The following is a 57,671-nucleotide window of genomic DNA, read 5'->3' as shown; positions in this document are numbered from 1 at the left end:
TATAGGCACTGTCAGCGCTATTCTTTCTGCGATTTTCGGCTGGCTATTGGCAGAATCCGAAGGAACAACAGGAAGTATCCTGGATTTACATAAACAATTGGGAATTGGCACATCGATTTTAAGTGCCTTACTACTCTTTCTTCTTTTGAAAGCAGATAAGTCTGCTTCAAAAAAATTGATCTCCATTTACAGAATCTCTTTGTTTTTCACTGCTTTTGCAGTTGGGCTTACTGGCCATTATGGCGGCTCTTTGACGCACGGAGAGGATTTCTTAACGGAAGTTTTACCCTTCAATTCTGAGGATTCATCCATAGAAAAAATGGAGATTGACTTAGCTTCTTATCAATCTGAACTTTCCCCGGAAAAGGAAATGAAACTGATCGGAGAAGTTCGGATGGTTTTGGCACATAACTGCTACAAATGCCATAGCGGAGCCAAAATTGAAGGGGAATTAAGATTGGATGAAAAAGAATTTGTTTTTGCCGGAGGCGAAAATGGCGAAGTTCTAACCCCTGGAAATCCTTCTGGAAGTGAGCTTATCCGGAGGATTAATTTAAAAAAGGGACACAAAGATGTCATGCCTTCCAAAGGAGAACTTCTAAGTAATCAGGAGAAGGAATTACTGGCACTTTGGATCGAAAAAGGAGCTCCTTGGCCGGATGGAGCCGCAAATCCAAGTATGTTTCGAGTTGCTGAACTCGCACCTAGAAACCCTCAATTACCTTCAGAAAAGAACAATCTTAGCAATCCAATTGACCTTTGGGTAGACCAGTATTTTGCGGAAAATGGCCTTGAATGGAAAGGCATCGTCGACGATCCAACTTACTTAAGAAGAATCTATTTGGATATCATAGGCTTAATCCCAAGTCCTGAGCAACAAGCTGCATTTTTAGCAGATCAAAACCCTAAAAAAAGGGAGATTTGGGTTGAGAGATTGCTTTCTAAAAATAAAGAATATGCCGCTCATTGGTTGACTTTCTGGAATGATGCGCTAAGAAATGATTATACCGGTACAGGCTACATTACAAATGGCCGCTTCAACATCACGGATTGGCTATATAAATCAATCGAAGCAAACAAGCCATATGACCAATTTGTAAAAGAGCTTTTGAACCCTACAGAAAAATCGAAGGGATTTATCGAAGGCATTCGCTGGAGAGGAACTGTCAATGCCAGTCAGCGAACAGAAATGCAAGCCGCTCAAAATGTGGGACAGGTTATTTTAGGTTTGAACCTAAAATGTGCTTCCTGTCATGACTCGTTTATCTCGGACTGGAAACTCGAGCAATCCTATGCTTTTGCAAATATTTTCGCAGACTCCACTTTAGAAATCAGTCGATGTGAGCAACCAACTGGTAAAATGGCCAAAACCAGAATCCTTTGGGAAGAACTGGGTGAGATTGACTCAGCTGCCAATCGATCAGAAAAACTAAAGCAATTGGCTGAAAATCTGGTGCAGCCAGCGAATGGTAGAATGTACCGAACTCTGGTGAATCGAATCTGGAAGCAGATGATGGGCAGAGGAATTGTGGAGCCAGTTGATGAAATGGACAACGAACCTTGGAGTCAGGATTTACTGGATTGGCTTGCCTCAGATTTTGTCGAGAATGGTTATGACATCAAGCGATTGATCCAGTTGATCGCTACTTCAAAGATTTACCAATCAGAATCTATCAGTGTTGATTCCCGAGACAAATTAATCGCTGAGGATTTCCAGTTTACAGGCATGGTAAGAAGAAGATTGACTGCCGAGCAATTTTCTGATGCGGTAAGCGGCATTGTTTATCCGCTTTTTGGTCCAGAGGATCAAAAATACAAACCGGATGAATTGAGTACTGAAACTGAAACTCCAGAAAATTATGTACGTGCTGCTTTTGTCGCCAATAACACATTTCTGAAATCATTGGGGAGACCGAATCGAGAAATCGTTTCCACTAGTAGAGACACGCAAGCCAGCCTTTTGCAGGCTTTGGAACTGACCAATGGAACTCAGTTGGACTCGGCTTTGATCCTTGGATCCAAGCGATGGAAACAGAGTTATGATAATACTGATACTTTGACTGATGAGATCTTTTTGAAAGCTTTGAATAGAAAACCTTCTCCAAAGGAAAAAGAAGTGGCAAAAAAGGCCTTGGGAGCAAAAGCTGAAGAAGAACAAATCCAGGATTTTCTGTGGGCAGTCTTGCTCCTTCCGGAATTCCAACTTATCTATTAATTCATGAAGAAAGGATTTAACAGAAGAGAGTTTTTAAAGCGAACCAGCGGAGCAGCGATCGCCACCATGGCAGGTGCGGCCCCTATTGCCAGTTTATTGAGCTCTTGCAAAAGCAATGGAATTTCCTCCACAGCCGACTCGGTCATTCTATTATTTATGGCTGGAGGAATGGCGCATACAGAGACTTTTGACCCCAAAAAATATACCCCATTTCGAAAAGGAATGGAATCAAAAGAAGTATTGAGCACTTTCCCAAGCGTACCGACTGTGTTAGATGGAATTCACTTTTCTGAAGGACTGGAATCGATCGGTAAAATCATGGACAAAGGCACTTTGATCAGATCCTATGTTGCTGCTGATCTCGGACATATTTTACATACTCGCCATCAATATCATTTTCATACCTGCTACGAACCTCCACAATCTGTCGTTGTACCACATTTGGGATCTTGGATTTCTAAAGAAAAAGGTCCTCTTAACCCAGTTATACCTTCTTTTATCAATATTGGTCAGCGGTTCACGGTAGGTGAAGGCGAAGAATTAAAAGCATTTCATAGTGCAGGATTTTTGGGAAGTGAATATGGACCCTTTTTAATCCCTGACCCGACTGCCGGTTTGGACAGTGTAAGACCACCTGTGGGAATGACTACCAAAAGATTTGAATCCAGAAATAAATTGTACGAGGATTTGATTGCTGCTGGACCGATGGGCGAATTTGGAAGTGATTACCAAAAAGAATCGCTGAAACGATCAATGGAGCAAGCCTATATCTTATTGAATTCTCCAGAGGCGAAAGCTTTTGATCTTAGTCTAGAGCCAGCTCAGAGTTACGAAAAATACAACACAAGCAAGTTTGGACTGGGCTGTCTTTTAGCAAAAAGGCTTGTCGATCAAGGTGCTAGATATATCACTGTGACCACAGAATACGAACCATTCTTTGGATGGGATACCCATGACAATGGTCATACCCGCTTGAAGGACATGAAAAAGATGATAGACTCGCCCATTGCTCAGTTGATTACCGACTTGGATGAAAGCGGAAAGCTTGATCGGACTTTGGTAATAGTGGCAAGTGAATTTAGCCGTGATATGCTGACAGAAGGTCGACCCGGTCTCAAAGTAAAAGATCAAGTGGAAGTACCAGACATTATCGATGACATGAAAAACTATGGAATGCACCGCCATTTCACAGATGGTTGCTCTATGTTGCTTTTTGGAGGAGGAGTTAAACGAGGCCATGTTTTCGGAAAGACAGCAGATGAAAGGCCTTGTAAAACCATTGAAAATCCAATCAAGATTGACAGCATTCATCAGACCATCTACCATGCTTTGGGGATTGCTCCAGATACGAATTATGAAATTGAAAGACGTCCATTTTACACCACTCCGGATGGGCATGGTAAAGTGGAATTCGACCTCCTAAAAGAAACAAAAAAGGTCTAAACCTGCCTATTAATCGCCTATTGTTTAAATTTAAATCATGAAGAAAATCAAAGATTCTGAAGTTCACTGGGGAGTAGTCGGCGTAGGAAATGTCTGTGAAGTAAAGTCGGCTCCAGCTATGAAAATCGTCCCAAACAGCAAACTAGTTGCTGTGATGCGGAGAGATGAGGAAAAAGTAAAAGATTATGCAACGAGGCATGGCGTTTCCAAATGGTACACTGATCCCGAAAAATTAATCAATGACCCAGAAGTAAATGCGATATACATTGCTACCCCACCCTATGCGCATTTTGAATTAACAAAATTAGCTGCTGCAGCTGGGAAACCTGTTTATGTGGAAAAACCGATGGCGAGGACTCATGAAGAATGCTTGAGGATGATCCAAACATGTCGGGATGCTGAAGTCCCTCTTTATGTAGCCTATTACCGTAGAGCGCTTCCTCATTTTGTCAAAATCAAAGAAATTATAGATCAGGGAATTTTGGGAGAAATCAGGACTGTTCACATTAACCTAAAACAAGTTTTGAAGCCAACCATTGTGGCAAATCTAGACAATAACTGGCGAGTGGATCCTGAAATTGCGGGTGGTGGTTATTTTTTCGATTTGGCCTCACATCAATTGGATCTCTTGGATTTCTTCTTCGGAGCGATTACACATGCAGACGGATTTTCATCCAATCAAGCCCAGGCTTATGAGGCTGAGGATATCGTTGTTGGAAGTTTTGCCTTTGAAAGCGGTGTCCTGGGAACCGGAAATTGGTGTTTTACAAGTTCAGAAAATGCTGAAATCGACGAGGTCACTATTTATGGAAATAAAGGAATGATCCGATTTGAAACATTTGGCAAAGGAGAATTCACTTTGGAACTTGATGGAAAACCTGCTGAGAAATTTCATTTTGAACTGCCTCCACATATTCAAGAACCTTTGATTGATAGTATTGTCGGAGATTTATTAGGAACTGATACTTGTCCAAGTTTGGGGACTTCAGCGGCTAGAACCAACTGGGCTATGGACATGATGACAATAAAGAGAATTGGCTAGTTCATACCTCGACAGACTTTTCTTTGAGGTCAAAATCAACCACCATCTTTTCTGTATCGAATAGCAGCTGTCGGATATAGAAATTTTCCAGCTTTTTATCTTGAACCAATTGGTCAAGATCTAAACTGATTTTGTTTTCCTCTTTATTCCAAATGATCCCTGGACGGTCCAATTCAACAAACTTCCCTACAAAGAAGTGGACTACAGAGCTCATTTTATAAAGAAAGGTCAGTTGCCTAGGCCGAACTTCAGTTAAAAAAAGAGAAATACTGATTCCAGATTGTTTGATTTTGACACGGTTACCCCCTAAAAATTCGATTTTGGGACTTTTCTTAGAAAATTCCTCAACGATTCTTTCTAACTCTTTTGATGTAAAAACTAATAACATGCCGACATCTTTGGGGAATTTAAGGACAAGAATTAAACCAAAAGCCTAAAAATCAGTCAAACAGGACAAATCGTCTTAAGAGTTTTTTAAGAAAAGTAGAGGTAATTTTATTTTATATTGATCAGATATTTTAAATCCCAGCCTTATGATAAAGAAAATCTCCATCGGCATTCTCGTGATTTTAATTGCCATCCAATTTATCCCCTACGAGAAAAACCTCAGCAATGATGACACATACCATATTTCGAAGTCCTATAACATTCCCGACAATGTCAATATGATCCTAAAAAATGCTTGTAACGACTGTCATTCGAACCTTACGAGATATCCTTGGTACAGCAATATTGAGCCAATCGGTTTGTTTCTAAACGATCATATTAAAGAAGGGAAAGGACACTTAAACTATTCTGAATTTATCAATCGCTCTTTGGCCTACCAAAATCATAAGTTGGAAGAAACCATTGAAATGGTGGAGGAAAAGGAAATGCCCCTACCTTCTTACACCTATTTTGGTCTACATTCAGAAGCAAAAATGACGGATGAGGAAAGGCAAATTCTAATCGACTGGGCTAAAGAACAAATGGCAATGCTAAAAGCCACTTACCCTGCTGATAGTTTGGTAATGAAAAGGAGATCTCCTCCGCCTTCTGAATAAGAAATTGGAGTTTTATCAAAGCCATAGACAAAAGTTTATGGCTTTTTTTTATTTATTTTTTTCGGGCTTCTTCATACTGATTTCTACTTTTTATAGTTTTTAAAACAAGCACTTCTTTAAAATAATGTCGATTAGCCTCCCCACTTTATTTAAAAAAATGGTAGGGATAATTTATACTTAATTAATTTTTTTAATTAATTACGATTTTTCCATCTCTATATTTAAGATAACCTTAAGAATTAATGCCTAACTTTTTGATAATTCACTCCGTTACTTAACCTTAAATGATTTTATTTTATAAAAGAGTAAAACTTGGAATGATTTTGGTTTTAGTATGCATGCAGCCTTTTTATTAAAAATCGCATCTACTTATCAGTGACTGATGAAATTGATAAAACGTCTAGCACCAAAACCTCCAACACCATTTAACAAACTAAACCACAAAAGCGATGAAACAGAAAAACTTAAAAACAGGAATGGCGGGGATCTTATTCCTCTTGCTTGGCATCGGCTTGTTTGCTCCTACGCAATCAAAAGCCGAAACCCCTTATGGTGTATCATTTCAGGTTTTTTACGATGAGTTAATGCCTTATGGAGATTGGGTAAAAGACGTGAATTACGGATACATCTGGCTACCTGCTGTAGGCGCCGATTTCCACCCTTATGGATCTAATGGTCATTGGATGATGACTGATTACGGAAACACTTGGGTATCTTATTACGATTGGGGATGGGCACCATTTCACTACGGCCGTTGGTACTTTGACGATTACTACCAAAGTTGGGCTTGGATACCTGGTTATGACTGGGGACCAGCTTGGGTAAATTGGAGAACTGGTGGAGGTTATTACGGATGGGCTCCGCTTGGCCCTGGTGTTTCGATCAGTGTACGAGTAAATATCCCTAGCTTCCACTGGGTATTTATACCATCACATAGAATCTATCATCACCATGCCTATAATTATTACGCACCGCGAAAAACCAAGGTGAGGATTTACAACAATACGACTGTTATCAATAACACAGTGGTCTACAACAATAACCGCTACGTCTCAGGACCAAATAGAAGAGAAGTGGAAAGAGTGACTAGGCGTGCCGTACCAGTTTATTCTGTAAGAGGAAGCCAATCACCTGGCAGAGCTTCTGTTTCCAGAAATAGCGTAGAAATATACAGACCTGATTTATCAGCTTCAAGAGGAAGAACTGTAGAAGCAAGACCAAGTAGAGTAGCTAGTGCCGACCAAGTGAAATCAAATCGTGCTCAATCAAGAAACAGCTATTCAACTTCACCTTCTAGAAACGCCAGAGGTACCGTTTCCTCTTCTCCTTCTTCTAGATCTGCCAATCCGGCTTCTAGACCAAGCACCAGAACTGAATCGGCATCACCAAGCAGATCAAATAGCGGCACTAGACAAGCCACTCCATCTAGAAGCGGAGGAAGTTTTGAAGCGAAACCTTATGAGCAAGGTAGAACCAAAACTACCAGCCCTGCTACTAGAAGCCAAAGTCCAAAAACACAAGCACCAAGCTCTAGGACTCAGACTTCTCCAAGTAGATCTTCAACTGGAAGAGAAAGTTCTGGTAAAGTTTCTCAACCAAATACCAGAACTCAACAAGCAAGGCCTCAGGGTGGGTCAAGAACTCAATCTTCACCTTCTGTAAAACAATCTCAAGGAAGTAGCCAAGGAAGAGTTTCTCAGCCTACAAAAAGCAGACAGTCCAGCCCAACAGTAAGATCTTCTGGTTCCAGTTCTTCTAGAACTTCAAGTTCTACACCAAGAACAAATAGCAGAACAAGTCCTACAAAAAAATCAACTTCCTCTGCCTCTACACAAAGTAGCAGCTCTCGAAGAGGAAACAATTAATAAACTAAACCAACTTAGAGCAGCAAGGTCCCTCCTTGCTGCTTTTTTTTTTGGCTTCCCAACTCGGTGGATGAATTGAATCTTTTTAAGTATTTTGTCTCTTCAACCACCAAGCAAATCATGAAATTTTTACTCACCTTTTTCCTGGCTTTCACAGGATTTATCTGCTTAGGACAAGAAGTCCAAAAAGCCGATCTCCCCATCAAATACAGAAACATCGGTCCTTTTCGAGGAGGCAGATCAGTAACAGCAACTGGAGTTGTTAGCGATCCACTCACCTATTTCATGGGAAATACCGGAGGAGGAATCTGGAAGACCACCGATGCAGGTCAGAGATGGAAAAATATCTCAGATGGATTTTTCACCACTTCTTCTGTGGGAGCCATTGCAGTTTCTGAAAGCAACCCAAATATTGTCTATGTCGGAATGGGTGAACATGCGCCAAGAGGGGTAATGACCTCCCATGGAGACGGGGTTTACAAATCTACTGACGCAGGAAAGACATGGAAAAAGCTAGGACTTGAAAAAACCCAGCATATCTCCAGAATTCAGATTCATCCGACCAACCCAGACATTGTTTATGTTGCCGCACAAGGTGCCCTCCATGCTCCAAACCCGGAAAGAGGAATTTACAAGTCCATAGATGGGGGAAAAACTTGGGAGCAGGTATTATTTGTAGATGAAAAGACCGGAGCTGTGGAATTGTCCATGGACATGAATTATCCGGAAATACTTTATGCAGCCATGTGGGAACATCAGCGGGTTCCTTGGAAAGTGATTAGCGGCGGACCAGGAAGTGGGCTGTATAAGTCAACCGACTCAGGGAAAACCTGGAAGAAAATTCACAAAGGACTTCCTGAGGAAAAAGGAAAAATGGCGATTTCTGTCTCCAGAGCTAACTCAAACAAAGTTTATGCTTTGATAGAATCAGATACCAACAAAGACCAAGGCGGGCTTTTTGTCTCTGATAATGCCGGCGAAAGTTGGTCAATGGTTAGCGGCGACAACAGACTGGTACAGAGAGCTTGGTATTACATTGAAGTTTTCGCGGATCCTAATGACGAGCACACCGTCTATGTCATGAGCGCGCCTGCTTTGCGCTCCATTGACGGTGGCAAAACCTGGGAAAATCTTCCTAGTGCTCATGGGGATTATCATGACCTTTAGATCAATCCAAAAAATTCTAATAACATGGTTTTGGCCGATGATGGTGGAGCAGCGATTTCATTTGATGGAGCTCAAACCTGGTCCACACAAGAAAACATGCCAACAGCCCAGTTTTACCGGGTCAATGTGGACAATCAATTCCCTTATAGAATTTACGGTGGACAGCAAGACAATACTTCTGTTGTCATCAATAGTCTCGCATTAGGAAGAGGCAGTATCACTACTGAACATTGGAATTATGCCGCTGGAGGCGAAAGCGCATTTTTGGCCTTTGACCCAGATGATCCACGCTATGTTTTAGGAGGAAGTTATCTAGGAACAATTGAAGTTCTGGACATGAAATCCAATGGGAGCACCAATATCATGATTGAGCCCATTCAATATCTCGGTAGAGAAGCAAGGGACATGAAATACCTTTTCAACTGGAACGCCCCAATTATCCGGTCAGTCCATGAAGAAAACACATTTTATCATGGCGCACAATACCTCCTCAAAACTGAGGATATGGGAACAAGTTGGGAGGTTATCTCTCCTGATTTGACCAGAAATATAGATGAAAAACAAGGAAATGGAGGCGGCCCATACACCAATGAGGCCGTGGGAGCAGAAAACTACGGCACACTTGCCTATGTCAAGGAATCCCCACACGAAAAAGGATATATCTGGACTGGTTCCGACGATGGCTTCGTTTACCTAACCAAAGACGGGGGCGAAAATTGGGAAAACGTTACTCCAAAAGGTCTGGAAGAATGCCTGATCAATGCGATTGAAGTTTCCCCGCATGATCCTGCAACCGCTTATATTGCTACCACTCGGTATAAGTTTGATGACAAAACGCCTGGGCTCTATAAGACAACCAATTATGGAAAATCCTGGACTAATATCAGCTCAAACATTCCTTATGGAGCTTTCACGAGAGTGGTCCGGGAAGATACCAAAGTAAAAGATTTGCTATATGCAGGAACAGAGACCGGCATGTATCTATCCAGAGATGGTGGCGCCAATTGGGAAAGCTTTCAGTTGAACCTTCCAATCACCCCAATCACTGATTTGATCCAAGCTCATGGCGATTTAATTGTAGCCACTGCTGGAAGATCCTTCTGGATTTTAGATGATTTAAACTTGGTGAGAGAAGCCCAAAAAGAAGTAGAGGCAGCACAAATTTATCAGCCTGATGAGGTGATTTTGGGAAATTGGTACAGTAGAATGAATGGCAATATTGAGAATTTTGATGGCACTGATGATTTTGCAGGCGTCAATCCGGCCAGTGGCATGGTCATCTACTACCATTTACCCGAGGATTTTTCTGATTCTACTGATCTGACTTTGGAAATACGAGATTCTAAAGGAGAATTTGTCAGGTCATTTACTTCTAAAAAGGATGAAAACTTTAAATCCTATGATGGTGGACCATCACCTGAACCGGTGCTTCCAAAGAAGAAAGGGATCAACCGATTTGTATGGAATTTAAAATACCCAACCTTGCCTGGGGTAGATGGTGCCTACATAGAAGCTAGTTATAGCGGGCATTCTGCAATTCCTGGTGAATACAAGATCTTACTGACCACTGAAAATGGTAACGCAGAAACGACAGGAGTAATTTTAGAAAACCCTTTGTATGAAATCAGTGACTCACAATATCAGGAATACCATGAGTTCATGGGTAGCATGGAGCAAGAGCTCACATTGATGCATGACATGGTCAACAAAGAGAAAGAATACCAAGATCAATTAGCCGCTTTCCTCAAAAAAATAAAAGGAAAAACGGATTACTCAACCATCGAGGAAGCCGGTCAAAAATTGATGAAAGCACTAAAAGAATGGGATGAATCGATGATCCAGCGAAAATCAAAAGCCTATGATGATGTGGAAAATTTCCCGAACAAATTCACGGCAAATTATTTCTATGTGATCAATCAATCGAATAGTTCTATCCCAAAGATCAACGAAGGATCAAAAATGAGAAGAGCAGAACTTGAAAAAGAATGGGACAAATTGAAAGAAGAGGGAGATCGGTTAATTCAAGAAGAAATCCCAAAATTCAATAAATTGGTTCAAGAGGCTGGAATCGGAATTCTGTTTGTGAAGTAAGCTATTTGCATTCAATAAAAGAGGCTGTCTCAAAAGTCTAAAATTTGTCAGCCTGAGCGGAGTCGAAGGCTTTTTGAAAGGGAATAACCGACATTTCGACTTCGCTCAATGTGACAAAAACCAATTATGAGACAGCCTCTTTTGTTTTTTTAAGAGAATTTTGGCCACAATTACCAAATAAAATTCGGTTTGTTCATTTTTATCTATCTTTGCGGCTCTCTAAAAAACACCAACTTCTTTAAAAAGTATTTTAAAGAGTTCCTCAAACCTATCCAATGAAAAAGTATCTCAATTTATTTGACTTCCGTCAACTCGTTGATTACAAAACTGAAATCCTTTCTGGATTGACTGTGGCCATGGCCTTGATTCCTGAAGCGGTTGCTTTCGCATTTATTGCGGGATTATCTCCTTTGACAGGATTGTATGCCGCCTTTATGATGGGATTAGTCACCTCGATTTTAGGAGGTAGACCGGGAATGATCTCTGGTGCAACTGGAGCTGTGGCAGTGGTAATTGTAACATTAGCCGCAACGCATGGGGTAGAATATGTATTTGCCGCTGTGGTTTTAGCAGGAATTCTTCAGGTGGCCGCAGGAACCTTGAGGTTAGGAAAATTAATGAGATTGGTTCCTCACCCTGTGATTTTTGGTTTTGTGAATGGATTGGCAATCATCATTTTCATGTCACAATTGGACCAGTTTAAAGACAATTCGGGGAATTGGCTGACTGGTTCTACCATGTATATTCTATTGGCACTAGTAGGATTAACAATGTTGATCATCTGGGGCTTACCTAAACTCACCAAAGTCGTACCGGCTTCCTTAACAGCCATTTTGGTGGTTTTCGGATTGGTGACTTTTCTAAACATTGACACCAAAACCGTAGGCGATATGGCAGCCATCAAAGGAGGCTTCCCTCCTTTTCATTTGCCAGCAGTTCCATTAACCTTCGAGACCTTACAGATTATTTTCCCATATGCAGCGATTGTAGCTGGCGTGGGGTTGATTGAAAGCTTATTGACTTTAAATATCATTGACGAAATCACTGAAACCAGAGGAAGAGGTAACAAAGAGGCTGTTGCGCAGGGGATTGCAAACATGCTTTCCGGTGTATTTTCAGGAATGGGTGGTTGTGCGATGATCGGTCAAAGTTTGATTAACATCTCCTCTGGGGCAAGAGCAAGACTTTCAGGAATTGTTGCCTCTGTTATGCTTTTGGTTTTCATCATGTTTGGCTCAAGTCTGATAGAGCAAGTTCCAATGGCAGCTTTGACAGGTCTTATGATCATGGTTTCCATCGGTACTTTTGAGTGGGCGAGCTTAAAGACTTGGAATAAAATGCCTAAATCGGATGTGTTTTTGATGGTGTTGGTCACTCTGGTGACGGCATTCCTTCATAATCTGGCATTGGCTGTTTTAGTGGGAGTAATCTTAGCAGCTTTGTTTTTTGCATGGGATAATGCCAAAAGAATCCGAGCAAGAAAATATGTGGATGAAAATGGTGTCAAACATTACGAAATGTTCGGTCCTCTTTTCTTTGCTTCCACTACTGCATTCGCAGAAAAATTTGATGTCGCAAATGATCCGGAAGAAGTGATCTTGGATTTTGCTGAAAGTAGAGTCGTGGACATGTCGGCGATCGAAGCGTTAAATAAAATAACAGAAAGATATCAGAAAGCCGGAAAAAAAATCCACTTGAAACACCTTAGTCCTGACTGTCGAAAGCTTCTTGAAAACGCTGATACTTTGATAGACATCAACGTGATTGAGGATCCTAACTACAAACTTGCAGTGGATAAAATCTAAAAAAAATGGGTAACGAATTCGTTACCCATTTTTTTTAATCAATTGCTGAAAAAACCATTTGTCTAAATTTCCAGCTGGACTGATCTCCTGTTCCACCCTGGGTTTGTTTCATCAAAATTCCGATGGTCTTCGTCACTGGATCTGCAAAATATTGGGTATTGAAATAACCTCCCCAATCGAAGGTTCCCAAACTCCCAATTCCTCCTTTTGCAACACCATTCTCATCCACCAGACCAAATGCAAGACCATAATCTTTTCCTCCATCTCCCAATAAATCACCCACTTGGTTTGACATGATTGTTTTGATGGTAGTAGAACTCAAAATCTTCACGCCATTATAAGTCCCTCCATTTAGATACATCTGTAGAAATTTAGCATAATCCAAAGCCGTAGATGATAAGCCTGCTCCACCAGAGAAGAATGTTTTGGCACCTGTTTTAGGATAATTGGGATCGTAAAAAGTTACTGGATAGGATTCCCAGGATCCATTTACTTTTCTATGAACAGTAACAAGGCGCTCACCTTGAGCATCATTCAGATAAAACCCGGTGTCTTTCATTCCCAGTGGATCAAATATTCTGGTTTTCAGGAATTGGTCAAATGGCATTCCTGATACGATTTCAATCAAATACCCCATCACATCCAATCCTTCACTGTAAGTGTATTTTGATCCTGGATCATGATGCAGAGGAAGTGCTGCTAACTTTTTGATATTATCAGAGATTTTCACTGGCTCTGTGGTAAACAAATCCACTATTCCGGCTTTATGATAAATCATTTTCATTTGCTCATTGCCATCAATTACCCCGTAACCCAAGCCAGAAGTATGCGTCAACAAGTCTCGAATTCTTATTTCACGGCTGGCAGGTCTGGTGGAATAGGTTGTATCTCCATATCGAAAACCTGTCAGGACTTGAGGGTTTTTGAATTCAGGAATATACCTGGAAATAGGATCATCCAGTCCAATCTTTCCTTCTTCCCAAAGCATCATGACAGCTGTTGATGTGATGGCTTTACTTTGAGAAGCAATTCGAAAGATCTGATCTTCCGCCATAGCAGTTCCTGAAGGCACATCAGCAAGTCCTTTTGCATCATGGTAAACGATTTTACCATCTTTGACAATCATTGCGACTAAACCGGGAACTTGATTGGAACTGACTGTTTCCTCAAGCATCTGATCGATCAGGTCTATTCTTTCCTGAGAAATACCAGGTAAAGGCTGCTTTCCGATTGGGGTAATATTGGTTGCGACCTGACCAAATGCCTGAAAAGACAATAAGGCCAAAATCAAAATTCTCCCAAAAAAGGTGAAGGCTATTTTCATAGGTTTATGGTTTTATTTAACCCTTCAAAATAGTCAAATACTTACAAACCATCATTAAGTCAGCTGAGTTTGGGCATAAAAAAACAGGCCGATAAAATTACCGGCCTGTCTTAACAATCAATCAATCACAATTAATCTAACTCCACTTCAAAATAATACTCTGTACCATCTTGGAACATTCCAAGAACTACCACATCTTCTCCAGATTTTTCATTTAAAACTTCTAGCAGATGTTCTACAGATTTAATTCTAGTTCTTCCTTCATCACTGATGATTGAGGTAATAATAAATCCAGGTCTTGCGCCAGCTTCTCTCCACTCGGACTCTCCAACTACACTGATCATGGCACCGCCATTTAATCTCAACCCTTCTTTTACCTGACTTTTCAACTCTTCGAAAACCATTCCTCCAAACTCATATGTTTTCGGGATTTCCTTTTTGATGATTTTAGTATCACCGTCAAAATTCTTCAAAGTAGCTTTAGCCTTATAGGTCTTACCATCTCTTAAATATTCAACTTCCACTTGATCACCAGGTCGTTTTCTGGCTACTAATTCCTGAAGATTAGACACATTGTTAGTTGGCTTACCATCCACTCCAATAATGATATCTCCTTCTTTCAGTCCAGCTTCCATTCCACCACTATTCTCATTCACACCACTTACATAAACACCTTGGTCGACACCAAAATCCTTATCTAAATAATCAGCTAGTTCTGGACTTACACTTTGAATAGTTACTCCAAGCAAACCTCTTTGAACAGTTCCATACTTCATCAAGTCATCCATCACTTTCTTCACCAATGTACTTGGCACTGCGAAAGAATAACCACTGAATGTTCCTGTTTGAGTGGCAATTGCAGTATTAATACCGATCAGTTCTCCAGCCAAATTCACCAATGCACCTCCAGAGTTTCCTGGATTTACAACAGCGTCAGTCTGCAAGAATGACTCAATCTGCATTTTATTTTCATCCTTAAGGATGTTTATATTTCTCGCTTTCGCTGAAATAATACCTGCAGTAACAGTAGAATTCAAGTTAAAAGGATTGCCTACTGCCAAAACCCATTCACCGATTTTAGTCTGATCTGAATCCCCAAACTTCACAAATGGAAGGTTAGTATCTTCAATTTTCAGTAAGGCAAGGTCAGTAGTAGGATCTGTTCCGATTACTTTGGCTACATACCTCTTATTATTTTCTAATGTAATATCAACTTTGGTTGCATTCTCCACCACGTGATTGTTGGTAACAATGTAACCATCTGAAGAAATTATCACACCAGATCCGGAACTCATTCCTTGTGGTGATCTCGGCTGTCTTCCTTCCGGACTAGGTAGTCCGAAAAACTCCTGAAGTGGATCTCTTTGTCCTCTATTTGGAGACTGCGTGTAGGATATTTCACTGGTAATATGGACTACCGCTGGCGTAACCACCTCTGCGGAGGCCACAAAATTAATCCCATCAGGGATAGTAAAATCTTCACCAGATAACAAGCTTACAAAACTTGCTTTCTGTTTTTCATCAAAATTATTGGCACTTTGGGGCTGCATCAAAAAGCCCACGCCTGCCAAGGCAACTATACCTCCAATGAGGGAGGCAAGTATAATTCCTATAAAGAATTGCTTTTTGCTCATGTTGTTTGTTTTTTATTATAATTCCTCAACGTTTTAAGCTGAAAATCGATCCAAATATTAATCCTACATCTAAAGTTTTCAAGCCAAATTAACAAGAATTAACCGCATCGAGGTGCTTTCTTAAATTAACTAAAAAAAATGAGCAGGGTTTCCCTGCTCATCAATTATTTTACCTCAATAGCTGCTTTTACAACTTTCTTTTCACTTTTTGGAAGATGTACTTTCAGCAAGCCATCTTCATAAGTAGCTCCTACTTCTTCTACTTTAATATCATCCGGCACAAAGAAGGATTTGCTGAAACTTCCATACTGAGTTTCCACACTATGATAGTTTTTACCTTCTTTTTTCTCTTCCATTTTTCTCTCTCCGGAAATAGTCAGTTTTCCATCGACCAATTCTACTTTAAAATCCTTCTTTTGGATTCCCGGAACTGCCAGCTGAATTTCATAAGAAGAATCATCTTCTGAAATATCCACAGCAGGATTAAATTGATTCAAAGTTGACCCCATATTTTCATTAAAGAACTTATCTAGCATACCGCTGAAAGTGTTTGGGAAATAGGGATCGGGCTGGTTAAATCTTACTAGTTTCATTTTAATATTGGTTTAGATTTTAGTGATTTTAAGTTTTGCTCTGTTAATAGAAAAATCCATTCCAACCCATTTTTACCGCCATTTAGTCTTGATTTATTGAAATATTAGATCAAAAACTGTCAATTTGACTTGATTTAAGTATATCCCTTTAGAAGAATAGAATCCTCTCAAACTATGGATACTTAATTTTTTATATATTCATGTGAAATTCCTCTGTATGTATAGATCGATAATTTTCTTCTTGCTATCATTCTTTTTATCCATAAATCTGATAGCCCAAGAAGACACTTTAAAAGTTGATAGCATCCCAAAACCAATTTCGTCTGGAAACCAGATATTCGATAGCCTTTTTCTATCTACAGATACTATTCTAAGTGTAAATAAAGACACCAGAACAATAGGTTCTTTATTAAACCGACTAATCAACAAAGCACAGCAACATGCCATCGAGTTAGGGAATATCAAATTGAAACTTTCTGAAGATCTTGACACCGTCAAGATGGCTGAAGACATTCCTACTATTCGGGATTTTATCGGCAGTATTAAAGAAAATGCAATCGAAGACCAAGAAAATCTTAATCTGAGATACCTAAAAGGAATAGACAACCTAATTGTAGCTGTAAATGAGGAAAATAATAAGTTCGCTAAAATCATAAATGATCGAGTAGTTGATTTAACAGAGGTTGGCAACACTATCACAGCTATTAAAAATGATAGTTTGTTTAATCTTTCATTAAGAGACACCACGCTAGTGCCTGTATTAAATAATGAATTAAAAACCCTAAAAAACACCCTACGAAATGTCGACAGCGTATTTTTTAATCAGGAAATTACATTAGCAAAATTTCAAGCTAGGATTAGCGAAAATGCTATCCTCCTGATGGATCTTCGCCAATTTTTATCCATCAATCAAAATAAATTAGAAAGTAAATACTGGGAAAAAGAAATCCATTATCCTTGGGAGCCTTCAGATTTTAAAAAAGAGCAGACATTTTCTGAAATTACCGTGGAATCTACCATGGTAAACTTGCTGATTCTTTTTCTCTATTTTAAAAGAAATCTTGTTACGATCATTGGGATCACTTTGCTCTTTTTCGTCATCTACCTAAAACTAAAATCAATTGTCAAGTCAATTTCTAATGAAAAGGAATTCGCATCACTAATATTAGACAGGGTAAAATATTTCAGAAAACATACTCTTGCTGCAACAGCGATATTTTCTACTCCTTTTTACCTGATAATATTCCATAGGCCACCACTGATGTTTGTTTCCATCTTATCGTTACTAATGGTAATCGCGGCAACTTTTCTGGTCAAGGAACAATTCGGAAAAAAATTCTTTACCTATTGGGTTTTATTTCTGACACCCTATTTATTAGTTGCTTTAACTGGTTTACAATGGAAAGTGGCTTATGATGAAAGATGGTTCTTAATGGTTGCATCGGTTTTATTTATAGTGATGGGGCTATTGACCTTGAAAGACCTAAGAATGAAGAATTTCCTAGGTTCTACCTTCCTAAAGATTGCTTCAGTCTTCCTAATTGCAATTGAGTTTTTTAGCTTGGTCATGAATATTTTAGGTAGATATAATTTATCAAAAACCTATGCTGTAGCAGGTGCCATCAACTTCTACCGGGCAGTTGGACTTTTCCTTTTCGTCATGGTCACCATGGAGGCTATTTATCTTTTGGTAGAATACAGTAAAAAAGGTGCCGATGGTTTTACCTCATTTTTTGATTTTCAGGATTTACAAAAAAGAATGAGAGGATTCTTGATCTTTTTCTCCGCTGCTATCTGGCTCTACGGACTTATTTGGCATTTGGGATATTTTGATAAAGTTTATCGCTTTATAAGTGAATTCTTATTTCAAGAGCGGGTATTAGGAAATACTGCTTTTGAATTCGGAAGTATTTTCCTATTCCTTATCATCCTTTTGATTTCTACCTTTTTGGCAAACAACATTGCATATTTCGCCACTATGCAGGATCAGAAAACAGCTTTGACGCGAAAACAAAGACTCGGTAGTTCTGTGCTTTTAATCCGACTCGGTGTATTGATAATTGGTTTTTTTATTGGAGCTACAGCCGCTAAAATCCCATTGGATAAAATCACTATCGTTCTGGGTGCCTTGTCTGTAGGTATTGGTTTTGGTTTACAAACGATCATCAACAACTTGGTTTCTGGAATCATCCTTGCCTTTGAGAGACCGATTCAAATTGGTGATGAGATTGTTGTAGGCCCTAATTCTGGAACTGTAAAGGATGTAGGTATCAGAGCCAGCAAAATTCAGGCTTACGATGGATCAGAAATCGTTATCCCAAATGGAGATTTGCTGTCGCAAAGTCTTATCAATTGGACTTTATCAGACAAAAAGCGACGAATCGAACTGATAATTGGTGTGGGTTATTCCTCTGACATGAAAGTAGTCCAAACTATTTTAATGGATATCCTAACCAGGAACCGAATCATGAAAAACCCTGGGCCGAAGGTTTATATGCAAAACTTTGGCGAAAGCTCTGTGGATTTCAGGTTGCTATTTTGGGTTGAAACCATGGAAATCTGGATTGAAATGAGAGCAGAAGTGATGGCTGCCATCTTTGATGCCTTCTCCGAAAACGGCGTAGAAATTCCATTCCCTAAGAGAGATCTATATATCAAAAGTATTCCTGATCCATGGGAAGAAAAGATTTCCGGACCTAATCAGGATCCGACTCCGCCTCCCCCAACGGAACAAAACAGTTAAAAAAAATCCCCTGAGTTGGTTCTCAGGGGTTTCTTAACACTATAATCCTAAAATCACTGATTAAGCGATTTTTACATTAATTGCGTTCGGTCCTTTTTTGCCTTCCTTGACGTCGTAAGTCACTTTGTCATTTTGAGCGACTTTGTCGATTAGCCCGGTTGCATGAACGAAGATTTCGCTTTGAGTTTCGTCATCAACGATAAATCCGAAACCCTTGGCTTCGTTGTAAAATTTTACTGTTCCGGTAAACATAATAAATTGTGATAAATTGTAATTGAAAGTACGCTAAATGTAAATATTACCTGAAAAAAAACAAAACAATCATTTTTTATTTGAGCAAATGAAGAAAATAATTTTGGTCAGACACGGAAAATCAGCATGGGATAGGCCATTTTTGGCTGATCACGATAGACCACTAGCTGAACGTGGGCTTCGGGATCTTCCATTGATGGCAGATCGTCTAGTAGCTCGTATGGTTAAACCAAGCCTGTTTTTATCTTCTTCTGCCACTCGAGCAGTTCAGACAGCTGAAATATTAGCCAACCATTTTCAGTATCCTTTGGAAGAAATCCAAATTGAAAAAAACCTTTATCATTCTCATCCAGAAATAATCCTAAAATATTTAAGGATGCAGAAAGATAAGTACGATACAATTTTGGTTTTTGGCCATAACCCAGGATTTAACGACCTCATTGAATACCTAGGAAAACCAATTGACAACCTTCCTACTTCGGGTCAATGTGGGTTTAAATTTGATACAGATCACTGGTCTGAAATCTCTCCCAATAACGCTAGCTTTTGGTTTATAGACTATCCAAAAAAGAAAACTAGGTAAGCTCAAAATTTCTGACATCCTGAATCACCTCAGTAAACTTTTCTGGATTCAAGATCAGATAAGCAATTTTCTTAGCAACTTCTTCTGGACTCACCAACTTACCACCTTCTTTGTAGTCGATAAACTTATCCAAATCAGGAAAATCAGCATCGTTAGATTTTCTAATTTCTTCCTGCATTTTGGTATCGATGATTCCCGGCGCAACGCTATAAAAATGCGTATTAAGTGATTTTTTCTCCTTGGCCGCAACCAAAGTAAACATGGCCAAAGCAGCTTTGGTACTGCAATATCCACCCCATCCTTCTACTGGACGGGAAGCAGCTCCTGAGCTGATGTTACACACAATTTTCTTGGTGGTATCGCTTTGATAATTTGCTAGAAAAGCGTTGGTGAGATACATAGGAGCCAATAAATTCAAATTTACCTGCTCTCTCATTTCTTTAGGCCCAAGTTGACCTATTGGTTTTACCTGACCGATCCAGCCAGCATTATTTAAAAGTACAATCTGGTCAAAATCACCTTCTGGGAAAAGGCTGGATAATTTATTCTCTAAGACTGAAAGCTCAGAAAGGTCTAGGCTAATCTGTGTCAATCGTGGTGATTCCAGCTCAAGTTTGGTTCTTGAAATGGCTAACACTTGAAACGATTCTTTGGACAGAAATAAATCTAAAACGGCACGACCAAGTCCCTGGCTGTGACCAGTAATAATTAGGAGTGATTGGGGCATAAAGAAAAAGACACCAAAATGATGCCTTTTTTAATTTTAGAGTATGTATTGAGATAAATCTCTGTTTTTTACTAAGGTGGCAAGACGCTCTTGAACCATTTCCCTAGTCACCATTATCTTGGAATTTGCCTTAATGGTATCTGGCACATCAAACAGAAAATCATTTAATAAATGACTCATTACAGTGTGAAGTCTTCTAGCACCGATGTTTTCCACTTCTTGGTTAATCAAAAATGCCAGCCTGGCTATTTCCTCAATTGCCTCCTCATTAAAATCCAAAAACACTTCTTCTGCCTCAAACAAAGCTTGGTATTGCTTGGTCAAAGCATTTTTTGGTTCTCTAAGAATTCTTGAAAAATCCTCTTGTGTTAAACTTTGCAATTCAACTCTGATCGGGAATCTACCTTGAAGTTCAGGGATCAAATCTGAAGGTTTGGCCACGTGAAAAGCACCTGCAGCAATAAACAAAATGTGATCGGTATTGATAACACCATATTTAGTATTGACAGAAGAACCTTCAACAATTGGAAGTAAATCCCGCTGCACACCTTCCCGGCTTACATCAGGTCCTCCTCCATTTTTGCCAGACTTAGAAGCGATTTTATCAATTTCGTCTATAAAAATAATCCCGTTATTTTCTGCCAATTTGATCGCTTCCTCTTTCACCTCATCAAAATCAATCAACTTTGATGCTTCCTCTTCCAACAAGACTTTTCTAGCTTCTGAAATACTCAGTTTTCTCTTTTTGGTCTTCTTAGGCATCATTCCGGAAATCATATCCTGGAGTCCCGCCATACTGGCATCGTCCATCATTCCGTTTCCGATCATCCCAATTCCTACCGGAGAAGAGGCTTTGACATTGATTTCAATCTTACGATCATCAAGTTCGCCATTCCTTAATTTCTCTCGGAATCTCTCGCGGGTTCTCTCGTTTAATTCAGCATCATTGCTTGGTTCAGAATCGGTATCAGCAGGTACAGCATTTCTGGTAAAACCAGCACTTTTTACTGGAGGAATCAAGATATCCAAAATCAATTCTTCCACTGCTTCTGCAGCCTTAAGTTTGACTGCCTCATTTTTTTCCTCTCTTACCAAAGCTACGGACTGCTCCACAAGGTCACGAACCATACTCTCTACATCTCTTCCCACATATCCAACTTCTGTAAATTTGGAAGCTTCAACTTTGGTAAAAGGCGCATTTGCAACTTTTGCCAATCTTCTGGCTATTTCTGTTTTACCGACACCTGTAGATCCAATCATCAAGATATTATTAGGTACAATATCTTTTTGAATCTCGGTTTTCACCATCAAGCGTCGAATCCTATTTCTTAGTGCAATGGCAACATTTCGCTTTGCGTCATGCTGGCCAATGATATATTTATCCAACTCCGCAACTATTTGCCTTGGAGTTAGTGAGATGATATTCTCCATGTTAGTTTGTTAGTTTGTTCCCTCTTTCACTTCAACTGCCTCGATTTTTCCTACGCGGAACATATGGTTATAGATCTATTTTTTTGAGATAAAAAAAGCAAGTCCTGAGTTAGGCATTGCTTTTTCAATCTTATGAATCTTTTTTATCGGACTTCAAATCGAACTTAATTGCTCGATCCACTTTGGTCTTGAGAAGTGCTATATCCAAGACTTCATCCACTCTGTCAACAAAGTGAAATTCAATACCTTTTACGTATTGTGGATCGATCTCCTCGATATCCCTCTTATTCTTTTTACAAAGGATAATCTCTTTGATTCCAGCTCTTTTTGCAGCCAGGATTTTTTCTTTAATCCCTCCAACAGGCATGACTTTTCCGATCAAGCTAATCTCTCCTGTCATTGCAACTTTTGCTTTCACCTTTCGCTGAGTATAAACGGAGGCCATCGCCGTAAGCATCGTAATACCAGCTGAAGGTCCATCTTTTGGTACTGCTCCAGCAGGCACGTGAATGTGTAGGTCATACTGATCAAAAACTCGATGATCTATACCTAAACTATCTGCTTGCGATTTCAGATAGGACAATGCAGTCATTGCAGACTCTTTCATCACATCACCCAACTGACCAGAAAGCGTCAACTTTCCTCTTCCTTTACTCAAGCTGGATTCGATAAATAAAATCTCTCCACCTACACTGGTCCAAGCAAGACCAGTTACCACCCCAGCCACAGAGTTGTCCTGATAAATTTCTTTATCGAAAATCTCTGAACCCAAGATTTTTCTTACTGCCTCTTTGGTGATTTTGGTATCATACTCCTCTTCCATTGCGATGGATTTGGCAATATTTCTAACCACCTTTCCAATCGCTCTTTCCAGTCCTCTGACACCAGATTCTCTCGTGTAATCCTCGATGATTTTCACCAAAGCAGCCTTCTCAAAGGTGATTTCTTTGGCTTTCAAACCATGCTCTTTTCTTTGCTTTGGCACCAAGTGACGCTTCGCTATCTCCACTTTTTCCTCTTGGGTATAGCCCGTCACTTCGATGATCTCCATCCTATCTCTCAAAGCCGGTTGAATACTCTCCAAAGAGTTAGCTGTAGCAATGAAAAGGACCTTGCTCAGATCATATTCTACTTCCAGATAGTTATCAAGGAAAGTACTGTTTTGCTCGGGATCCAAAACTTCCAAAAAGGCAGAAGAAGGATCTCCTCTGAAATCAGAAGAAAGCTTATCAATCTCATCCAAAACATAGACAGGATTAGAAATCTTCACCTTTTTCATGTTCTGGATGATTTTCCCAGGCATGGCACCTACATAGGTTTTTCTATGTCCACGGATTTCTGCTTCATCATGAAGACCTCCAAGAGACATTCGAATGTATTTTCTACCCAACGCTGCAGCGATCGATTTACCCAATGAAGTTTTACCAACTCCAGGAGGGCCATAAAGGCATAAAATCGGACCCTTTAGATCATTTTTCAGCTTTAAAACTGCCAAATATTCAATGATTCTTTCTTTGACTTTTTCCAGTCCAAAGTGATCATTATCCAAAATCGCTTTGGCATTCTTAAGGTCAAAATTATCCTGAGTAAACTCATTCCATGGCAATTCCACCATGGTTTCAGCATAGTTAAGCGCGATTGGATACTCTGCTGCAGAAGGGTTAATTCTTAATATTTTATCAAGCTCTTTTTCGAAGTGCTTCTTCACCTCTTCAGGCCAATTCTTCAAAGCACCTCTTGCTCTTAAATCTTCTACTTCCTTTTCAGGACCTTCTTCTCCAAGTTCGGTTTGAAGGACTTTCATCTGCTGGCGAAGGAAATAATCCCTCTGCTGCTGATCGATATCTGTATGTACTTTTTTCTGAATCTCGGATTTCAACTCCAGCATCTGGATGTCTTTCATCATAAATTCCAAAAGCAATGTAGCCCGATCTACTCCATCATTGATTTCCAACAAACGCTGCTTTGACTCAACTGGAGCATTGATGTTGGAAGACAGAAAATGAGTTAGGAAAGGTGTATTGTCGATATTGTCCAAAGCTACCTGAGCTTCTCTTGGAATCTCTGGATTGAGATGAAGAATGCGTGTTGCAGCATCTTTCAAGGACTCTTCAAGAGCTTTGATCTTCTTGGAACTCTTTGGGAAATTCTCTTCCAAATAATCCACTTTCGCCATGAAATATGGATCATCAGTCACCTGTTCACGAATTTTAAATCGCTTTTTCCCCTGAATAATGATTGTCGTATTGCCATCAGGCAGAACAATCATTTTGATGATTTTCGCGAGAGTCCCCACTTGGTAAATATCTTCCCATGCCGGATCATCATTGTTTGGATTGATCTGCGCGCAGACTCCAATCAATTTATCTCCTTTTTGGGCTTTCTTCACCAAACGGATCGAACGCTGTCTGCCCACAGTAATTGGAATTACGACTCCAGGAAACAGTACGGTATTTCTAACAGAAAGAATCGGAAGTTCTTCCCCATAAGATTCATTTCCCTGCTCCTCGTTTTCATCTTCGGTAATCAGCTGGATTAGGTCACCCTCCCCTGCAAATTCACCGGTCATCAAATTTTGGAACATGGAATTTTCGAATTGACTCATATAGACATATTGACAGATGGGCTGTCAGGATTTAGCTAAATTAAAAGAAGAACCTTCAAATAGCGAAGGTTCTTCCTAAAATGTCAAGGGTTATGCCAAAAGGGGATATTGCCAGATTGGCAGGGAATTAATCAGAAAAATATGCTGGATCTATTTCCACAAGGTAATTATTCCCATCATAAGCATATATCTTCCCATTTGCCTGAAATGAATAGTTCATAGCAAAACTTGAAGACTCATAGCTTCTTTCCCAAATTTTATTTTCAAAGGTTTTCATATTGAAAGCAGCCCATGATTGATGGTTAAAGCTGTATACCCAATCCCCAATTACGAAAAGCTCATTTGCTGTAGTAACACGCTCATAATACCCTAAATCCCTTACAAACTCCCAATCTTCTGTGGATTCATTAAACTTCCTGATAACCGGGTAAATGGATTGAGTTTCATCCCGGATCGTGTAGATACTTCCATTATATCGGAATGTTCTGAATAAGATAAGATAATCATCATTATCAAACTCGCGGTTCAGCTTTTCCCAAGAGTTGGATGCAAATGAATATTTAAAAACTCCCGGATCCCATGTATATCCGCCAGCTCCTTGGGTATATCCTCCCTCGTAATAAAGGTGCGTTTGGGTAGCATAGACCAATTTTGGTTTTTTGGCTTTGGAAGGTATATCTGCTAATCTTCTCAAGCCATTTGTTTTGGGATCAAACTCCCAAAAAGAACCCTGACTTTCAGAACTGCTGACAGCTCCCAAATAAATCTTGCCGTTGATGGCCGCATAAGAAAACCCTCCAGCTAGATGAAAAACACTTTCGGGAGCTTTGGCAACAATGCTTACTCCTCTCGTTTTAGGATCAATCCGATACACATTTCTTTCTAGGAAAAAATAGCCAATATCGCCGACCGTAACACCTGATTCCTGGATAAACCTGTAATCCCTGAATTCTGATGGCATTTTTAGATAATTCAAATACGGGTCTGTGAAATGTATCTCTGCAAAGTTTTGAGATTTTTGACCGAAATTGTTGGCGAAAAGTTTTAACTCCCGAGTCACAATTTCTCCATTGAAATACATCACCACTTCATTTTCCGATGAATATTCGGAATAGGCATTTATTCCGGGAATATTGGTTGAAAATTCATTTGACTGATATTGCTCGATAAAATTCGACCCCTTTACTACAAAATATTCTCTTGAAGAACCCCTGATCAATTGACCTGGCTCTAGCTCAGACCCTTTCATCTTGAAAACATCTTCCATCGGATAATCTTTTCCTCGTATCCTCAGAAACAGACTTCCATTTTTATAAATGTAGTTGTTTATTTCAGCCAAAAACCCAACTTCATTTTCCTCAAATGAGACCAAAGGCAATTCCCATCCTCCACCGGTATCATTTTTCATGATTACTTTGACTTCGTCAGAAAGAAGGTAATTACCTTTTACAACGACCTTTTCTTTGTAAAATACTTCTTGGACAGGCTGAGGAATAAATTCTGGTTCTTTAAACCTGACACTTTCCCTCAAATCTAAGGTCTTCCCAACCACTTTTAAGTTTATCGTCAACACGACATGTTCGTCATCCACTCTTTCTGTCTCAAACCAACTTGGAATTTTAATTTTAAATCCGGTATTGCTCAAATTTGAAACTAAAGCTGGTATTCCATTGACTGTTACATCATAATATGCAGGGTTTGAACTCAGCTTTTCCCCAAAGACTAAAATTGTATCTCCAAAATATACTGGTTGCTTTAATTCAATTCTATTTAACACAAATCCCTCACTTCCTTGGGCTAAAAATGAGCTTGGTTCAGAATAAATAATTCCAGCATTTGTTTTCAAATAGGCAGCGACAAAATACGTTTTGCCTTTTATAAGTCCGGTTATGGCTTTTAAGGTAAAAAACTCATTCGGTCTTCCTTGCTCGCTCACAAAGTCCCCATATCCGATTTTCGGATTTTCTCCTTCTGAATAGACAAACCCATATTCTAAAATTTCATCACTTCCATAATCAATCATTTGAGCACGGAATTCCGCACCACCTTCAGAAATATCCTGAACCATCGTGACAGAAAACCGGGGATTTGTCCTGGGTATTACCTCTTCTTTGTTACAGGAAGAAATAAGTCCTATTAAAAGGAAAAAAGCCAATAATTGACGTCTCATGACCATTTTTAAAATTTAATCCCTAAGCTTAGTGAAACAGAAAATGAATTATATTCCTTTCCGTGGTAGTTTGGCAAATAACTGATGTACATCGCTTTGGCATATTCTGCCAAGACCTCGGTATAGATGCTTTTATTCGAACCAGAATAAATATTGCTTCCTAATTTGATTGCAGGACTGAAAAGTTTAGGTCTTACATCGACTAAATCCTCATAGGTCAATACTGTTTCTTTTATGGTAAGATTGGTTAAATCTACCAAGCCCTCCTCATTTTTGAGTTTGCTAAAAACAAAACCTCCACCAAGCCCTAGATATAAATCCATGGCCTCCTTTTTATAAAATGTATAATTTAAACTTAAAGGGATTAATAAACTCCCTTGTCTAATATCCTGGGATCCGATATATAAATACGAGCCACTAATCTGGCTCACTAACCATGAGCTTGACATCAATCTATATCCCACTTTGAAATCAAAACTTAACCGTGGTGCTTTTCTAAAATCATGTAGCTGCCCACCGATCATCGCCTGAACAAAATAGGGAGACTGTATATCCACGGCTCTACCTTCTATTGCCTCTAGTGCTTTTGGAGAAACCATTCCTCCGCCAATCCCAATAGTTGGGGATACCTTCACCAAAGGGATTTTATCTACATGAACCACATAGGGATAATCTTCGCACTCGTGGAATTCAATAAAAATCTGAATTAAATCCTGCTCTTCCAAATCGGCTCGTTCTATCTTAGGCGCCAATTCAAGCCCACAACGTCCAGTCATTAAAAATTTCAAAGTACTGATATAGAGCTTTACAAATTTCTTTTTACCTGTATAGTTTTCCCTTGGAATAATTTTCAGCTCAATGATCTCCAACCCTGAATCCACAAAAAATTTATTCTTTCGCTCCAGAAGCTGGTATTTACCTGAAAACAAAATCTGAGCAAATTGAAAATCATCTGAATCAGGCAGCAATTTAGAGAGGAAAAATCTCCCATTGTCTAATCCAAAACCTTGAATTTGGTCTGGGGCGTAAGTGGTAATTTTTCCGTCTTTTTCAAACTCTATAACCTCATAATCTGAAAAATCAAAAGACCGGATAACTCTACCAAAGACTTTATTACCACTGGAGTCGAGGATAAAATCGCTTGGGATTCCTGATTTTGACGGGGTGTTTTCCAATAGATTTTTCTCGGTAAAGTCCTTTTGGCCAAAGGCCAAAAAATTGGGTAGAATAAAGAGAAAAGACAGTAAAGCTACCCGGTAATATTTGCCAACCATATATTGATTAAATAGAGTGCTAGATAATTAGTTGAAATGAGAAAACCAAAGATTTAAGACTGACACCTTAAAGTTTATTTATTGGTGATTTTTCAAAACCCTAACCCAATTTTAAAACTGTTCATTGACATAGAGTATTTAGAAGGATTAGAACTATTCAAAACAGCATAACCAAGGTTTGAGAAATTATCGAACTGGACTTCGGCAAATGCCCATATAGAATTAAATTTCTTTTTGTATCCCGCCTTCAAGATAAATCCAAATGTATTGCTCGGATCCAATAAAACCGGATCGCGTGGTCTGGTAATGATTTGATCGGTACTATATGGAGAATAATACTCCCATTGAGAAACTTCAGAAATACTCTCCTTTTTTACTAGGGAGTAAGTCAAGCCAACTCCTCCATAGAGACTTTGGGTTTCCTTGTGGAGAAAATTGTAATTAATGATTGCAGGTAGTTTGATGATATTGAGCTTAAACTCTTCTTGGTACCATAATCGCTCATCTCCAGGATTAAAATTGACATCTTCAACACTCCAAGCATCTTCAAACGATAAGGAGGAAACACCCAGCTGAACTTTGGTACGGGGAGAAAATTTCTGAAAAATCAAATCTGCCAATATTTCAAATGTAGGGACACCACTTTGGTTTTCGAATACCAGGGAACTCATTCTTTGGTTTAGAATACCTAATCCTACCGACGCAGAAACTCCCAATTTAAAAAATGGAATAGTCTCGGCATGGACTTGGTAAGGCAGATTTTTACAGGAATGATAGGCAATAAAAAGTTTTTCCAATGATGGGTAAGAAAGGTTGACATCATTGATCATTTCTGTAATCTCCGGATTGCAGTCATCCATTGCATAATGCAATACTCCGAGGTAAGTTTTCCGTTTTTGTTCCCGGCTGACCATGTTGGTGTGCTCTCTGCTTTCCACAGAAAGAATTATAGCTTCATCTCCCAAAATCAAATAATAACCAGACCTAAAGACACCCAACGACTTTTCTCCTTCAAATGGGATTTGGAAAAAGTATCTTTCTTCTGTTCCTCTGACTTTTTTAGAGAGGAAATACCTTCCATTTTCAAATCTGAATCCATCAATTTGGCTAGGATCATAACTTGTTTTCTTTCCATTTTCGACCACATGGAGCTGATCGAAAAAAGAAAAATCTGACTCACCTTCTAATGTCATCTCAATAGACTGACCTTGTTTGATAACAAAAACCTTGGAGGCATTTTGAGCCCGCAATGGTTGTATAAGAATAGTTAAAAGCAAAACTATTGCAGGCACATTTTTTCTCATGTTTTTCCACTCATTTTCAGGATGTTAAATTATGAATCGGAAATCACATTTTTTTAAATTGCCTAACTTTAACCTAAAAATAGTTGCAACTAATTGATTTTCAATCTGAAAATTTTCATTGAATTTCAAACAAAAAAACCGGGCTTCTCAACCCGGTTTTCTTAGCTCATTATCTTAAACCGATAAACCTAAAATTCAAGACCTACAGTTAAACTCCCAGTAGCATAATTGTGTATGGCCTGATAGGTAAGAGGGTAAAAGAACATGTTTTTGATAAGGTAATCTCCCTTCACTTCCATGAATAAACTTGTCTTTGCTGAGACTTTTTTTCTATATCCAATTTTGAGGTTTGGGCTAATCCCTTTTTCTTTTCGATCGACAAAATCCGACCTCTCAAGTGAGTTATTTTGTTCGCCATTATCAACTAGAAGCTCGCCATATCCTCTTTCAAAATTGGTAAACCAAAATGTGAGGCCAGTCCCAGCATAAATCTCATTTTTGTCCTTTTTAAATAGAACATAACTCACTTGCAATGGCACTAAGATGGAGTAGGAATTATATTCCTGGCTTCCTGTAAGATCAAATGATATCAACTCGGAGTCCAAATGAATAGTATTGGACTCCTGCATGTATCCCACCCCAAGATCCACTTGTAAGCGAGGTGCTGTCCTAAATTCTCTTAACCTTACACCTAGTTCGAAATAAGGAACAATGGTTTTATCAAGAGCATAATTCACATCTTTATTAGTTTGATATTCAGGGATCGATAAAAATCCAACTCCACCTTGAACCCTCCAAGACAATTTTGAAAATGGAACCTGAGAAACATTGATTTGATACTGTTTACCAGAACAATCGTAATAGGTATCAAAAAGATCAATTAAACTAGAATCAGTCAGTTTAGTAGATTCTATTTTCTTTGCTAATCCTGCCCCACATTCATCATTCATCGCAATTTTAAGAATACCAATGTATTGATTACTACTTCCAGTCATTGTTTTCCCCTCCACTTCTTTGGTAGTGCTGATAACCTTGAGCTCTCTCATTTCATCTCCCCTGTTCACAAAATAATTTCTTTCCCATTTCAATAATTCCAGGGAGCCAGAAACTAATACTTGAACGAATACTTGATTCTCCAATCCAGGAATTGATTCCGATCTAAACTCTCTACCATTGGCTAATTTAAAACTGGAAATGTCTTCAGGTTTAAAAATTGATTTATCTCCCGATTCAGAAATGAATTCAATCACTGTGTAGTCTTCCAGATCAAACTCACTTACTAATTGCCCTTGGATTTCAGTACCGTTTTTTAAGGTAATGATTGATTTTTTGGGAGTGCTTTGCTGCGCAAAAACTGAAAGTGCCAGAAGATTCATCAAAAAAAGAAATGCACACTTACAAACTATAAATTTCATGAAAATATTTTTTTGGCAAAAAAAGGGCACTAAATCTTTAAAAACAAAACTTTCACGAATTATTTAGTAACAAAAAAAACCGGGCTTCTCAACCCGGTTTTTAAAGATTTATTGATAGGATTAATCTCCTGTAAATAGCTTCAACACATCATTGCCAATTGCAAAAACCATCAAAGCCAGTAGAATAACCATTCCCACTTTCTGGGCGTTCTCCAAAAACTTATCAGAAGGAGCTCTACCTGAAATCATTTCATATAGTAAAAACATCACATGCCCTCCATCCAAAGCAGGAATAGGCAGCAAATTCATAAATGCCAAAAGCATTGAAATCAAACCTGTAATAGTCCAGAATTTACCCCAATCCCAAGTATCTCCATAGATTTTCGCCATTCCGATTGGCCCACTCACATTTTTTGTAGAAACTTCTCCGGTAAACATTTTGCCCAATGCTTTTGCATTGACTACCACGATGGTAAATGCTCTTTCAGATCCTTTCACAAATGCTTCTCCGATACCATATTCTCTTCTTACGGGCTCCAAGACTGATGTAACCGCAATATCAATTGTGCCTCTCTCTGAAACAGCTACCGAAGTATGAGTAGTATCTCCATTTCTCAAAAGAGTAATGTCGGCATTTGCGCTTTTGGAGTCCGCCAAAGCAGCTTGCAATTCATCAAAATAATGAACCTCTGTTCCATTGACTGCAAGTATTTTATCTTCTGTGGTAATTCCAGCTTTCTCAGCAGCTCCACCTTTATCTATCACCGACAGTTGGAATGGATATCTCATTTCCACAAAATTGTCAAGAGCCTCCTTTTTGCTAAATGAGTTGATGAAGCCTCTAGGGATTTCAACTTTCAAAATTTCACCGTTTCTATCAACTGTGTAATACCCATTTTCACTAAGCAAAGCAGAACCACTGCTCAAATCATTGATGCTTACATAAGGTTCTCCATTGATGTCGAGAATTTTATCTCCGGTTTTCAGACCAATAGACTGGCCGATTTCTAAAGCCTCAATTCCATTTTCTACAACTTGGTCTCGAGAATAATAGGTTTCTCCATTATTGTAAACCATCACCCAGAAGATCAAAACTCCGGTAATCACATTCACAATAATACCTCCAAGCATCACAATCAATCGCTGCCAGGCTGGCTTGGATCTGAATTCCCAAGGTTGTGGTTCCTCAGCCATTTGCTCTGTATCCATGGATTCATCAACCATCCCTGAAATTTTCACAAAACCTCCCAAAGGAATTGCTCCGATGGAATATTCTGTCTCTCCCCACTGGAATCCGGCGATTTTAGGAGGAAAACCGATTGAAAATTTCTCTACTCTCATACCAAACATCTTGGCTGTGAGCAAGTGGCCCAATTCATGCAAACCTACCAGGATGGATAATCCCAGTACCAGTTGACCCACCATTATTAATGTATCCATTATACTTTACGCTTAATTAGTTGTTCTGTAATTTCTCTTGCCCTTCGATCAGTTTCCACATAATCATCAAGATTTGGGTGTAAGATAAACTCTGTTTTCGAAAGTGTCTCACCGATTAGATCAGACATTTCTAAAAACCCTACTTCTTCTTTTAGAAAAGCCGCGACTGCCACTTCATTAGCAGCATTCAGGGTACAAGGAGCATTCCCTCCTTTTGCCAGGGCATCATACGCTAGTTGAAGATTTTGGAAAGTCTCCAAATCTGGTTGCTCAAAGGTCAGCTGAGGGTAATTCATAAAGTCAAACCGCTCAAAATCGCTTTTTAATCGATCAGGAAAACTGAGTGCAAACTGAATGGGAATACGCATATCCGGTAATCCGAGTTGCGCTTTTAAAGATCCGTCTTCAAACTGTACCAAAGAATGGATAATACTCTGTGGATGTACGACCACATCAATTTGATCAGTTTGCAATCCAAAAAGCCATTTTGCTTCTATCACTTCCAGGCCTTTGTTCATCAAAGAAGCCGAATCAATCGTGATTTTCGCTCCCATTTCCCAATTGGGATGCTTCAAAGCCTGAGCTTTGGTTACATTCTCCAAAAAAGCTCTGTCTTTTCCTCTGAATGGCCCTCCAGAAGCTGTAAGAATGATTTTTTCTATAGGATTGTGAAATTCTCCCACCAGACATTGAAAAATTGCCGAGTGTTCCGAATCAACCGGGTAAATGTTAACTCTGTTTTCCTTTGCCAAAGCAGTAATGATTTCCCCTGCTACTACCATGGTTTCTTTGTTGGCCAAAGCAATTTGCTTCCCGGCCTTAATCGCATGAATCGTAGGGATCAAACCTGAATACCCCACCAGCGCAGTCAAAACCACATCGATGGTTTCCATTTCCACTACCTGAGCTATCGCCTTTTGACCTGCAAAAACCTTGATATCTTGGTCAATTAGGGCATCTCTGACCGCTGGGTATAAGGCTTCATTCCCGATCACTACAGCGTTTGGATTAAACTCCAAAGCCTGCTGAATCAATAAATCTGCGTTGTTTTGGGCTGTAAGAACTTCGACTTGAAATTCCGAAGAATGTTGGCGGATTACCTCCAGTGTTTGGGTACCGATACTTCCGGTGCTACCCAGGATGGCTACGCGCTTTTGTTCTGTCATTCAGTTTGGATTTTGAGCAATAAACTTTCAAAAAGTCTAGATGGTTTTCTCAATTAGCTGACAAAATTACAAGATGCCTCCACTTTTCCTTGTACAACTCGTCAGTTTTTACTTGATGGGCTAATTTTTGCTCGATTTTGGTACAACTCTTTTGCCTTTTCTTAAAAAATGTGAAGGCGGCTAACCGATTTTTAGTCAAAACGTCAAATGATTAAATTGAAATCTATGAAAAGTCTCATAAAAACTACTGGAATTTCTTTCTTATCAGGATTGGCAGGTGCGGCACTTTGGACCCAAGTGAGTGTTTCAGATTCACAAAATCAAGCCAATGATTTTTCTGAAAATAACGAACAGTCAATTAGCCTGGCATCGGAATTCACACCTACTAGATCAATTCCGGATTATCCGCCAGCTTCTTTTGTAGACGCTTCGGAAAACAGCACACAATCGGTGGTGTTTATCAAGAACTTCTCAGGAACAGACCCAAGACGTTATAGTATGTTTGATTACTTCTTTGGTTCCGGTCCGTCCCAGCAAGTGAGCTCAGGATCGGGAGTGATTATTTCCGAAGATGGATATATCGTGACAAACAACCATGTGATTGATAGAGCGGAAACAATCGAGGTGATTCATCAAAAGAAAACTTATAAAGCAAGGCTGGTCGGAACAGATAAAAATACTGATATCGCCGTTTTGAAAATCGATGCCGACGGCCTTCCAGCTATCAAAAGAGGCAGCAGCCGTGATTTGCGAATTGGAGAATGGGTGCTTGCAGTTGGTAATCCTTTCAATTTAACCTCGACTGTAACTGCAGGAATCGTCTCTGCAAAAGAGCGTCAGATTAATATTCTAGGAGGAGATTTCCCTTTGGAAAGCTTCATTCAGACCGATGCACCAATTAACCCAGGAAACTCTGGTGGAGCTTTGGTCAATGTCAATGGTGAATTGGTGGGAATAAACACTGCCATTCTTTCCAGAACAGGTTCTTATACAGGTTATGGATTTGCAGTCCCAGTGGATATAGCGATGAAAGTTTCTAATGATTTGATCCAATATGGTGAGGTTCAAAAGGCAATTCCGGGCATTGAAGCAGTGGAAATTACTCCTGAGCTAGCTGAAGAAATGAATATCAAAACATTGAATGGCGTTATCGTCACTCACGTCATTCGAGATGGAGCTGCCGAATCTGCAGGTCTTCAAAGAAATGATGTTATCACTCAACTTGGAAATCAGGAAATCACAGGAATGGGAAGTTTTGAAGAGGCACTTTCTTATTATTACCCAGGTCAGGATTTGCCGGTTACTTATATAAGAAATGGATCTAAAAACACTGCTCAACTGAAGCTTCAGAATCTGGAAGGTGGTGATGGAATATTGAAGCGGGAATATTACAGCTCCAACCTTTTGGGAGCAAAACTAGAAGCAGTCAACACCATTGAAAAAGATAAAATGGGAATTGAATACGGGGTAAAATTGACTGGATTAACCAGAGGTTATTTAAGAGATTTGGGTTTGAGAGAGGGTTTTATCATTACTCAGATAAACAGAGAACCGGCACGGGATCCAAAAGCAGTAGGTAAGTTTTTGGAAGATTATAGCGGAAAACTTCTACTAGAAGGGGTTGCAACTAGTGGACAGCCTTTTATGCAAAGCTACACCATCCGATAATCTGAAGGGGAAATTGAAGAAGTCCCTCCAAAATTCCCCGTGAGCTTTAGGAAGCAATTCCTAAAAATTAGTACCTTAATTAAAAGAAAAACCCATGAAGACCTTACCCCAGACCTGTGAACAATGCTTTGAGGAATTCAGCACTGCGCTGGAAGATTTAAGATCCTATGTTCAGCGTGCTAATAAACATGGCTTTAAAGAATCTCAGGCGAGAGAGATGATCACTAACTTTGAAGTGGCCCATGAACTGGCTTTGAAAGTCATGACTAAATATTTTCTTAAGCAAGGGAAAGGCCCTTTTTCAGGTTCCAGGGATTTGACCGCCGAGGCGTTTCACGCAGATTTGATAGATGATGGAAAAGATTGGCTCGACATGGTGATCGATAGAATTCAATACAATCCTGTTTATTCGATCGATACAGAGGATAAGTTCTTATATAATATTCAGCATCGATATATTCATTTACTGGAAAAATTTGAAGATTCAATGAGCAAAAAATTAGATGCTTAAAATTGAAAGTGGCTTTCTCAAAATTGGTTTTTGTCACATTGAGCGAAGTCGAAATGTCAGTTATCTCACTTCATTAGGCCTTCGACTCCGCTCAGGCTGACAAATTTTAGACTTTAGAAAATGCCTCTTTATCAATTCTCATTTATTAATAAAATAGAAACCCTGAAGGACCTCTTCCAACTTCAAAATCTCTTTTCTCGGTACCATCCGCATCATAAACTGTGACAGTTCCGTTCCCCTGGAAACCATTCGAATTTGCCAAGTAAAGTTCATTTCTGGCTTTGTCATAACCTATTCCATAAAAACCTGAACCGGTAATCCAATCCAAATCAAGCTCTGAACCTAATACAGAAACTCTGGATACCCCATCTTGATATTCCGGCCAACCAGTACTAGTGATTAAATAATATAGATTATCATTTCCAAAAGCAATTCTACCCGTCGCATTGGCTACAGGCAAAGAATTGGTGGTTGCTTTCGTGAGATCCATATGGAAAGACTGGAAATACACCTCATCATTTCCAGTTGAATACAACCATACTTTTCCATCGATTTCAAAAAACTGAGCAGGACGTCCATCCACTTCCAGCACTTTGATCACTTCCTCTTTATCGGCATCAATAATCTCTACTTTGCCTTCTTCCGAACCCGCGACAAAAATGTATTTTCCAAAAGCTATTAGATCTTCAGGCTTATTGGAAACTTCTATCTTTTTGGTCACCATACCTCCATTTAATCCATCGACAACAGCCACATAGGAATCTGGAGTATTATAAGAAGCATCATAAGGCCCATAATCAGAAATAAATAGTTTACTACCTACAACCTCTAAAGATCTTGGTTGATCCAAGCCTCCGGAAACCGCTCCTAGACTTTTGAATGTACCGGCATCAACAATTTCCACTTTGCCAGTATTTGCTACTAAATAAAGTGTTCCATTCACAGTCACCATATCTTCCAAAAGACCTGCGAATGGTCTTAGGTTTTCTGTTTCAAAAACATTGGGCTTCAAAGTCAAGGTACTTGGATCTAAGTGATAAACTTCCCCATCATTGGTTCCAAAGTTTCCTTCATTCATAATCAAAATACCCTGCTCATAAGCACCTAATGGTTGTTCCGGCTCAGAGTTTTCGCAGGAAAAAAAGAAAATACTAAGAGCTAAGGCTCCTACTAGTTGGTTGAATTTTAACTTCATATTCTTATTGATAAATTAAATTGAAAAGACCTTCCCGGCATGGCACGCAGATATAGCACCTGATAGTCGGTATTGAAAAGATTGTTTATTTGAAACCTGACAGGAAAGGCGAGCTTTCTCCATTTCAGCTGATCATAGGCCAAACCAAAATTGAATAACTGATAGCTAGGCATCATTCTGGGATTATCCGCGGTGACGGATCGTTCTCCAACGAAAAAAGTGGACAGGTATGTAGATATCCCATCTCTGGAAACTCTGATTTTCGCATTTGCCTGATGTTGCGGGGTATATGGCAGTTGTTTCCCGATCGCAGGATCCGTCTCACCTATTCCAGAAGTAGTCACTGCTCGGCTCCAAGTATAAGACCAATCAATCCCCCAGTCCAGCGAACCAAGTTTACCAGAGGTTTCCCCTTGATATTCAATCCCTTGATTAGAAACATGCTTGATATTTTCCGGTATCCAAACTGAACCCTGAGGCAACCAAATGATCCAATTATCTACACTCATTCGGTAATATGTCAGTTGGTTTGACCACTGACTATCGCCATTTACTTTCCAAAGGAATCCGATTTCCCCACTCCAACTTTCCTCCGGCAAAAGATTGGGATTTCCTCCTGGTTCCCAAAAACGATCGTTTAAAGTCGGCACTTTAAATCCTCTCCCAAATGATGATTGAAGTAAAAGCGAACTGCTTTCATTATTCCAAAGTCCCCAATCCAAGCCTATACTTGGAGCGAAAGGTGCAAACTGATCTTGATAAACCAATTCACGGAGATTGAGGGAAAGGGTAATATCCTTTGAAGGCTTATATTTTGTCGATTGGTAAATTTCAATACGCTGATCGCTGGTACTATACGAACTTAAATCTGCTTGCATTTGGGTAAATCGGATACCACCCTTGATGGCCAGCTTTTCAGAAAATGTTTGATCGTAATCAGTCGCAAGGAAATATTGATCCGTTCGGCTGAGGCTGCCATTAAAATCCAATTGATCTTTTACCAATCCGGTCTTCAGATTCCAAACAGAGCCAGATCCAAAACGGTAATAATCCAAAACAGCCCGGAAACTTTGATCTTCTTGCAAATCATTCGTATTGGATCCCATGACCGGCTGAATTTCCCGGTTGCTTTTATTCAACCAAAAAGCTGCTTTCAGTTGAGAATTCGAATTGATATTCCAGCCAAAATCCTGGACAAAACCTATTTGCTTAAACTGGGCATGATCTTCTTTTACTTCAGGTGTTCCAATCTGGCCCAAATCCTGATAGGGGAAATTGTTCTTTGCAAACTCTCGGTAAACCTTGGTGGATGAGCTGAATATCTCATTTGAAAAAGAACCCTGAATCCCGGTTTTAAAAGCACCAAAACTTCCAAATTGTTGAGAAAGGGAAGCGTGAAAACCTTTGGAGAACTGAAGTTGGTTTTGCAAATGCAAACTGCCGCCTATTGCTTCATTGCCGAAAAGAGCCCCTGCATTTCCAAATTGAAGACTTACTTGATCGATTGCCTGAATCGGCAAAATGGAAAGGTCGCTCTGACCCAGCGAAGGACTATTAATCGGAAGCCCATTCCAAAACAAAGCCGTATTACCAGCCGATGTGCCTCGGAAAGATGGAGAAGCCAGCATTCCTGCTCCGTATTGCCGAACAAAAACCGGAGATCGCTCCTTCAGTAAATCTGCCAAAGCCCTTCCCTCATAATTTTCGAGTTCTTTTTTGTCCCAAACCTGGATTTTTTGACCTTGAGCAAATCGCTCAATTTTCGGAGCATAGACTTCCACTTCAGCTAATACAACCGTATCCTGGACCATTGGGCTGGACCCAAAGAAAGAAACTACCCACAAAAGCAATATCATGCCTGATCGAATTAAACTGTGTCATTCGACTCGGGCTTGAAGAGAAAATAGAAGAAATGAATCTTGTCCGGCACTGAAATCAGAACCGGTTTGGTGCATTCTTCATTGCTTTTCCTCCGAAAGCACAGAATCAGCGAAATGGCAGGTCTCCTGGCTTACCCAATTTTGTCTGCCTTCTCAGCCTCTTTTTCTCAAGGCCAATGGCGAGGGTTGACAAAATCCTTTGTGGAAAAATCCACGTGGGCTTACAGTTGCGGGGACAGCTTCGGAGTTGCACCGAATTCCCTTTTAATCCTAAATCCGAAAAAGAATTCAGGAACCTATTTCGGCAGCAAACATAGTGGTGTTTCCATTCAAAAAAAAGCTGCCCTAAATTCTTTTTTTTGGAACTGGAAAAATTCACAGCTTACTTTGAATCCTGAATTTTTACTTTTCAAATGAAAAAAACAGTTTCAAAAATCTCTTATTTCCTTCTGATAATCAGTATACTTTCCTGTCAAACGACTGATAAGAAAACAACTGTTGAAACAGAGAAAATCAATCCTAAATATGCCAAAGGTTTCACCATGGAAAGAGGAGAAGGTTTTTGGAAAGTGGAAATTTTGAAGCCTTGGACAGGAGCTGAAAAAACTTTTTCTTATCTGATTCTAGATGAAAATTCGGATCAACCAAAGGACGATTTTGATGCCATTATTCAGCTTCCGATCAACAAGGTAATTCTTACTTCGACCACTCAAATTCCGCATCTGGATATGCTCGGAGAAACCGATAAACTGGTTGCCTTTCCCAACTTAAATTTGATTTCTTCTACCACAACTCGGGCCAGAATAAAAGAAGGAAAAATCACAGATTTAGGCTCTGGTCCTGCTGCCAATCCCGAGATGATTATTGATGCCAATCCTGATTGGATCATGATCTCAACTTTAGGGGATGACCTTCGGTATTTGGAGTTATTGAAAGCTGCTGGTGTCCCTGCCGTGATTAACGGGGAATATGTAGAGCAACATCCTTTGGGGAGAGCTGAATGGATCAAATTAACAGGGATTCTATTAGGTAAATATGAGGAGGCTAAAGCTGAATTTGAAAAGGTGGAAAGCTCCTATTTGGAAGCAGAAAGTCTACCCACTACCCTATCTGGAACAGACAAACCAACTGTCCTAAGTGGAGTGATGTACCAGGATATTTGGTATGCGCCTGGAAGTGAAAGTTGGGGGGCGAAAATCCTTGAAAACGCCGGAGGAAAATATATTTTCGAAGATCAAAAAGGAACTGGAAGTGTCCAGCTCAATTATGAATTCGTGCTCGATAGGGCCTTAGAAAGTGACTTTTGGATAGGTTCAGCTGACTTTAAGGATCTGGAAACGATGGGAGAGTCAGAACCTCGATACAAAGCTTTTGAAGCTTGGAAAAATGGGAAAGTATATTCCTACACCCAAAAAAGAGGTGAAACCGGCGGTTTGGAATATTTTGAATTGGGCTATATAAGACCGGATTTGATTCTGAAAGATCTGATTAAAATCCTTCATCCTGACTTACTTCCTGACTATGAGTTGTATTTTTATGAGCAACTCAATGAAAAAAAATAGATCTGTAACATATCTCATCGGGGCAATTGTCTTGCTGATTTTAAGCTTTCTGACGAATGTCAGTCTTGGCTCAGTCAGCATTTCCATATCGGAAATCATTACAGGTTTGTTTTCCGGAGATTGGACCAAAGCTTCTTACGAACAGATCATCTTAAATTATAGATTACCAAAAGCCATTTTAGCAATTTTGGCAGGAATCGGACTCAGCATCAGCGGATTGCAAATGCAGACTTTTTTCAGAAATCCACTAGCCGGACCATTTGTTTTGGGAATCAGTTCAGGGTCGGGACTGGGAGTTGCAATTCTGATTTTGGCTAGTTCGGCTTTAGGTCTGGGTATGGGAGCTGGCATCAATCCTTGGGCAACCGTAATCGCTGGAACTTTGGGTGCAGGCCTGGTTTTGGTCATCGTCAGTTTGGTTGCTTGGAGGATCAAAGACAGCATGACTTTGTTGATCGTTGGATTGATGTTTGGGTCGGCTGTGTCGGCAATCATTTCCGTTTTATCTTATTATTCTGGAGCTGAGGCTTTAAAAATTTATACCGTTTGGTCCATGGGCAGTCTTGGCGGATTAGTATGGGAACAGGTTTTTGTGTTGATTTTCATCCTATTCTTGGGAATTATCCCAATGATTTTTTCAATCAAGTCCTACAATGCCATGCTTTTGGGAGAAAGCTATGCCAGAAGTATGGGAATCAATCCTACAAGATTACGTTGGATGATGATCCTGAGTACAGGAATCTTGGCGGGAAGCATCACCGCATTTTGTGGCCCAATCGCATTTATCGGTATCGCGGTTCCTCATTTGGCTAGAATGATTTGGAAATCAGTGGATCATCGGATTCTATTTCCTGCTTCGGCTGTATTGGGGGCTACATTATTATTGGTCTGTGATGCTATTGGACAGATTCCAGGTTCGGCTCAAACTCTACCAATCAATGCCGTCACATCCTTGATCGGTGCTCCAATTGTCATCAGCCTGGTTTTAAAGAAAAACTTCAGCAAAGAATTCTGATCATGAAAAACCCCGCGATCATAGGAAAGAATTTGACTTTGGGTTACCAAAAAGGAAACCTTCGGAAAGAAGTTTTGGAAAGTCTGGATTTCGAATTGTATACGGGTGAACTCACCTGTTTGCTTGGGCCAAATGGTGTAGGGAAATCCACGCTGGTAAAGGCGATTTTAGGTCAGTTGACACCTTGGAACGGCTCCATAAAAATTGATCAAAAAGAGATCTCCAAGTTTACTATTTCCGATTTGGCTAAGACACTTTCTGTGGTTTTGACTGAGCCGATTTTCCCTGGAAATATGACGGTGGGACAGTTGGTCGCACTGGGAAGAATAGTACATACCAGCTGGACTGGAAGGCTCGATGAAGAAGACAAAGCAGCTGTCAAGAATGCACTTTCATTGACGAAAATCGGGTATCTGGAAAATGAGCGTCTCAGTGAAATCAGTGATGGACAAAGACAAAAAGCAATGATTGCCAGAGCTTTGGCTCAAGATGGAGCGATTATGATTTTGGATGAACCTACGGCTCATTTGGATTTGGTAAATCGATATGAGATTATGCATTTGCTGCGTGAAATTGCCCAAAAAGAAAAGAAAGCGATTTTGGTTGTCACTCACGATCTAGAGATCGCTATGGAGACAGCAGATCAATTCTGGATTTTGAATTGTGGGATTCCTTTGATCTCTGGAATCCCGGAAGAATTGGTGATTTCCGGAAAAATCAACCATTTATTGCCGGGAGAAAAATTCCATTTTGATGCAGATAAAGGTAGAATCAAGAAAAAAACTGAAGAGGATAATTGGAAAATAATCGGTGATCCAATTTTCAGTTATTGGGTAAAAAAGGCATTGGAAAAATCCAGAGTAAAAGTTCAGGATTCAATGATTACGGTTAACAAATCCCCTTTTTCTTTAGAATTTGAAGGAAAATCCTTTTCCACGCTTTCCGATTTCATTTCATTTTTAGGTAAAAATTAACCCATCCCAGGCTTTTTAAAATCCTCTCTTTTAATACTTTTGTCTTTTATATCACAAACCCTATAAATTTTATAGAGAATTGTTTTATGAATTCAGAAAATTCATATATTTGTCACACTAATTATTTGTATGACACACGAGCAATTTGCAAAGTATTCTTTTCTACTCGATCGCACTGCGCGAAAGGTAAAGCAGTATGCCCAGCAACAGTTTAAATCCGGTGAATTTGATGTGACTGTAGACCAATGGTTGGTTCTAAAAAATCTATCAGAAAATCACTTGCTCAGTCAGACACAGTTGGCACAATTGGTATTTAAGGACCATCCGACTTTGACAAGGATCATAGATCTACTTTGTAAAAAGGGATATATGGAGCGGATACCGAATCCCAATGACCGAAGAAGTTTTCAGCTTCATCTGACTACTTCCGGTGAGGAAAAAGTAAGAGCTTTGCGTCCTCAAATTCTTGAAATCAGGGAAAAGGCCTGGGAGAATCTCAGTGAGACTGATTTCGAAGAATTTAAAAGAATATTAAACACCATCTACATGAATCTAGGTGGTCAGGAAACAGAAGAAGAATAAGTATTTGTTATACTAATTATATTTACACGAACAAAAGCATTCATCCCGGGGTTTACCCATAAAGTCAATAAACCATGATTCACACAGACCTTTGTATCATAGGAGCCGGACCAGTTGGCCTTTTTGCAGTTTTCGAAGCAGGTTTGCTAAAAATGCGTTGCCATCTGATCGATGCTTTGCCTCAGGTAGGCGGGCAGCTTTCCGAAATCTATCCTCAAAAACCAATTTATGACATCCCGGGATATCCAGAAGTGAAAGCCCAGGAATTGGTGGATAACTTGATGGAGCAGGCAAAACCGTTCAAACCTACCTTCACTTTGGGTGAGCGAGTAGATCATTTGGATAAGCAGGAAGACGGTTCATTTATTGTCACGACCAGCGACAAAACGCATGTTCACGCCAAGGTTATTATCATCGCTGGTGGATTGGGTTGTTTCGAACCAAGAAAACCTGTTTTGGAAAATCTGGAGACTTACGAAGGAAAAGGAATCACTTACATGGTGAAAAACCCTGAGACTTTCAGAAATAAGAAAGTTGTTTTGGCAGGTGGTGGAGATTCTGCTTTGGACTGGGCAATTTATCTTTCTAATGTAGCCGAGCGAGTGACATTGGTTCACAGAAATGAAACTTTCCGTGGCGCTCCTGATTCTGCTGCGAAAGTTTTTGACTTGGCTAATCAAGGAAAAATCGACTTGATCCTTTCTGCTAACTTGAAAAATGTAGGTGGAAATGGTGTATTGAACTCTGTGACTTTAGAGTCAAAATCAAAAGAAGAAATCAAAATCGATGCAGATTACTTGATTCCATTGTTTGGCTTAAGTCCAAAATTAGGTCCAATTGCAGATTGGGGTTTGACAATCGATAAAAATGCGATTGAGGTAGACACCCGCGATTACTCCACTGGAGTTGAAAGAATCTACGCGATTGGCGATATCAATACTTATCCAGGAAAATTGAAGTTGATCCTTTGTGGATTCCATGAAGCAGCGATCATGATGCATTCTGCTTTCAAATATGTCTATCCAGATCAAAAATTAAGCTTCAAATACACCACTGTAAATGGTGTAAATACATTTTAATCGTATTTTTGAGCATGGTTAATTTCACAGTAGAAGATCACGACGGCAATCGTCAAGAAATAGAAGCACCAGACGACATGGGCTTCAGCCTAATGGAAATCCTAAAGGCATCAGAATATCCTGTATTGGCAACTTGTGGTGGAATGGCGCTTTGTGCCACCTGCCATATTGAGGTTTTGGAAGGTAAAGATGAGTTGGGTGAAGCGACAGATATCGAGCTGGACCAATTGGAAAACCTACCGGAATATTTCCCGACATCCAGACTTGCCTGTCAAATCCGAATCGGAGATATCCTAGAGGGTGCCGTGATCAAACTTAGAGGAGAAGATCAATAAGAATACAATCCTTATAAATTCTTAAAGCCACTCAGAAATGGGTGGCTTTTTCTTATTATTTACCGCTAAGTGCGCGAACGTTTCACAAAGGACTTACTTTTCATTTATTCAATGAAACTGGAATAGAATTGAAATTTTAGTCATTCTAGATCACATTTAAATAATTTTCTAAAAACCTTTTGCTCAAGAAGGTGTAGATTACATTTAATCTCAATTTATAGATTCATGAAAAACCTACTAATACTTTTTTCATTCTTGATTTGCACTTCTTCTTTTGCCCAAAACTCCCCTCAATCAAAAGCTGAATCTCAAGAAATCCTAAATCTGATCAATTCTTACTCTAAATCCAGAGAAACCAAAGACACTGTCTTGCTTAAAAAAATTCTTACCAAAGACATTGACCAGTTGGTATCATCGGGAGAATGGCGATCAGGAATTAACGCCGCAATCAAAGGAATGATGCAAAGCTCGACCAGCAACCCGGGCGAAAGATCACTCCATGTGGAAAGAATTCGGTATTTAAGTGATGAGGTTGCCTTAGTTGATGCTCGCTACGAAATCAAAAATCCAGATGGAAGTATCCGAAAAATGTGGAGTAGTTTCACCATCGTGGATGACAAAGGCTGGAAAATTTCGGCCATACGAAATATGCTTCCCGCAGGAAATTAGGCGGATGGTTTGAAGCATTCCTGAGAACTTGGAAACAACTATTCGTCTGTAGAAATAGTATTCGTAATATCTCCCTTCTCTCCTTCACCTAATCGAATCCCTAGCGTCAATTCCAATTGAATTGGCTTTCCGATTTTATCTTCAATTTCAGTTCTTATTTCTTCAAAATCCGCCTCTTTCAAGTCCTTTTCAGAAAGTATCGTCACAGCCAAACGAAGAGGTTGCATGTTCACAACTTTTACATTTCGAAGAAGCCCATGAGGAATTTCCTGACCACTTAATTCCTGGATAATTCGGTTTTCATTGACCATTTTAGAAAAGCTGAGAGCCAGAGGTGTGGCAATTGCCGCAAGCAAAATCAAACTGATGACCAGCCCCTTTTTAGCCAATCGAAAAGGACTAAATCCTAAAGTCAGAAATGTCAAAGCCGCCGCAACAACAATTCCTGCCAGGTTGGTTCCCAACAATAACAAAGCTCCGAAAAACACATTCCAATCTGCCCAGCCTAATCCTATTCCTGCTACTGCCAAGGGTGGTACCAAAGCCACAGAGATAGCGACTCCGGCAAGGGTTTTGGCGATTTCCTCTTTGCTATACGCATAGGCTCCCGCCATTCCAGAAGCAACTGCAACTCCCAAATCCAGCAAATTAGGTCGAATTCTAGCCAATATCTGATCATTCAAGATCTCCAATGGAGTCATCCAGGTAATCAACATGGAAAATATCAACCCTAGCAAAACACCCCAGAAAATCGTCACCAAACTATTTTTGATCAGCAGACTATCCTGGCGAAGCATTCCCATCGAAAGCGAAATAATCGGAGCCATCAAAGGCGCCAAGATCATTGCTCCGATAACTACCGGCGAAGAATCGCCAAATAGTCCAAATGTCGCAATCATCGTAGAGAGTACCATCAGCACCAAGTAAGTGCCTGTGGTTTGCGAATTTTCTCGTAGTAGCTTAAAAAGCTCTTTGAACTCATCCGAAGTCGCATGCCTTACCCATGGCAAATATCCCTTCGCCAATTCATCCCTGAGGCTACCAGTTGGCAATGTTTTTAGGTTTTGGATTTCCTTTCCTTTCCCGACTTCCTCCTCCCTCACTTGCGCCCCAAGCAAAATTCTCACAGGTTTCTCCTGAACTTTAATCGTTATTTCATTCCCTTCCTTTTCCTCTCCATCGATCGCATAACAGATATCCTCTTCAGTCTTAATCTTCACTTCTTCCGATGAAGCATAGCCGACAAATCTTGGCAGTTTGTTTTCTTTAATGGGAAAGAATAGACTTTGGATTCCAAATCTGATAATGGAAATCAAGCTTTTTGGTGCCAAAATCATTACATGAATCAACTGATCATTGATTCCAGAATCCCGGATTATCCTTCTGAAAATCGCATTGCTTTGGCAATTCGCGACCGCCAAAATACCCATAGCAGCTGTATCAACATCCTTATTTTCATCCTCTTTACTAGGGAAACTAATCTGGAGCTTCTGCAATTTCACCCTTCTGAATAATTTCAGGAATTGGGAAAACCGGTTTTTCAATCCTTCAAAAAATCCATTGAATCGATCTCCATAGAGAATGCTAAGCGACTCTCCTATCACCAAAGAATTCAACACCAACTCATCATTCACCAGCATCAAATCTATGGGCTCAATGCTTTCTATAGACTGGATTTCGTCGATGGCACTCTCCATATTTTTATTTATCCCGAATCCTTTCTGACCATGGATTAATTCTTCATGGGGTAAAAGTGCGAGCCCCGCCTCGGAGTCAATTATCTGGGGAATCAATTCCTTCACTTGGGAATCGGAAATCAAACAAACCAAAATATCGCCTTTCCCAAATTCATTTTTCCCCATGTCCTGATACGCAATCTCTTGCTTAGGCTTAGGATCAAACAATTCCAGACATTGATCAATTTTCTCTCGATCTAGCTGATTATCATATACAAAAATCAAATTGGGCATACCTTAAAAAGAAATTTTGGGCTAAAACTTAGAACGATTGATCCTTAATTTCAGAAAATTTATTCGCTTTCAGCAATTTAACCTTCCAAAGTGTATGCTAAACAGATCCTTTTTCAAACTTATCGTATGCCGTTTATTGAAAACCTCAAGAAATCTGAATCAGAGGAATTATATTTAGAATCTACCACCTTAAAACAACTCATTGAAATCACGCAAAAAGGCTAAGATTTCACGGAGTATTGAAAACAAAACGTAAGCACATGAAAAAAACACTTTTATTAATTCCGGCATTTTTGGTCGCCATTTCCGGTTTTTCGCAGGAAAAAATCGACCTCCAGGCAATTGAAAAAATCAAAAAAGAAGGTCTTGAAAATTCACAGGTTGAGAAAATCGCCTTTGAATTGGTGGACAAAGCTGGTCCTCGTCTTAGTAATTCCGAAGGGTACAAAAGAGCTACAGACTATGCAGTAAAGCAACTCACCGATTGGGGTTTGCAAAATGCACATACTGAGGCTTGGGGTGAGTTTGGAAGAGGCTGGGAAATGGAAAAAAGCTACGTGGCGATGACCAAGCCTTACTACATGCCTTTCATCGCTATTCCAAAAGCATGGACTGAAAGTACCAATGGCGAAGTGAGTGGAAAAGTAGTATTTATCGATGCGACCACTGAAGAAGACTTAGCTAAATACAAAGGCAAATTGAAGGGTGCAATCATCGCGATCAAACCATCAGGGGATCAAAGCCCTACTTTTGAGGCTGATGCAACTCGATTTACAGAAGAGCAATTAGATGCAATGGCAGCACCACCTTCCTCAGAGCAAGGTGGTAGCAGATATACTCCAGAGCAAATTCAGGCATTGAGAGCTGCAAGAGCTTTCTCCATGAGAATCAGCGAGTTTCTAACTGAAGAAGGTGCCGCTTTGATTATCAAAGGAGTAAATGGTCGTCATGGTACACTTTTCACCAGCAGCCCTAGAGGTTATTTGAAAGATACTCCTGTGGGAGTTCCAGAATTGGAAACTGCTCCAGAAAATGTGAGCCTTTTGGCAAGACTAGCTGAAAATGGAGTGGACGTAGAAGTTGAAGCAGAAATTAAATCTAGATATTTGACTGATGATCTTCAGGGGTACAATGTGATCGCTGAAATACCAGGTACAGACCCCACCTTAAAATCAGAATTGGTGATGCTTGGTGGACATTTGGATTCCTGGCATGGTGCCAATGGCGCGACAGATAATGCAGCCGGATGTATTGTGATGATGGAAGCGGTAAGAATTCTGAAAGCTACCGGTTTGGCTCCGAGAAGAACCATCCGAATTGCACTTTGGGGTGGAGAAGAGCAAGGTCTTCATGGTTCTAGAAACTATGTTCAAAACCACTTTGCAGATCGCGCAAGCATGGAATTAAAACCTGAACACGAAAAGCTTTCTGCTTATTACAACATTGATAATGGAACCGGAAAAATCCGTGGAATTTATCTTCAGGGAAATGAAGCGGTAGGTCCTATTTTCGACCAGTGGTTTGAGCCAGTGGATGATTTGATTGAGAATAGAACAATCACTATTCGTGATACGGGAGGAACAGATCATCAAAGCTTCGATGGTGTAGGACTTCCCGGTTTTCAGTTTATTCAAGATCCTATCGAATATCGAACCAGAACTCACCATACCAACATGGATAATTTTGAAAGATTGGAACTGGATGATTTGAGACAAATGGCTGTTATAGTGGCTTCTTTTGTCTATAACACAGCTCAAAGAGATGAGAAATTACCTCGGGAAGAACTTCCAAAAGTAGACTAACCGAATTACAAAAAGGCTCTGAGAATTCAGGGCCTTTTCTATTTTCAGCAAAATTGAGCTAGATTCGATCCTTAATTTCAAATTGATTGTGACTCAACAAAAGGCCATTTTTAATTGGAGCGGAGGAAAAGATTCTGCTTTGTCATATTATAAAATCCAGCAAGAAAAGAAATTCGAGGTTTTGACTTTTTTGACTAGCGTAAGTCAGAAATTCCAGAGAATTTCCATGCATGGGGTCCGAAAAGAATTACTCGAGCAACAAGCCAAAGGTATAGGTATCCCTCTTACAATCATGGAAGTTCCAGAAATGCCAACGATGGAATCTTACGAAACGGCCATGAGAAATACACTAGAACCACTAATCAAGCAAGGAGCTGAAGTATCGATTTTCGGAGATATTTTTCTGGAAGACCTTCGGGAATACCGAGAAAATAAACTCTCTGAAGTTGGTTTGAAAGGCAATTTCCCTCTTTGGAAGCAACCAACTGATAGATTGATTCGAGAGTTTCTAGACCTTGGATTCAAAACCATCACCACTTGTGTGAATGAAAAATTCCTGGACAAGAGTTTTGCTGGGCGAATTATCGATGAGGATTTTCTCAAAGACCTTCCTAAGAATGTAGATCCTTGCGGAGAAAATGGCGAGTTTCATACGTTTGTATTCGATGGCCCCATATTTTCAAAGCCTGTCCCTTTCGAAGTTGGAGAAACTGTTTATCGTAAATACGAAGCGCCAAAAAAAGAAAATTCTGATGATTGTTTTCAGGATGATCACAAAAAAGAAGACCCTTATGCATTTGGCTTTTGGTTTACAGATTTGAGTTAAAGGAGATCGAAATCAATTTCAAATCGATTTTTATTGTTTCGTTTTGAAACATTTTATTTTATCAGTTTATTGGGGACTTCAATAAACCCAATTGAATGATAACCATTGTTCTTAAACCGATCCTCAATTCCTTAGAATCAAGAAAAGGAAAGATCAGAAACCAGTTGAGTCTATGTTAGCAATCTGGGGTCTTATCACCATTGTCTTGCTTTTTCTTTTGGTCTTAGGGAAGAAGGTCTCGCCAGTAATTGCGCTTATTTTAATTCCAGTCGCAACTGGAATATTAGCTGGTTTTTGGAAAGAACTCCCGAGCCTTATCGGAGAAGGATTGATTAGCATCGCCCCTACCGGGCTGATGTTTATTTTCGCTATTCTTTTCTTTGGGATTCTTTTAGATGCAGGAACTTTCGATCCTATCATTGATAAGCTTTTAAGTTTTGCAGGAAATGATCCTCTAAAAATCGTCATCGCAACAGCCATTTTAGCCATGCTGATTCATCTGGATGGTTCGGGTGCTGTCACTTTTTTAATTACAATACCGGCATTGTCTCCGGTTTATGACAAAATGAACATGAGCAGGCTAACGCTTGCGTCCATTGTGGCTTTAGCAGCCGGCACGATGAATATTTTACCATGGGGAGGACCAACCCTACGTGCTGCAACCGCTTTAAATATTTCCGTCACAGAGCTTTTCAATCCAATTTTAGTCCCAGTTTTGGTAGGCTTGGCCACTGTCCTAGCTATTGCATATAAATTCGGAATGCAGGAGCGGAAAAACATCAACTTTTCTCCTGATAGCCATTCCACTCCAACCCATCAAAATGAGGTGGAAAGAAAGTCCCTGAATCCAATCTTATTTTGGTTTAATATTCTAACTGTGATCATTGCGATTGGAAGCATCATCATGAGCTTTGCTCCTCCACATATTGTTTTTATGATCGCATTTGCCATCACCTTATTGGTGAATTATCCCAAAGTCTCTCAGCAAAGGGAGCGAATTGATAGTCATGCGAAAGAAGCGATGCTTATGGCCAGCATTCTATTCGCAGCCGGATGTTTTACAGGTATTCTTAAAGGCACGGGGATGATCGAAGCGATGGCCTCAGAAATCGTCCATCTGATTCCATCTCAGGTAGGCAGAGAGATCCCATTGATTACAGGAATCTTTGCCATGCCAGCAAGTCTTCTTTTTGATCCAGATTCCTTTTATTTTGGAATACTACCGTTACTTTCTACCACAGCAGAGCATTTTCAGGCTTCTGGTTTAGAAGTGGGAAGAGCTGCTATTTTAGGACAAATGACTACGGGTTTTGCAGTCAGCCCTTTGACAGGATCTACATTTCTTCTGATTGGATTAGCAGGTGTGGAATTGGGAGAACATCAGAAAAAAACAATTCCATGGGCGTTTTTAATCACCTTGATCATGGTTTTCGTCTCAGTTTTGATTGGAGCTATAAGTATTTGAAAAATGGGAAAGGAAAAAATTAGAATCGGATGTGGAGCAGGATTTTCCGGGGATAGATTAGAACCATCAGAGATCTTAGCCGAAAAAGGAAACTTGGACTATTTGGTTTTAGAATGCCTGGCTGAGCGAACGATTTCTTTGGCACAGAAAAGAAAAAAAGAAAATCCTCTCCTTGGATATGACCCCTTGCTTGAAAGAAGAATCAAAAGATTACTTCCTATTCTGATCAAAAATAAGGTTCGGCTGATCACCAATATGGGAGCAGCAAATCCTTTGGAAGGTGGTAAAAAAATCATTGAAATTGCTGATCAACTTGGCCTGAGAATAAAAGTAGCGATTGTCCATGGTGATGATGTTTTTAATCAGTTAAACCGAGAAGAGAAAACTTTAGAATCGGGAGTTCCGCTTTCTTCCTATTCTTCTATAGTTTCTGCCAATGCTTATTTGGGAATTGATGCGATAATTCCGGCTTTGGAAACCGATGCAGACATTATTTTAACTGGAAGAGTAGCCGATCCTTCCTTGTTTCTAGCTCCCATAGTCAATGAATTCGGTTGGGATCTAATGAACTCCACCTTGCTTGGTCAGGGAACCGTTTTAGGCCATTTGATGGAATGTGCCGGTCAAATCACGGGAGGATACTTTGCGGATCCTGTTGTCAAGCCTGTTCCTGACATGGACATTTTAGGACATCCCATTTTAGAAGTTTCAAAGGATGGAACAGGAATCATCAGAAAAGTAGACGGAACAGGAGGTTTGATTAACACCCAAACTGCCAAGGAACAATTGCTTTACGAAGTTTTGGATCCTTTTGCCTATTACACCCCTGATGTCATTGCAGATTTTTCGAAAGTTCAAATTGAGGAAATCGGTAAAAATCAAATCAGAATATCTGGAGGAAATGGCAAACCAGCACCCCAAACCTTAAAAGTTTCAGTAGGATATGATGCCGGATATCTAAGCGAAGGTGAAATTTCATATGCCGGAGCAAACGCAAAAGAAAGAGCTTTTCTAGCTGGAGAGATTATTGAAAAGAGAATCTCAAAAGCCTTCGACGAATTCCGAGTTGACTACATTGGAGTATCCTCTCTTCATGGTCTGGAGCTCTCCAAAGATTCTACTCCCTATGAAGTACGCTTACGAGTAGCAGGAAAAACCCAAGACCCTGCACTTTCTACGCTAGTAGGTGAAGAAGTGGAAGCTTTGTACACAAATGGTCCTGCCGGAGGCGGTGGCGCTAGAAAATACACCCACCAATTAATGGGCGTGGTTTCTATTCTTATGGATCGTGATTTAATTTCTCCAAAACTAACTCTACTTGAATCTAATTGATATGAAAACAAAACTCTCTAAAATCGCTCACGGAAGAGCTGGGGACAAGGGGAATACCTTATTGCTTTCATTGATTCCTTATGACCCAATTAATTTTGAGAAATTGGTCAAAAATGTAACCGAAGAAAGCGTAAAAGCTCATTTGAGCCATCAGCTCAAAGGCGAGATCAAACGCTTTGTTCTGCCTGAGTTAAAGGCAATCCAATTTATTTGTCAGGATTCTTTGGGAACTGGCGTAACGACTTCTATTGCCATGGATACACATGGAAAATCCTTGAGTTATGCTTTGTTGGAAATGGAAATTGATCTCAACTGATCACAATATTTTCTAGCTGAGTAGATCAAGAATCCTCGGATTCAGCCATTTCTCTCAGACGTGAAATGCAATGATCCAAAGACCTGTAATGGTGATAAATACTTTTCCAGATATTTCCTTTTCCCACGGTCTTTAATTCAGGTTGCTTATCCAACCCTCCCGAGTACCAATCCCCATTTTCATGGTCAATTAAATAGGTATCCGTATACTCCCAGAGTTTAAGGAATTTTTCAAAATATTGGTGAGGGTCATTTGGATATAGCTCGGCCATCAGCAAAAGTGCATTCATTCCTTCCGCCTGAGCCCACCAATTTTTGGTATCATGTGTAATCCGAAAACCAGTATTGAAATAATAACCCTCATCATAAAAACCTCCAACGGATTCATCCCAGCCATTTTCCAAGGCATGATCAATCATCTTTTTAGCGATTTCATGGGTCTTTTGATCGTTCTCCAAGCCAAGGGCTTCCGAAGCCTCAATCATCAAAAATCCAGTTTCAACATCATGACCAAAAGAAACATGGTCCAGTTGATGATGAGCTAAAATTACTTCCTCCGTAGAATCTACAAATGTCACTGGCGTCCAATCCGGTAACAAAAACAAGGTTAAATAGCCTTTTTCTGTGACGATCTGATCACGGATTAAGAACAGCATTTCTTCCAACCTCTCCTTCAAAAGAGGATCTGGCCAAACATGGTACAGTTCCGTAAATGCCTCCAAAATATGAATTGAGCTATTTTGATCCTTGTATCCCAAATCAGAAGTAGATGGAGTGGTGGAAGGCCTCGAAATTGGAGTTCCATCTGCTGTCAAATGTTGATAGTATCCACCATTAATAGAATCATGAGCATGAGTGTCAAGCCAATAAAAAGCCTCTTTCGCCATTTCCAGGGCAGATTCATCCTTTGAAGCGTCATAATATGCAGCCAAAGCAAAAATCCCAAAAGCATTCCCATAGGCTGTTTTCATGGGGTCCCCAATTGGATTCCCTTGCTTATCAACCAGCCAATAGAAACCTCCATTTTCGGCATCCCACATTTGAGTTTTCAAGAATTCGAATCCATGAGCAGCCCCTATTTTGAAATAATCAATCTCAGGATATTTTTTCGAAGCTTTTGCATTTGTCCAAACATGCCGGGACTGGGTAACAATCATTTTCTCCTGTTTTTCTCCAGGTTGAAAATCATAGGTGAAATTGCTCAAAAAACCTCCATCCACTGTATCCATGGATTGCGGATACCACTTATCCAGAACTTCCGTTTTCAAGTGAAGCTCCATTTCATCAGCAAGCTTCTCTTTTGAGTTATCCTTTTCGATGTTTTTTTCGCAGGAAAACAAAAGGACACCCGATAGAATCAGAAAACTTATTGCCTGATTAAATCGAAAAGGATTGGAGGTTTTTTTCATTGCTAATTTCAGTCTGCCATCAACATAGTAAGGATTTTTACCGCTGCTTCGGAAAGTACCGTACCTGGTCCAAAAACATCTGCCACTCCCGCATTGAAAAGAAAATCGTAATCTTTTGCTGGAATAACACCGCCCGCTACCACCATGATATCTGGTCTGCCCAGTTTCTTCAAAGCCTCGATCAATTGAGGCACCAGTGTTTTATGGCCTGCGGCCAAAGATGAAGCCCCAACGACATGCACATCATTTTCAATGGCTTGCTCGGCAACCTCCTCAGGAGTCTGAAAAAGTGGCCCGATATCCACATCGAATCCAAGGTCAGCAAAACCTGTAGCAATTACTTTTGCCCCTCGATCATGTCCATCCTGGCCCATTTTAGCAACCATAATCCTTGGTCTTCTTCCTTCCATTTCAGCAAATTGATCGGAAAGAGCGATGGCTTTCTTAAAAGATTCCTGATTTTTCACTTCTGATGCATAAACTCCTGTAATGGACTTGGTTTGAGCTTGATGTCTTCCAAAAACTTCCTCCAATGCAAAGGAAATCTCACCTAAAGTAGCCCTTTTTCCTGCTGCTTCAATAGCTAATTCCAGTAAATTACCCTTTCCACTTTTTGCAGATTCAGTTAATGCTTTCAAGCTTTTGACTACTTCATCCGAATTTCTCTCCTTCTTAATTTTCTCTAATCTGGCTATCTGAGACTCACGAACAGCCTGATTATCGACATCTCTCACTTCAATTTCAGATTCTTCTTCAATCTGATATCTGTTCACACCTACAATGATATCCTTACCGCTATCAATCCTCGCTTGCTTTTTTGCTGCTGCCTCCTCGATTCTCAACTTTGGCAATCCTGATTCAATCGCTTTGGCCATTCCTCCAAGTTCCTCCACCTCTTCGATCAATTCCCAAGCTTTCTTAGCCAATTGATCAGTCAAATACTCAACATACAATGAGCCTCCCCATGGATCCACTACTTTGGTGATTCCCAACTCTTCCTGAAGAATCAACTGTGTATTTCTGGCAATTCTTGCAGAAAAATCTGTCGGCAAAGCAATTGCCTCGTCCAAAGAATTGGTATGCAACGATTGGGTATGTCCCATCACCGCTGCCATTGCTTCCACCGCAGTTCTCGTCACATTATTAAAAGGATCTTGTTCTGTGAGTGACCAACCGGAAGTCTGGCAATGCGTCCGAAGAGCAAGCGATTTATTGGATTTGGGATTAAATTTTTGGACAATCTTCGCCCAGAGCAATCTTCCTGCTCTCATTTTGGCGACCTCCATAAAATAATTCATCCCTATCGCCCAAAAGAATGAAAGCCGGGGAGCAAAATCATCAATATCCAAACCGGCTTTGACTCCGGTTTTTAAATATTCCCAGCCATCAGCAAGTGTATAGGCCAATTCCAAATCTGCAGTAGCACCTGCTTCCTGCATGTGATACCCAGAAATCGAAATGGAATTGAATTTTGGCATCTTCTGTGCCGTAAACTCAAAAATATCCGCAATGATTTTCATAGAAGGTTGAGGCGGATAGATATAGGTATTTCTCACCATAAACTCCTTCAAAATATCATTCTGGATCGTTCCGCTCAATTGTTCAGGCTTCACTCCTTGTTCCTCAGCAGCGACGATATAGAAAGCCAAAATAGGAATTACAGCTCCATTCATGGTCATGGAAACCGACATCTGATCTAATGGTATCTGATCAAAAAGGATTTTCATATCCTCCACAGAATCAATGGCAACTCCCGCTTTCCCCACATCTCCAACTACCCTTGGGTGATCAGAATCATAGCCTCTATGCGTTGCTAAATCAAAAGCAACAGACAATCCTTTTTGGCCTGCGGCCAAATTTCTTCTATAAAAAGCATTGGATTCCTCCGCCGTACTAAATCCTGCATATTGGCGGATCGTCCAGGGACGCATGCTGTACATCGTACTGTATGGACCTCTCAAATAGGGAGGAATTCCAGCAGCAAAGTGAAGATGAGGAAGGCTCAGTACTTTTTCAGAATCGAATTCGGATGGTATTTTTATCTGCTCAGGAGATTCCCAAATGTCTTCAGAAACCTGCTTTTCTCTCTCCGGACTGACACTTTTCCAGTTTTTAATATTTGGTCTCATGAGTTTTTCAGGTTTTCTTTTTCCAATAAATAAGTTGCTCTTGTCAGCTTCAGCTCAAATTCCTTTTCCTCAATTTCTTCAAATTGCGCATCCGATTCAGATGATCCCTTTAACACATACTTATTTGCTCCAACTTTTACTGATTCAGCTGAAAGCAATTTATTCTGCACTTTTTCCCGCTCATGTTTGACCAAGTTATGGATGGATCGAGATTGAAAATTCTTTAACCATCCTCCATCATCTTCTAATTTTTCTAGCTTTTCCAGAACCATCTTAACGAGATCATTTTCTAGGTTTTCCAAGAAATAAGAACCCGAGGCAGGATCCATTACTTTGTCCAGATAAGATTCCTCCTTTAAAATTGTACTGACGTTTCTGGCAATCCTTTTTTCCAATTTGGTAGCTTTCCCCTCTTGGACAGGACGAACCCAAAGTGAATTTGCGCCTCCCATCACCGCTGCCATAGCCTCATAAGTCTGTCGGATCAAATTTGAATTTTTATCCAATAATGATTTACTCCATATGCTGGTTGAGATGATAAAATGAAGAGACTCTCCATCGATTTGCTGTCCCATATTGGCAGCGAGTTCTACCAACAATCTTCGAAACGCTTTCAGTTTGACTATTTCAGGAAAGAACAATTCTCCGACAGCAAGATGAAAAGCAAAATTCTCTAAAATCATCGCTGGTGAAACTGCCTTTTTGATAAAGGAATCCATCAATTCAATCATTTCCCCTACCCCCAAAAAACATTGCTGGATCCCATTCGCTCCGGAATTCGCATAAATAGAACTATCCAAAGTCATCGGGAAAAACTCTCTGAATTCAGAAAATCGATCAATCATTTCAGCTCCAACCTGGACATTCTCTTCAAAATCAGCATCTGAATGAAACATTTCTACACAAGGAGACCAAAGTACAGCACCAGAAAGCATGGATGGTTTGATGTGTAATTTTTCTATCCAATCGATGATCTGATTATACAGAATTCTAGGAGAATCAAGCGGTTTGAAATAAATCTGAATAAACTCGGTCATCACACCTTTTAGAAGTTCATTCAAATTTTCAAGACCTGTCAAATGAAGAACCAACGCATCCGCACCATTCTCTAAAGCCAATAAAATTTCCTGATTTCCCTTTTTTTCATCTTGCGGAAAAATGGAAACTGCGTTATTCCAAATTCTTGGTGAAAAACCCGGTAGCTTAGCCTTTTCATGAAAACTTTCCTGACTTATTTCTCCAGGCAAATCTTCTAAAGTGTAAAAAGGCATGGTGTTGAGTTCTCCCCAAACTTTATTTACTAAAGTCTGGCTATAATCTTTTCCTTTTAAGTCCATCCGCACAAGCTTTTCCCATTCGGATTTACTTACTTTAGGAAAATCATAAAAATTATCCTTTGTCATAGTGGGTTTATATTTTCTGATTTTAGAAATCAATTTGTTCTATTCAAAAATAACCAATTGCTGACGAAAGACATCAATTCAATAATTAATGAGAAAATTGACTTTCATCAAAACCATTAAACCACTGATAATCAGTTTTAAATAAAACCAAAAATCATTTTTGAGATATTTTTTTGAAAATTTATGGATTATTTCTCTCCTGGTAGGCTCAATTTTTA

General features: G+C 39.8%; 42 protein-coding genes, 1 pseudogene and 1 riboswitch (1 of these 44 running past the window's edge). Of the genes and pseudogenes, 23 read left to right on the top strand and 20 right to left on the bottom strand.

The window, feature by feature from the left end; genetic code table 11:
- The 3 genes in view from FHS59_RS01485 to FHS59_RS01475 are tightly spaced (at most 37 nt apart) and all read left to right on the top strand, a layout consistent with a single transcriptional unit that may run on beyond the window.
- Nucleotides 1-2,215 carry the 3' portion of a DUF1549 domain-containing protein gene (locus FHS59_RS01485; protein WP_184492644.1) on the top strand. The gene continues 257 nt to the left of window position 1, outside the view, so only the last 2,215 of its 2,472 coding nucleotides appear in the window; its start codon lies off the left edge, out of view; its stop codon occupies nucleotides 2,213-2,215.
- 3 nt (nucleotides 2,216-2,218) lie between these two features.
- Nucleotides 2,219-3,658, top strand: a complete 1,440-nt coding sequence (locus FHS59_RS01480; RefSeq protein ID WP_184492643.1) for a DUF1501 domain-containing protein — start codon at nucleotides 2,219-2,221, stop codon at nucleotides 3,656-3,658.
- A 37-nt stretch (nucleotides 3,659-3,695) separates the two neighbouring features.
- Complete coding sequence (locus FHS59_RS01475) at nucleotides 3,696-4,700, top strand: Gfo/Idh/MocA family protein (protein ID WP_184492642.1); 1,005 nt, start codon at nucleotides 3,696-3,698, stop codon at nucleotides 4,698-4,700.
- Nucleotide 4,701: 1 nt separating this feature from the next.
- Here FHS59_RS01475 and FHS59_RS01470 read toward each other — a convergent pair whose 3' ends face one another.
- Nucleotides 4,702-5,088, bottom strand: coding sequence for a hypothetical protein (locus tag FHS59_RS01470; RefSeq protein ID WP_184492641.1), 387 nt, complete (start codon nucleotides 5,086-5,088; stop codon nucleotides 4,702-4,704).
- A 145-nt stretch (nucleotides 5,089-5,233) separates the two neighbouring features.
- Here FHS59_RS01470 and FHS59_RS01465 point away from each other — a divergent pair, with 145 nt between their 5' ends.
- The 4 genes and pseudogenes from FHS59_RS01465 to FHS59_RS01450 all read left to right on the top strand — a co-directional run bounded on the left by FHS59_RS01465 (nucleotide 5,234) and on the right by FHS59_RS01450 (nucleotide 12,671).
- The gene (locus tag FHS59_RS01465; RefSeq protein WP_184492640.1) at nucleotides 5,234-5,743 is read left to right on the top strand and encodes a heme-binding domain-containing protein; all 510 of its coding nucleotides are present in this window, start codon (nucleotides 5,234-5,236) and stop codon (nucleotides 5,741-5,743) included.
- Nucleotides 5,744-6,192: 449 nt separating this feature from the next.
- Nucleotides 6,193-7,608: a DUF6600 domain-containing protein gene (locus FHS59_RS01460; protein WP_246388252.1), complete on the top strand. Its 1,416-nt coding sequence runs from the start codon at nucleotides 6,193-6,195 to the stop codon at nucleotides 7,606-7,608.
- 120 nt (nucleotides 7,609-7,728) lie between these two features.
- Nucleotides 7,729-10,866: pseudogene (locus tag FHS59_RS01455) on the top strand (VPS10 domain-containing protein).
- Between the two features lie 275 nt (nucleotides 10,867-11,141).
- Nucleotides 11,142-12,671: a SulP family inorganic anion transporter gene (locus FHS59_RS01450; RefSeq protein ID WP_184492639.1), complete on the top strand. Its 1,530-nt coding sequence runs from the start codon at nucleotides 11,142-11,144 to the stop codon at nucleotides 12,669-12,671.
- A 34-nt stretch (nucleotides 12,672-12,705) separates the two neighbouring features.
- Here the strand turns inward: FHS59_RS01450 and FHS59_RS01445 are convergent, their stop codons facing one another.
- From FHS59_RS01445 to FHS59_RS01435, 3 genes are all read right to left on the bottom strand, one after another.
- Entirely contained in the window at nucleotides 12,706-13,995 is a 1,290-nt protein-coding gene (locus FHS59_RS01445) for a serine hydrolase domain-containing protein (protein WP_184492638.1), read from the bottom strand.
- Between the two features lie 131 nt (nucleotides 13,996-14,126).
- Entirely contained in the window at nucleotides 14,127-15,629 is a 1,503-nt protein-coding gene (locus tag FHS59_RS01440; protein WP_184492637.1) for a S1C family serine protease, read from the bottom strand.
- A 164-nt stretch (nucleotides 15,630-15,793) separates the two neighbouring features.
- Nucleotides 15,794-16,222 carry an Hsp20/alpha crystallin family protein gene (locus FHS59_RS01435; RefSeq protein ID WP_184492636.1) on the bottom strand — a complete coding sequence of 143 codons (429 nt, stop codon included), beginning with the start codon at nucleotides 16,220-16,222 and terminating at the stop codon, nucleotides 15,794-15,796.
- 217 nt (nucleotides 16,223-16,439) lie between these two features.
- On the opposite strand from FHS59_RS01435, the gene FHS59_RS01430 reads away from it, so the two are divergent.
- On the top strand, nucleotides 16,440-18,965 hold the full coding sequence (locus tag FHS59_RS01430) for a mechanosensitive ion channel family protein (protein WP_184492635.1): 2,526 nt from the start codon (nucleotides 16,440-16,442) through the stop codon (nucleotides 18,963-18,965).
- A 60-nt stretch (nucleotides 18,966-19,025) separates the two neighbouring features.
- On the opposite strand, the gene FHS59_RS01425 is transcribed toward FHS59_RS01430, so the two are convergent.
- On the bottom strand, nucleotides 19,026-19,217 hold the full coding sequence (locus FHS59_RS01425; protein ID WP_184492634.1) for a cold-shock protein: 192 nt from the start codon (nucleotides 19,215-19,217) through the stop codon (nucleotides 19,026-19,028).
- A gap of 88 nt (nucleotides 19,218-19,305) precedes the next feature.
- On the opposite strand from FHS59_RS01425, the gene FHS59_RS01420 reads away from it, so the two are divergent.
- The gene (locus FHS59_RS01420; protein WP_184492633.1) at nucleotides 19,306-19,800 is read left to right on the top strand and encodes a SixA phosphatase family protein; all 495 of its coding nucleotides are present in this window, start codon (nucleotides 19,306-19,308) and stop codon (nucleotides 19,798-19,800) included.
- On the opposite strand, the gene FHS59_RS01415 is transcribed toward FHS59_RS01420, so the two are convergent.
- From FHS59_RS01415 to FHS59_RS01375, 9 genes are all read right to left on the bottom strand, one after another.
- Complete coding sequence (locus FHS59_RS01415; protein WP_184492632.1) at nucleotides 19,793-20,527, bottom strand: SDR family NAD(P)-dependent oxidoreductase; 735 nt, start codon at nucleotides 20,525-20,527, stop codon at nucleotides 19,793-19,795. The two genes, FHS59_RS01420 and FHS59_RS01415, sit on opposite strands and share 8 nt — an antisense overlap.
- A 36-nt stretch (nucleotides 20,528-20,563) precedes the next feature.
- Nucleotides 20,564-21,958 (bottom strand): ATP-dependent protease ATPase subunit HslU, encoded by a 1,395-nt coding sequence (gene hslU / locus FHS59_RS01410; RefSeq protein WP_184492631.1) that lies wholly within the window; start codon nucleotides 21,956-21,958, stop codon nucleotides 20,564-20,566.
- 130 nt (nucleotides 21,959-22,088) lie between these two features.
- A complete protein-coding gene (lon, locus tag FHS59_RS01405; protein WP_184492630.1) occupies nucleotides 22,089-24,563 on the bottom strand; it encodes an endopeptidase La in 2,475 nt (824 codons plus the stop codon).
- Between the two features lie 127 nt (nucleotides 24,564-24,690).
- The gene (locus FHS59_RS01400; protein ID WP_184492629.1) at nucleotides 24,691-26,733 is read right to left on the bottom strand and encodes a Kelch repeat-containing protein; all 2,043 of its coding nucleotides are present in this window, start codon (nucleotides 26,731-26,733) and stop codon (nucleotides 24,691-24,693) included.
- An 8-nt stretch (nucleotides 26,734-26,741) separates the two neighbouring features.
- Complete coding sequence (locus FHS59_RS01395; RefSeq protein WP_184492628.1) at nucleotides 26,742-28,007, bottom strand: hypothetical protein; 1,266 nt, start codon at nucleotides 28,005-28,007, stop codon at nucleotides 26,742-26,744.
- A 92-nt stretch (nucleotides 28,008-28,099) separates the two neighbouring features.
- A complete protein-coding gene (locus FHS59_RS01390; protein WP_184492627.1) occupies nucleotides 28,100-29,311 on the bottom strand; it encodes a hypothetical protein in 1,212 nt (403 codons plus the stop codon).
- Between the two features lie 188 nt (nucleotides 29,312-29,499).
- Nucleotides 29,500-30,726, bottom strand: coding sequence for a hypothetical protein (locus FHS59_RS01385; protein WP_184492626.1), 1,227 nt, complete (start codon nucleotides 30,724-30,726; stop codon nucleotides 29,500-29,502).
- 120 nt (nucleotides 30,727-30,846) lie between these two features.
- Nucleotides 30,847-32,166, bottom strand: a complete 1,320-nt coding sequence (gene rseP, locus FHS59_RS01380) for an RIP metalloprotease RseP (RefSeq protein ID WP_184492625.1) — start codon at nucleotides 32,164-32,166, stop codon at nucleotides 30,847-30,849.
- The gene (locus FHS59_RS01375; RefSeq protein WP_184492624.1) at nucleotides 32,166-33,332 is read right to left on the bottom strand and encodes a 1-deoxy-D-xylulose-5-phosphate reductoisomerase; all 1,167 of its coding nucleotides are present in this window, start codon (nucleotides 33,330-33,332) and stop codon (nucleotides 32,166-32,168) included. The genes rseP and FHS59_RS01375 overlap by 1 nt, the downstream gene beginning before the upstream one ends.
- Nucleotides 33,333-33,557: 225 nt before the next feature.
- On the opposite strand from FHS59_RS01375, the gene FHS59_RS01370 reads away from it, so the two are divergent.
- Nucleotides 33,558-35,000 (top strand): S1C family serine protease, encoded by a 1,443-nt coding sequence (locus FHS59_RS01370; RefSeq protein ID WP_184492623.1) that lies wholly within the window; start codon nucleotides 33,558-33,560, stop codon nucleotides 34,998-35,000.
- A gap of 94 nt (nucleotides 35,001-35,094) precedes the next feature.
- Complete coding sequence (locus FHS59_RS01365; RefSeq protein WP_184492622.1) at nucleotides 35,095-35,511, top strand: nucleotidyltransferase substrate binding protein; 417 nt, start codon at nucleotides 35,095-35,097, stop codon at nucleotides 35,509-35,511.
- 145 nt (nucleotides 35,512-35,656) lie between these two features.
- On the opposite strand, the gene FHS59_RS01360 is transcribed toward FHS59_RS01365, so the two are convergent.
- Entirely contained in the window at nucleotides 35,657-36,706 is a 1,050-nt protein-coding gene (locus tag FHS59_RS01360) for a DUF5074 domain-containing protein (protein WP_184492621.1), read from the bottom strand.
- Nucleotides 36,703-38,562 carry a TonB-dependent receptor gene (locus FHS59_RS01355; protein WP_184492620.1) on the bottom strand — a complete coding sequence of 620 codons (1,860 nt, stop codon included), beginning with the start codon at nucleotides 38,560-38,562 and terminating at the stop codon, nucleotides 36,703-36,705. The genes FHS59_RS01360 and FHS59_RS01355 overlap by 4 nt, the downstream gene beginning before the upstream one ends.
- 123 nt (nucleotides 38,563-38,685) lie before the next feature.
- Nucleotides 38,686-38,902: riboswitch (cobalamin riboswitch) on the bottom strand.
- Nucleotides 38,903-38,999: 97 nt separating this feature from the next.
- On the opposite strand from FHS59_RS01355, the gene FHS59_RS01350 reads away from it, so the two are divergent.
- From FHS59_RS01350 to FHS59_RS01320, 7 genes are all read left to right on the top strand, one after another.
- Complete coding sequence (locus FHS59_RS01350) at nucleotides 39,000-40,148, top strand: ABC transporter substrate-binding protein (RefSeq protein WP_184492619.1); 1,149 nt, start codon at nucleotides 39,000-39,002, stop codon at nucleotides 40,146-40,148.
- On the top strand, nucleotides 40,135-41,163 hold the full coding sequence (locus tag FHS59_RS01345) for an iron ABC transporter permease (protein ID WP_184492618.1): 1,029 nt from the start codon (nucleotides 40,135-40,137) through the stop codon (nucleotides 41,161-41,163). The genes FHS59_RS01350 and FHS59_RS01345 overlap by 14 nt, the downstream gene beginning before the upstream one ends.
- 2 nt (nucleotides 41,164-41,165) lie before the next feature.
- On the top strand, nucleotides 41,166-42,137 hold the full coding sequence (locus FHS59_RS01340) for an ABC transporter ATP-binding protein (RefSeq protein ID WP_184492617.1): 972 nt from the start codon (nucleotides 41,166-41,168) through the stop codon (nucleotides 42,135-42,137).
- A gap of 129 nt (nucleotides 42,138-42,266) precedes the next feature.
- Nucleotides 42,267-42,719, top strand: coding sequence for a MarR family winged helix-turn-helix transcriptional regulator (locus FHS59_RS01335; RefSeq protein ID WP_184492616.1), 453 nt, complete (start codon nucleotides 42,267-42,269; stop codon nucleotides 42,717-42,719).
- 74 nt (nucleotides 42,720-42,793) lie between these two features.
- Nucleotides 42,794-43,798 carry an NAD(P)/FAD-dependent oxidoreductase gene (locus tag FHS59_RS01330; RefSeq protein WP_184492615.1) on the top strand — a complete coding sequence of 335 codons (1,005 nt, stop codon included), beginning with the start codon at nucleotides 42,794-42,796 and terminating at the stop codon, nucleotides 43,796-43,798.
- A gap of 14 nt (nucleotides 43,799-43,812) precedes the next feature.
- The gene (locus FHS59_RS01325) at nucleotides 43,813-44,133 is read left to right on the top strand and encodes a 2Fe-2S iron-sulfur cluster-binding protein (protein ID WP_184492614.1); all 321 of its coding nucleotides are present in this window, start codon (nucleotides 43,813-43,815) and stop codon (nucleotides 44,131-44,133) included.
- Between the two features lie 225 nt (nucleotides 44,134-44,358).
- On the top strand, nucleotides 44,359-44,802 hold the full coding sequence (locus tag FHS59_RS01320) for a YybH family protein (protein ID WP_184492613.1): 444 nt from the start codon (nucleotides 44,359-44,361) through the stop codon (nucleotides 44,800-44,802).
- A 38-nt stretch (nucleotides 44,803-44,840) separates the two neighbouring features.
- Here FHS59_RS01320 and FHS59_RS01315 read toward each other — a convergent pair whose 3' ends face one another.
- On the bottom strand, nucleotides 44,841-46,772 hold the full coding sequence (locus FHS59_RS01315; RefSeq protein ID WP_184492612.1) for a TIGR00341 family protein: 1,932 nt from the start codon (nucleotides 46,770-46,772) through the stop codon (nucleotides 44,841-44,843).
- A 260-nt stretch (nucleotides 46,773-47,032) separates the two neighbouring features.
- On the opposite strand from FHS59_RS01315, the gene FHS59_RS01310 reads away from it, so the two are divergent.
- From FHS59_RS01310 to FHS59_RS01290, 5 genes are all read left to right on the top strand, one after another.
- Nucleotides 47,033-48,574, top strand: a complete 1,542-nt coding sequence (locus tag FHS59_RS01310; protein ID WP_184492611.1) for a M20/M25/M40 family metallo-hydrolase — start codon at nucleotides 47,033-47,035, stop codon at nucleotides 48,572-48,574.
- A gap of 88 nt (nucleotides 48,575-48,662) precedes the next feature.
- On the top strand, nucleotides 48,663-49,400 hold the full coding sequence (locus FHS59_RS01305; RefSeq protein WP_184492610.1) for a Dph6-related ATP pyrophosphatase: 738 nt from the start codon (nucleotides 48,663-48,665) through the stop codon (nucleotides 49,398-49,400).
- Between the two features lie 172 nt (nucleotides 49,401-49,572).
- A complete protein-coding gene (locus tag FHS59_RS01300) occupies nucleotides 49,573-50,865 on the top strand; it encodes a CitMHS family transporter (RefSeq protein ID WP_184492609.1) in 1,293 nt (430 codons plus the stop codon).
- 3 nt (nucleotides 50,866-50,868) lie between these two features.
- Nucleotides 50,869-52,197: an acyclic terpene utilization AtuA family protein gene (locus FHS59_RS01295; RefSeq protein ID WP_184492608.1), complete on the top strand. Its 1,329-nt coding sequence runs from the start codon at nucleotides 50,869-50,871 to the stop codon at nucleotides 52,195-52,197.
- Nucleotide 52,198: 1 nt separating this feature from the next.
- Nucleotides 52,199-52,513: an AtuA-related protein gene (locus FHS59_RS01290; RefSeq protein ID WP_184492607.1), complete on the top strand. Its 315-nt coding sequence runs from the start codon at nucleotides 52,199-52,201 to the stop codon at nucleotides 52,511-52,513.
- A gap of 25 nt (nucleotides 52,514-52,538) precedes the next feature.
- Here the strand turns inward: FHS59_RS01290 and FHS59_RS01285 are convergent, their stop codons facing one another.
- Genes FHS59_RS01285 through FHS59_RS01275 form a run of 3 tightly spaced genes read right to left on the bottom strand, consistent with a single transcriptional unit; the run spans nucleotide 52,539 to nucleotide 57,453 of the window.
- Complete coding sequence (locus FHS59_RS01285) at nucleotides 52,539-53,921, bottom strand: AGE family epimerase/isomerase (RefSeq protein ID WP_184492606.1); 1,383 nt, start codon at nucleotides 53,919-53,921, stop codon at nucleotides 52,539-52,541.
- 8 nt (nucleotides 53,922-53,929) lie between these two features.
- Entirely contained in the window at nucleotides 53,930-56,050 is a 2,121-nt protein-coding gene (gene scpA, locus FHS59_RS01280) for a methylmalonyl-CoA mutase (RefSeq protein ID WP_184492605.1), read from the bottom strand.
- The gene (locus FHS59_RS01275; protein WP_184492604.1) at nucleotides 56,047-57,453 is read right to left on the bottom strand and encodes a methylmalonyl-CoA mutase family protein; all 1,407 of its coding nucleotides are present in this window, start codon (nucleotides 57,451-57,453) and stop codon (nucleotides 56,047-56,049) included. The genes scpA and FHS59_RS01275 overlap by 4 nt, the downstream gene beginning before the upstream one ends.
- Nucleotides 57,454-57,671 lie beyond the last annotated feature (218 nt).

Origin of the sequence: Algoriphagus iocasae, from assembly GCF_014206875.1 — a bacterium.
Classification (GTDB): domain Bacteria; phylum Bacteroidota; class Bacteroidia; order Cytophagales; family Cyclobacteriaceae; genus Algoriphagus; species Algoriphagus iocasae.
The sequence above is the reverse complement of the archived record's forward strand: the minus strand, read 5'-3'. Positions and strand labels throughout refer to the sequence as shown.

What these genes read in the sequence shown, in the direction of transcription:
- FHS59_RS01330 (WP_184492615.1), top strand. Translation starts at nt 42,794, where the DNA reads ATGATTCACACAGACCTTTGTATCATAGGAGCCGGACCAGTTGGCCTT.
- FHS59_RS01440 (WP_184492637.1), bottom strand. Translation starts at nt 15,629, where the DNA reads ATGAGCAAAAAGCAATTCTTTATAGGAATTATACTTGCCTCCCTCATT.
- FHS59_RS01295 (WP_184492608.1), top strand. Translation starts at nt 50,869, where the DNA reads ATGGGAAAGGAAAAAATTAGAATCGGATGTGGAGCAGGATTTTCCGGG.
- FHS59_RS01310 (WP_184492611.1), top strand. Translation starts at nt 47,033, where the DNA reads ATGAAAAAAACACTTTTATTAATTCCGGCATTTTTGGTCGCCATTTCC.
- FHS59_RS01400 (WP_184492629.1), bottom strand. Translation starts at nt 26,733, where the DNA reads ATGAGACGTCAATTATTGGCTTTTTTCCTTTTAATAGGACTTATTTCT.
- FHS59_RS01420 (WP_184492633.1), top strand. Translation starts at nt 19,306, where the DNA reads ATGAAGAAAATAATTTTGGTCAGACACGGAAAATCAGCATGGGATAGG.
- FHS59_RS01340 (WP_184492617.1), top strand. Translation starts at nt 41,166, where the DNA reads ATGAAAAACCCCGCGATCATAGGAAAGAATTTGACTTTGGGTTACCAA.
- scpA (WP_184492605.1), bottom strand. Translation starts at nt 56,050, where the DNA reads ATGAGACCAAATATTAAAAACTGGAAAAGTGTCAGTCCGGAGAGAGAA.
- FHS59_RS01335 (WP_184492616.1), top strand. Translation starts at nt 42,267, where the DNA reads ATGACACACGAGCAATTTGCAAAGTATTCTTTTCTACTCGATCGCACT.
- FHS59_RS01375 (WP_184492624.1), bottom strand. Translation starts at nt 33,332, where the DNA reads ATGACAGAACAAAAGCGCGTAGCCATCCTGGGTAGCACCGGAAGTATC.
- hslU (WP_184492631.1), bottom strand. Translation starts at nt 21,958, where the DNA reads ATGGAGAATATCATCTCACTAACTCCAAGGCAAATAGTTGCGGAGTTG.
- lon (WP_184492630.1), bottom strand. Translation starts at nt 24,563, where the DNA reads ATGAGTCAATTCGAAAATTCCATGTTCCAAAATTTGATGACCGGTGAA.
- FHS59_RS01470 (WP_184492641.1), bottom strand. Translation starts at nt 5,088, where the DNA reads ATGTTATTAGTTTTTACATCAAAAGAGTTAGAAAGAATCGTTGAGGAA.
- FHS59_RS01425 (WP_184492634.1), bottom strand. Translation starts at nt 19,217, where the DNA reads ATGTTTACCGGAACAGTAAAATTTTACAACGAAGCCAAGGGTTTCGGA.
- FHS59_RS01385 (WP_184492626.1), bottom strand. Translation starts at nt 30,726, where the DNA reads ATGAAATTTATAGTTTGTAAGTGTGCATTTCTTTTTTTGATGAATCTT.
- FHS59_RS01320 (WP_184492613.1), top strand. Translation starts at nt 44,359, where the DNA reads ATGAAAAACCTACTAATACTTTTTTCATTCTTGATTTGCACTTCTTCT.
- FHS59_RS01460 (WP_246388252.1), top strand. Translation starts at nt 6,193, where the DNA reads ATGAAACAGAAAAACTTAAAAACAGGAATGGCGGGGATCTTATTCCTC.
- FHS59_RS01445 (WP_184492638.1), bottom strand. Translation starts at nt 13,995, where the DNA reads ATGAAAATAGCCTTCACCTTTTTTGGGAGAATTTTGATTTTGGCCTTA.
- FHS59_RS01275 (WP_184492604.1), bottom strand. Translation starts at nt 57,453, where the DNA reads ATGACAAAGGATAATTTTTATGATTTTCCTAAAGTAAGTAAATCCGAA.
- FHS59_RS01435 (WP_184492636.1), bottom strand. Translation starts at nt 16,222, where the DNA reads ATGAAACTAGTAAGATTTAACCAGCCCGATCCCTATTTCCCAAACACT.
- FHS59_RS01475 (WP_184492642.1), top strand. Translation starts at nt 3,696, where the DNA reads ATGAAGAAAATCAAAGATTCTGAAGTTCACTGGGGAGTAGTCGGCGTA.
- FHS59_RS01350 (WP_184492619.1), top strand. Translation starts at nt 39,000, where the DNA reads ATGAAAAAAACAGTTTCAAAAATCTCTTATTTCCTTCTGATAATCAGT.
- FHS59_RS01345 (WP_184492618.1), top strand. Translation starts at nt 40,135, where the DNA reads ATGAAAAAAAATAGATCTGTAACATATCTCATCGGGGCAATTGTCTTG.
- FHS59_RS01325 (WP_184492614.1), top strand. Translation starts at nt 43,813, where the DNA reads ATGGTTAATTTCACAGTAGAAGATCACGACGGCAATCGTCAAGAAATA.
- rseP (WP_184492625.1), bottom strand. Translation starts at nt 32,166, where the DNA reads ATGGATACATTAATAATGGTGGGTCAACTGGTACTGGGATTATCCATC.
- FHS59_RS01390 (WP_184492627.1), bottom strand. Translation starts at nt 29,311, where the DNA reads ATGAGAAAAAATGTGCCTGCAATAGTTTTGCTTTTAACTATTCTTATA.
- FHS59_RS01360 (WP_184492621.1), bottom strand. Translation starts at nt 36,706, where the DNA reads ATGAAGTTAAAATTCAACCAACTAGTAGGAGCCTTAGCTCTTAGTATT.
- FHS59_RS01415 (WP_184492632.1), bottom strand. Translation starts at nt 20,527, where the DNA reads ATGCCCCAATCACTCCTAATTATTACTGGTCACAGCCAGGGACTTGGT.
- FHS59_RS01315 (WP_184492612.1), bottom strand. Translation starts at nt 46,772, where the DNA reads ATGCCCAATTTGATTTTTGTATATGATAATCAGCTAGATCGAGAGAAA.
- FHS59_RS01355 (WP_184492620.1), bottom strand. Translation starts at nt 38,562, where the DNA reads ATGATATTGCTTTTGTGGGTAGTTTCTTTCTTTGGGTCCAGCCCAATG.
- FHS59_RS01465 (WP_184492640.1), top strand. Translation starts at nt 5,234, where the DNA reads ATGATAAAGAAAATCTCCATCGGCATTCTCGTGATTTTAATTGCCATC.
- FHS59_RS01480 (WP_184492643.1), top strand. Translation starts at nt 2,219, where the DNA reads ATGAAGAAAGGATTTAACAGAAGAGAGTTTTTAAAGCGAACCAGCGGA.
- FHS59_RS01300 (WP_184492609.1), top strand. Translation starts at nt 49,573, where the DNA reads ATGTTAGCAATCTGGGGTCTTATCACCATTGTCTTGCTTTTTCTTTTG.
- FHS59_RS01395 (WP_184492628.1), bottom strand. Translation starts at nt 28,007, where the DNA reads ATGGTTGGCAAATATTACCGGGTAGCTTTACTGTCTTTTCTCTTTATT.
- FHS59_RS01430 (WP_184492635.1), top strand. Translation starts at nt 16,440, where the DNA reads ATGTATAGATCGATAATTTTCTTCTTGCTATCATTCTTTTTATCCATA.
- FHS59_RS01290 (WP_184492607.1), top strand. Translation starts at nt 52,199, where the DNA reads ATGAAAACAAAACTCTCTAAAATCGCTCACGGAAGAGCTGGGGACAAG.
- FHS59_RS01450 (WP_184492639.1), top strand. Translation starts at nt 11,142, where the DNA reads ATGAAAAAGTATCTCAATTTATTTGACTTCCGTCAACTCGTTGATTAC.
- FHS59_RS01285 (WP_184492606.1), bottom strand. Translation starts at nt 53,921, where the DNA reads ATGAAAAAAACCTCCAATCCTTTTCGATTTAATCAGGCAATAAGTTTT.
- FHS59_RS01370 (WP_184492623.1), top strand. Translation starts at nt 33,558, where the DNA reads ATGAAAAGTCTCATAAAAACTACTGGAATTTCTTTCTTATCAGGATTG.
- FHS59_RS01365 (WP_184492622.1), top strand. Translation starts at nt 35,095, where the DNA reads ATGAAGACCTTACCCCAGACCTGTGAACAATGCTTTGAGGAATTCAGC.